The sequence below is a fragment of the Kitasatospora sp. NPDC086801 genome, assembly GCF_044745805.1.
Taxonomy (GTDB): domain Bacteria; phylum Actinomycetota; class Actinomycetes; order Streptomycetales; family Streptomycetaceae; genus Kitasatospora.
This window is the reverse complement of the sequence record NZ_JBIVAX010000024.1, coordinates 55,019-110,096: the sequence shown is the minus strand read 5'-3', so window position 1 is coordinate 110,096 and position 55,078 is coordinate 55,019. Positions and strand designations below refer to the sequence as shown.

The following is a 55,078-nucleotide window of genomic DNA, read 5'->3' as shown; positions in this document are numbered from 1 at the left end:
TGTGCTCGTCCGCGCCGCCCCAGAAGGCGAGGATCGGCGCGCTGAGGTCGGCCGCGAGCTGAGTGGGCCCCGGGGAGCCGTTGATCGCGTCGGGGTATCCGTAGAAGCCGACCGCGCCGGCCAGCCCGAACCGGGGCGCGGCGGCGCGGAAGGCCTGCCGGCCGCCGAAGCAGAAGCCGAGCGCGACCACCTCGGCCGGCCCGCTTGCGCGCAGCCGGGCGAGGCCGGCGGCGAGGTCGGCGTCCAGGCCTTCGGGGGTGAGGGCGAGCAGGTGGCGGAGCAGGCCGGGCAGGTCGCCGAATTCCTTCGGGCGGTTTTCCGGATCGGCTCCGGCGGTGCGGCCGTAATAGTCGACGACGAGCGCGGGGTGGCCCTGTTCGGCGAGCCGGGCGGCGGTCTGCTGGTAGAAGCCGGAAAGGCCCTTGTTGTCCGGCAGGACGAGGACGCCGACGCCGGTGGCCACCTCGGGGCGGGCCAGGAAGGCGGCGAACTCGGTGCCGTCCGCCGAGGTCAGGGTGAGCGCCGCAGCCTCGGCCAGGGGCCAGAGCGCGGGGGTGACGGCGGGCGGGGCGGCGTCGGGGTCGTAGCACACGGGGTCCACCTCACGGATCGCGAAACCGCCGGGCGCGGAATGCGCCCGGCGGTCGGCGATATTAGCGAGGAATTCCCCGGAATTTTCTAGATCATATCGCAGAGAGATCTTTTTTCGAAGTGCTTTCCGGTGACGTCGCGGTCACGTTTTCGGTGCTGGATTCGGTGGAATTCGCTTCGGCCCGGCGCAGCGCCCCGGCGCTCAGCAGCAGCGCGAAGGCGAGCGCGGTGACCAGGCCGAAGGAGACGGTCAGCGAGGTCGCCTGGGCGAGGGCGCCGATGATCGCGGGCGCGACCAGGCCGGAGGTGTAGGTGACGGTGGCGACGCCCGCGATGGCCTGGCTGGGGTTGCTGCCGATGCGGCCGGCCGCCGCGAAGGCCAGCGGGACGGTGACCGCGATGCCGATGCCGATCAGGGCGAAGCCCGGGATGGCGAGCGCGGGGCTGTCGGCGGCCACCACCAGCAGGCCGCCGACGGTGGCGACGGCGCCGCCGAGGCGGGTGGTGCGCACGGCGCCGAGCCGGCGGACCACCGCGTCCCCGCAGAGGCGGCTGACGGCCATGGTGAGCGAGAAGGCGGTGTAGGAGGCGGCCGCGATGGTGGCCGAGGCGCCGGTGACGTCCCGCAGGTAGACGCCGCTCCAGTCCATCGAGGCGCCTTCGGCGAAGACGGCGCAGAAGCCGACCAGTCCGATCACCAGCGAGCTGCGCGGCGGCAGCGCGAACCGCGGCGGCTCCTCCGCCCCCTCCGGCGCCCGCAGGTCGGGCAGCGCCCGGCAGACGGGCTGCGCGAGGGCGAGCAGGACCAGGGCGGTGACGGCCAGCTGGAGCCGGGCGTCGAGGTCGAGGTGGGCGGCGAGGATGCCGAAGCCGGAGGCCAGCAGGCCGCCGGCGCTCCACATCCCGTGCAGTCCGGACATGATCGAGCGGCCGAGCCGCTGTTCGATCTCCACGCCCTGCGCGTTCATCGCGACGTCCGCCATCCCGGCCGAGGCGCCGTACGCGAGCAGCGCCACGCACAGCACCGGCAGCGAGGGGGCGAGCGCGGGCAGGGTGAGGGCCAGGCACCAGAGCGAGATCAGTCCGCGGACCGCCGCCCGCCCGCCGTAGCGGTGGACGAACCGGCCGGCCAGCGGCATCGCGAGGGAGGAGCCGATGGCGGGCATCACCAGGGCCAGGCCGAGCTGGCCGGGGGAGAGGTCGAGGCGGTCCTGGATCCACGGGATGCGGGTGACGAAGCTGCCGCTGACGGCGCCGTGCACGCCGAAGACCAGGGCGATGCCCGCCCTGGCCCGGCGTGGGGAGGCCAGTGGCTCCAGTGGCTGTGCGGTCGTGCTCATCCGGCGTTCCCTCCCGGGTCGCGCAGGTGGGGCGCGACGGTGCCCTGTGGGTGGTTGACGTGCTGGTGGGTGGTCCGACGTTGCCTGGGGGCGGTGCTGACGTGCCTGAGGGTGGTCTACGTGCAGGCCGTTCGGTCCGCGCGGCGGCGACGGCCGTCCGGCGGATGGTTCGATAAAATTATCAGGAAGGGACCCTGATAGAAACACTCTGGAAGGATGAGCCGTCATGACCACCGCGCGCACGGCCACGCCGAGCACGGCTCGGGCGATCAACGACCGGCTGGCCCTCAACCTGCTCCTCGACCAGGGCCCCCTGACCGCGACCGAGCTGCGCGACCTCACCGGCCTCTCCCGGCCGACCGTCGCCGACCTGCTCGACCGCCTCCAGCGCACCGGCCTGGTCGCCGTCGTCGGCGAACGGGGCGAACAACGGCGCGGCCCCAACGCCCGGCTCTACGCGCTGGTCGCCTCCCGCGCCCACCTCGCCGCCTTCGACGTGCGCTCCGGCGGCGTCAGCCTGGTGGTCGCCGACCTCGCCGGGCGCGCCCTCGCCAGTGCCGAGGTCCCGGTCCACGGCGACGGGGCGCCCGACACCGCCGAGCACCTGGTGCGCACCCTGCTGGACACCGCGCGCGGCGTCGGCGTCGAGCGGCTGCACACCGTCGCCGTCGGCGCCCCCGGACTGGTCGACCCCGCCACCGGGCGCCTCAACAGCACCGGGAAGCTCCCCGCCTGGCACGCCGAACTGCTCGCCGAACTGCGCCGGCTGCCCGGCACCGAGGTGATCCTGGAGAACGAGGTCAACCTGGCCGGCCGGGCCGAGTACCGGATCGGCGCCGCCCGCGACCGCGACACCTTCGTGCTGCTCTGGCTCGGCCACGGCGTCGGCGCCGCCGTCGTCCTGGACGGGCGGCTGCGCCGCGGCTTCTCCGGCGGCACCGGCGAGATCGGCTTCCTGCCCGTCCCCGGCACCGGCGGCCTGCCCAGCGCCACCGGCTGCGACGGCGGCTTCCACAGCCTGGCCGGCAGCGCCGCCGTCTGCGAGCTCGCCCGCGCCCACGGACTGCCCGCCGGCGCCGCCGGGGACGCCCCCGCGGCCGAGGCGGCCGTCCGCGCCGCGCTGGCCGCGCTCGGCCCGGACGGGCCCGGCGGGCCGTTCCTGGACGAGCTGGCCGCGCGGATCGCCGTCGGCGCCGCCAGCATCTGCGTCGTCCTCGACCCGGGCTGCGTGGTGCTCGGCGGTGAGATCGGCCGGGCCGGCGGTGCCGAACTGGCCGGCCGGGTCGAACGGCGGCTGGCCGAGCTGTCCCCGCTGCGCACCGAGGTCCGGGCCGGAACGGCGGGCGGCGGCGCGGTGCTGGCCGGGGCCGTCCTCACCGCCGGGGACGCGGTGCGCCGAGACCTGTTCGGCGAGCCCTGACCCGCCTCGCTTGGCGGCCCCGGCCACCGGTACGGCAGGATGACGGCGACGGCCCGCCGCGCGTGCGGCGTCCCCGTTCCCGTCCCACGTTCCCCGAGTCAGTGTCAGGAGTCGCACCATGGGCCAGTCCGGGGCGCCGGTCAACCCGTACCGCATCGGCGAGGCCGCGGCACTGCTCGGGGTCAGCGCCGACACCATGCGGCGCTGGGTGGACGCCGGGCGGGTCGCGGCCGAGCGGGACGAGCACGGCCACCGGATCATCCCCGGCGTCGACCTCGCCGCCTTCGCCCGTGAGCTGGCCCGGCCGGAGAACGCCGAGGCGGAGGGTCGCCCGTCCTCGGCCCGCAACCGCTTCCCCGGGATCATCACCCACGTGGTGCTCGGCGACGTGGCGGCCCAGGTGGAGGTCCAGGCGGGGCCCTTCCGGGTGGTGTCGCTGATCAGCCGGGAGTCGGCGGAGGAGCTGAACCTCGTCCCCGGCGCCCCCGCCACCGCAGTCATCAAGTCCACCAATGTGATGATCGAGCGGCGTTAGTCGCAGGCCGAGCACCGACGGCGCGTCGAGCCCCGCCCGAACCGGATCCGAACGAGAGGCCCCGCCCGGGATGTCCCACCCGCACCTGCCGACCACCCAGAGCGCCGTCCGCGCGGTCGAGGAACTGGCCGCCCGGCGCGGCCGGAAGGTCCGCGCCCAGCACGACATCGGCCGCGACCAGACCTTCGCCGGCCTGGCCGGCAACTACGGCGGAGGCGGCGAACCCGCCCCGGTGCCGCACGAGGCCCTGCTGGAGATCGGCGGCCGACCCGAGGTCACCGTCCGTCTGTTCACCCACGACGAGGCCGTGGTGACCCTCGACGGCATCGCCTTCGACGTCCGGCGCGACAGCGTGCCGGCCTTCCTCGACGCGGTCTGGAGCGGCCTCGTGCACGTCAAGGCGCGGACCTTCCCGCCGTCCACCACCATGATCGTCACCGTCCCGGGCGAGCCCAGCTACCGGGAGGGCGTCGGTCTGCGCGACCTCACCCCGTGGATCTCGGGGCTGATCCGATGACCGCCGACCGCAGGGCCCGCGCCGACCGCAGCGCCCCCGCCGACCGCCGCCGGGTGCTCGCCGTCGCCCACCGCGGCGACCCGTACCGCCACCGCGAGAACACCCTGCCCTCCGTCGAGTCCGCGCTCGCCGCCGGCGCCGACGCCGTCGAGGTGGACGTCCAGCTCACCCGGGACCGGGTGCCCGTCCTGCTGCACGACCGCACCCTGGAACGCCTCTGGGGCGACCCGCGGTCGATCGGCCGGGTCACCACCGCGCAGCTCGACGGCCTGCGCCGGGGGCCGCTCGCCGTCCCGACCCTCGCCGAGGCGATCAAGGTCGTCGCGGCCGCCGGAGGCCCCCGGCTGCTCATCGACCTCGACGACCCCGGCCCCGTCGCCGCCACCTGGTCCGTCGTCAGCGACCTCGACGCCGAAGGGCTGGTCTCCTTCTGCGGCCCCGCCACCGCCATGCTCGCCGTCCGCGCGCTGGCGCCCGGCGCCGAGATCGCCCTCACCTGGAAGGAGCCCCGGCTGCCCGCCCGCGCCCTGCTCGACGACCTGCGCCCGCGCTACCTCAACCCGCCGTTCGGCCTGGTCACCCCCGAGTTCACCGCCGCCGCCGCGGACGCCGGACTGGCCGTCTCCACCTGGACCGCCGACCTGCGCCGCACCATGCGCCGGCTGCGCGACACCGGGGTCGCCTCCATCACCAGCAACCGGATCGACGTGCTGCGCGCCGTCCTGGACGGCCGCCGCTGAGCGTGCCGACTCCTCGACGGGGACGGCCGCTCCGGGGCGAACTGAGGTCCGGCGCTCGAACGCGTCCGCCAGGGCGCTTCGTCCGATGAGGTGAGCTCCGCCGGTCGCGCTGTACGCGACGGACGGGGGCGGATTGAATCGACTCCACCCTTGATCGGCCGAACGGTGGCGTGGCGGGTCCGCCGGGGAATCCGGCGGCAACGGGCACGCTGACGGATCGTCTGTCGAGACGGGGCGATTCGGACTCGTCGACGAGCAAGGCGGAGGTGGCCGTGCCCGAGGAGCGTCCGGCCGGGGAGGGTCCGGCGGTGGAGCCCCGGTTCGTGGGCGGGGCCGCACCGGACCACCGCAGGCCGTACCTGATGCTGCCGCCGGTGGTGCGGCAGGCGGCCGCCTGGTCGGCGGCGGTGATCCTGCTGCTCGCCGTCGCCTCGCTGCTGGTCTTCGCACTGGTCGAGCTGCGGGCCGCCACCGTGCCGGTGGTGCTGGCGCTGCTCGGGTGCTCGCTGCTCTACCCGGCGGTGCCGTGGTTGGTCCGGCGGGGCGTGAGCCGGGGGCTGGCCGCCGGGCTCACCTGCGTGCTGCTGGTCGCGGCCGTCTGCGGGGTGATCGCGCTGCTGGTCAACGCGCTGGTGCACAGCGCCCCGCAGATCGCCGAGTCCCTCCAACTGTCCGGCAACCGGCTCGCCCAGTGGCTCGGCCCGACCGGCGAGAAGATCCGGCACGCGCTGGACAACGCCAAGGGGGAGACCAACTCGCTGGTCTCGACCGTCACCAACGGCGTGCTGTCCGGGCTGGGCCTGGCCACCCAGCTGATCGCCGGCGGGGTGCTGGCGCTCGCCCTGGTGTTCTTCTTCCTCCGGGACGGCCACCGCACCGGCGACGTGATCCGCTCCTACCTGCCCGGGCGCAGCGCCGAGACGGTGATCGCCTGTGCCGAGCGGGCCTTCGACGCGATGGCCGGGTTCATGCGCGGCACCACGCTGATCGCGTTGATCGACGCCACCTTCATCACCATCGGCCTGGTGGCGCTCGGGGTGCCCGGCGCGCCGGGGCTGGGCGCGCTGGTGTTCATGGGCGCCTACATCCCGTTCGTCGGGGCCTTCCTGTCCGGGGCGGTGTCCGTGCTGGTCGCGCTCGCCGACGGCGGGATCGGGACGGCGCTGTGGGCGCTCGGCGTGGTGATGGCGGTCCAGCTGTTCGAGGGCAACGTCCTCCAACCCGTCATCCAGAGCCGGACGGTGGAGCTGCACCCGGCCACCATCATGGTCGCCGTGGTGGCCGGTTCGGGGATCGCCGGGATCCTCGGCGCCCTGCTCGCCGTCCCGGTCTGCGCCGCCGGCGTGGGGATCGTGTCCGTCCTGCGCGGCGTCCCCGCCCCGCGGGCCGCCCGCCGGGCGGGCAACGGCGACAACCCGGTTGCCGGGGCTGGGAAGGGCGTGCGAAGATCGCTAATGCGACGGAAGTCGCGATAGTGTCGAGGGGGTTCGCATGGGACGGGTCACGGAACTGATCGGGGTCGCCGAGGAGGGGGCCGGACCGTACGGGGTCGCCCTGGGGCCGGACGGCGGCGTGTGGTTCACGCTGGTGCACGCGGGGGAGATCGGACGGCTGGCGGCGGACGGCACGGTCGAGCGGTACGGCCTCGGGGCGCCGGAGTGCGGGCCCGCGGTGCTCACCGCCGGCCCGGACGGCGCGCTCTGGTTCACCCGGATGCACGACCACCGGATCGGGCGGATCGACACCGACGGGAAGGCGCGCTCCTTCGCCGTGCCGACGGCGGGCGCCGGGCCGTACGGGATCGCGGCGGGGCCCGACGGGGCGCTCTGGTTCACCGAGCTGAACGCCGACCGGATCGGGCGGATCACCGTGGACGGCGAGGTGACGGAGTACCCGCTGCCGCAGGCCGGGGCCTTCCCGTCGCTGATCACGGCGGGCCCGGACGGCGCCCTCTGGTGCACGCTCAACCAGGCGGACGCCGTCGCCCGGATCACCGTCGCGGGCGAGGTGGCCGTCCACCCGCTGCCCACCGAGGGCACCGCCCCGGTCGGGATCACCGCCGGGGCGGACGGCGCGCTCTGGTACGTCGGCATCGGCGGCGGGTTGGTCGGCCGGATCACGGTGGACGGCGAGGTCACCGAGTACCCGCTGGCCGACCGGGCGGCCCGGCCGCACGCGATCGCCTGCGGCCCGGACGGCCGGCTCTGGTTCACCGAGTGGGGCGCCGGCCGGATCGGGGTGCTCGGCCCGGACGGGCTGTTCGACGGCTACCGGCTGCCCGGCCCGGCCGCCGAGCCGCACGGCATCGCCGTCGGCCCGGACGGGGTGGTGTACGCGGCGCTGGAGCGCGGCGAGCTGGTGCGGCTCGCGCCCGCTCAGGCCTAACGGCGCAGCAGCTCCTCCAGGTCGGCCAGCAGGTCGAGGGCGGCGGCGCGGTCGGGCACGGCCGCCGGGGCCGGGGCGCGCTCGGCGATGACCCGCAGGGCCGCGGCGGCCTGGCGGGCGAACAGGGCGAGCAGGTCCAGCTCGGGCAGGCTGGACCGGGCCTGCGGGGCCGGGTCCAGCACCTCCAGGACGCCCAGCACCCTGCTGCCGTGCGTCAGCGGCGCCGCCATCAGCGCGTTCGGAACGTACGCGGTGGACTCGGCGAAGGCCCGGTCGAAGGTGCGGTTCGCGCCCAGGTCGTCGACCACCATCGGCTCGCCCGAGGCGGCGACCCAGCCCGCGATGCCGCTGCCCGCCGGGAAGCGGCGGCCCACCAGGGACTCCTCGCCGCGCCCCGAGACGGCCTGGAACACCAGCTCGTCGGCCGCCTCGTCGAGCAGGCAGACCGAACCGGCCTCGGCACCGAAGATCGCTCGGGCCACGTCCACCACGGACTGCAGCAGCTCGCGGGCCAGCGGGTCGACGGCGGGATCAGTGCTGAGGGTCATCGGGCGCCTCCGTGATCGGGGTGGACGGGGTGGGCTCGGTGGTCGAACTCCTGCCTGGGGGCCGGTGAGGACCGGCACCTGGGCCGACCTGGACGTTGGCCGCGGTGAGGTAGAGCGCGCTCTTCAGCTGGAAGCTCGTCAGCCTCGGGTGGCCGGACAGGATGCGGGCGCACAGCCCGGCGACGTACGGGGTGGCGAAGCTGTTGCCGGTGGTGCGGATGGTGGAGCCGCCGAGCCAGGGGACCCGGACGTTCTGGCCGGGGGCGAAGAACTCGACCGGCGGCGCCGGGTTGTACAGGTGCAGGCCCGGGTCGTCCTCCTGGTGGCTGCCCACCGAGATGACCGAGGAGAACCGCCAGGGATAGCTCTCCACCGGGGTGTTGTGGGCGGAGGCGACGATCGCGGTGCGGGCGAAGAAGGCGTCGTCGGCGATCGCGTGCAGTTCCTCCAGGAAGCGGGTCCGGGTGGTGGAGAGGCTGAGGTTGACGACGTCGAAGCCCTGCTCGACGGCCCAGCGCAGCCCGGCGATCAGCATGTCCCCGGTGCCGGTGAAGCGTTCGCCGAGCACCCGGACGCTGTACAGCTCGCAGTCCGGGGCGGTGCGGCGGATGATGCCCGCGCAGGCGGTGCCGTGGCCGCAGGTGTCGCCGGTGCGGTCGGGGCGGACCACCAGCTCCCGGGTCGTCGGGTCCTTGACCACCACCCAGGAGCCGTTCAGCGGACCGACCAGCGGGTGGTCCGGCTCGATGCCGGAGTCCACCACGCACACCCGCACGCCCTTGCCGGTGCCCCCGCCGTCGTGGGCGGCGCGGTCCGGGCCGGGGCTGCCGTGGGCGGTGGTGTCGTGGGCGGTGGTGTCGGCGAGCACCGGCAGGTCGGCGGCGGCCCGGCCGCGCAGGCTCCAGGTGAGGCCGGCCGGGCCGCTCACCGGGCGCCCCCGAGGCGCTCGGCCCGGCGCACGCCCGGCAGGTGGCCCTTGGCGGCGAACCGGTCCCGGGCGGTGGCGGCCGCCACGGCGGCCTCGGCGCGCCGGTCGAGCAGCAGCAGCGTGTGGGCGCGGTCCAGCGCGGTGAGCGCCTGGAGCAGCAGCGACTCGGTGGCCTCGGCGGCCTGCGCGGCGGCCCCGGCCAGCTCCAGCGCCGGGTCGGCCTCGCCCCGGGAGGCGGCGAGCCGGCCGCGCAGCGCGTCGAGCTCGATCGCCAGCACCGGTGGCAGCGCGGCCGTGGCGTCGACGCCGTCCAGGTGGCGGGCGGCCGGGCCCGGGCGGTCGGTGTCCAGCAGGACGCGGGCGGTGGTGAGGGTGAGCCGGGGCAGCGGGGTGGTGGTGCCCAGCCGGCGGGCGACCTCGGCGGCGTCGGCGAGCAGGTCCAGCGCCTGCCCGGTCTGGCCGGTGGCCGCCGCGGCCTGGGCGGTCAGGGCCGGCAGCGAGACCATCGCATCGGCCAGTGACAGCTCGCCCGCCAGGCCGTTGGCCTCGGCCAGCAGCAGTTCGGCCTCGCCGGGCCGGTCGCGCAGGGCGAGCAGCACGGCCAGCGGGCCGTTGAGCGCGACCCGGACGGTCCGGTGGCCGGCGCCGTGCCCGGCCAGCAGGGCCCGCAGCCGGAAGACGGCGTTCGGGACGGGCTCGGGGCCCGCCAGCAGGGAGGCGGCCAGCGCGGCCAGCACGGCGGCCCGGTCCAGCTCGGCGTCGGTGCGGGCGGCGTGGTCGAGGGCGTCGTCCAGCAGCCGTTCCGCCTCGGTGTGCCGGCCCGCGAGCAGGTGCTCCTCGGCCAGGCGCAGCCCGGCCCGGGCCTGGCCGAGGTCGTCCCGCAGGTCGATGAACAGCGGGAGGACGGCGCGGGCGGTGGCGGCGGGCTGCTCGGGGCCGGGCGGCAGGCCGCGGGCGGCCAGGGTGAGCCGGGCGTGCGCGGCGTCCAGCGGATCGGCCGCCGAGTCGCGGACCTGCGCCAGGACGGGCAGGGCCTCGTCGGCCCGGCCGAGCGCCAGCCGGGCCTCGCCCAGGCGGCGCAGGGTCGGGCCGGCGGTGCGTTCGTTCGGGTAGTGCAGCCGGACGGCGCGCTCCAGCAGGTCGGTGGCGGCGGGCAGGTCGGCGTGGGCGAGCGCCTGGGCACCGGCCACGCCGAGGGCGGCGGCCGCGCGGGTGCGCAGGGCGTCCGTCCGGGCGTCCAGCAGGCCGAGTTCGAGCCGGTAGCGGTGGGCGCGCTCCAGGTGGCCGCCGACGACGGCGTCCCCGGCGGCGCGGACGGCCGGCAGGTCGGCGGCGCGCTCGTGGCGCTCGGCGCGGGCCCGCTTGGACATCGACTGGTAGACCGACTCCTGGACCAGGCCGCTGCTGAACCGGAAGCTGGTGCCAGCCGGTTCGACCAGTCGGCGGTCGGCCAGCCGGGCCAGCGCGGCGTGCAGCCGAGGCGGGGTGTCGTCGCCCGCGGGCAGACCGGGGAGGCCGTCGAACGGGCCGGTGAAGACGTCGTCCTCCGGGTCGGCGAAGGCATCCTGGTCGGCGCCGCCGTGGGCGAGCTGGGCGAGTTCGGCGGCGGTGAAGGCGCGGCCGAGCACGGCGGCCAGGTCCAGGGTGGTGCGCTCGTCGCGCTCCAGGTCGTCGATCCGCGCGCTGAGCAGCGCCCGGCCGGTGGGCGGGAGTTCGTCGGCGAGCGCGGGGCCGTCCGCCTCGGTGAGGGCGGCCAGCAGCTCCTCCAGGTGCAGCGGGTTGCCCTCGGCGCGCTCCAGCAGCCGGGTCGGCACCGCGTCCTGGTGGGCACTCAGCTCCGTCAACTGGGCGGCCAGCAGCGCTGATTCGTCCCAGGAAAGGCCGCCGACCGGCAGCGCCGGCAGCTCCGGACGGGAGGCCGGCAGCTCCGGACGGGCCAGGCACAGCAGCAGCACCGGGGCCTGGCCGAGGGCGGCGACCAGTCGCTCGGCGGCGTCCAGCAGCACCGGGCCGGCCCACTGGCAGTCGTCCAGGACCAGCACGGCCGGGCGCTCGACCGTCCGCCCGCGCAGGATCGCGGCCAGCCGGTCCAGGGACTGCTCGGGGCTCACCCCGGGCGCGGTGGCCTCCGCCAGCCGGGCCAGCGCCTCGGCGGGGGCGGGCGTGCCCGGGCCGCCGAGCAGGGCCCCGACGGCCTCCGCGAGCGGGGTCAGAACGCCCTGCTCGCCGTAGCTGCGGCAGCGGCCGGTGCCGCAGCGCGCGGTGTGCCGGGCCGTCCGCTCCTGCCACTCGCGCACCAGCCGGGTCTTGCCGATCCCGGCCTCGCCGACGACCAGCAGCAGCTCGGGGCCCTGGCCGCCGGCCACCCGGACCAGCGCGGCGTCCAGGTGGGCGAGTTCGCGCTCCCGCCCGACCAGCGGGACGTCGAAGCGGCGCAGCAGCTCGGGGTCGTCCTCGTCCAGCCCGACCAGGCGGTACGCGGTGACCGGCTCGGCCTTGCCCTTGAGCCGCAGCGGGCCGACCTCGTGCACCTGGGCGGCCGGCCCCGCCGCGCGCAGGGTCTGCGGGCCGATCAGCACCTGGCCGGGGGCGGCCTGGGTCTGCAGCCGGGCGGCGATGTTCACGGTCTCGCCGGAGATCAGGGCCTGGCGCGCGGAGGCGTCCGAACCCGCCACCACCTGGCCGGTGTTGACACCGATCCGGACGTCCAGGCGGACCCCGAGGGTGGCGTCCAGCTCGGTGTTGAGGTCCTCCAGGTCCTCCAGCATGGCGAGCGCGGCGGCCAGCGCCCGGTGGGCGTCGTCCTCGCGGATCACCGGGACGCCGAACACCGCCATCACCGCGTCCCCGATGAACTTCTCCAAGGTGCCGCCGTGCGCCTCGATCTGACGGTGCATCCGCTCGAAGTAGCGCAGGATCACCTCGCGCAGCGTCTCCGGGTCGAGCGCGCCGGACAGGGCGGTGGAGTCGACCAGATCGCAGAAGACCACCGTGACCAGCTTGCGCTCCTCGGCGGCCAGGTCGAGGGCGGCGGCCCGGGGGGTGCCGCAGGCGGGGCAGAACTGGTCGTTCGTGCTGGCGAGTTGGGCGCAGAGTGGGCAGGGCATGGCGGCAGTCCTTCGCTAGTCCTTCGCGGTGCGGGGAGTGCGGGGGTCGGGAAGTGCGTGAGGTCGGGGAGTGCGGGGGGCGTGAGGTCGGGGAGCGCGCGGGGTCGGGGAGTGCGTGGTCGGAGCCGGGCGTGCGGGCGTGCCGGGCCAGGCTCCCCGGGCCGGCTTCGGGCCCGGTTCGCGGTCGCCTTGCGGGCGGTATGGCCGCAGCTCGGAGCGGGTGCGCGGGCCCGCCGGGCGGGCGTGGCGGGCCGGGCGGCGCCGCCGCCGGCGCCCCGACCTGCGGCCATACCGGTGCCGTACCGGTTCCCAGGCCGTGTGCAGCCCCGCCTCCCTACCGTCTTCACCACGGCGGGCCACCACCCGTCGAACCCCTACCGATCAACCCAGCGAAGGGAGTTCAGCCATGGCCGAGAACATCGACCCGATCGTCGGCGAGGACAGCGAGGAGACCCCCGAGGTCGAGGCGCACACTGCCAACATCCTGGACCTGCAGGCGATGAAGGTCCTTCAGGATGCCTCCGACGGCAACTGCTTCAGCCTGATCAGCTACGTCAGCTCCGCCGAGACCTCCGCCTGACCGGCGGCAGGTCGGCGGTGTCCGGCGCAGGGGCGGGCGCACCACCGCCCCCGGCGGCCCGATAGCGCAAGGCCTCCGGGGCGGTCCCGCAGCGGCGGGACCGCCCCGGCCCGATTCCACCCCCCACCCCGGAGGACGGCCATGGAGCCCACCTCGCTCTCCCGCAACCGGGACTTCCGGCTGCTCTGGGTCGGCGGCCTGCTGGCCTCGCTCGGCTCCCAACTCGCCTCGATCGCACTGCCGTTGCTCGTCCTGCGGGAGACCGGATCGGCCGCCCAGGCGGGCGCCATCGGCACCGTGTCGGTCGGCGCGCTGCTGCTCACCATGCTGCCCGGCGGCGTCCTGGCCGACCGGATCGAACGACGCCGGCTGATGCGGGTGTGTGACGTCGGCAGCCTGCTCGCCGTCACCGCGCTGGTGATCGCCGTCCTGCGCGGCCACACCCCGCTGCCGCTGGTCCTACTGGTGGCCGCGGCCGGGGCGCTCATCGCCAGCACCTACGGGCCCGCCGCCGGCGGCCTGCTGCGCGCGGTGGTGCCGCGTGAGCAGGTCCGCGCGGCCTCGTCCCGGATGCAGGCGCGCGGCGCCGCCGCCCGGCTGGTCGGGCCGCTGTGTGGCGGCGCGCTGTTCGCCTGGCACCCGGTGCTGCCGTTCCTCGCGGAGGGCGTCGGGCTGCTGCTCTCCACCATCTGCGTGGCGCTGATGCGGACCCGCTCGGTGCCCGCCGCCAGGAGCGGAGCGGCGTTCAGCCGCGGCGAACTGACCGCCGGGCTCACCTTCATCTGGCGCCAGCCCTATCTGCGCACCCTGCTGCTGATCTTCGGGCTCGGGATGAACTTCGCGTTCAGCGCGCTGATGTTCACCACCCTGGCCGTGGCCTCCGACGGCGGCCGCTCCGGGGTCGGTGGCGGCACCGTGGTCTCCTTCACCGCGGCCGGCGCCCTGGCCGGCGCGCTGCTCGCCCCGAAGCTGGCCGGGGCGCGCCCTGGGGCTCGCGACGGCGGGCTGGTGGCGCTCAGCTGCTGGGCGGCCGCCGCCACCGCCGGGGTGCTGGTGCTGACCCGGGCCCCGGTGCTGATCGGGCTGCTCTGCGCGGTGTGCATGTGCCTGTCCACGGTCGCCAGCATCGGCTTCGTCTCCGGCATGCTGCTCGCCGCGCCGCCCGACCGGATCGGCCGGGTGCAGAGCGCCGCCGGTTTCCTCTCCACGCTGGTCCAGCCGTTCGGCCCGCTGGCGGGCGGTGCGATGCTCGGCACCCTGGGCGGCACCCGGACCTTCGCCCTGCTGGCGCTCGCCATCTCGCTCTGCGCGGCCGTGGTCACCTGGGCGCCGCCGGTCCGGCGCGGCCCGGCCCCGGTCCCGGCCCCGGCGCCCGCCGGCTGAACCGACGGGCGCCCCGGACGACGGGCGCCCCGGACGACGAGAGACCCGGACGACGAGAGACCCGGAAGAGCCCGGACGACGAGAGACCCGGAAGAGGAGGCGCGCCATGGCCGGCGCCCAGGAGACCCAGCTGTACTGCCTCGCCGACCCGACGTACTACGACACCCCCGGCCGGCTCCGCGACCGGGCCGGCCGGTACCCGCTGGGGCTCGGCGCACCGCCCGCCGGGTGGCGGCGCGAGCGGCGCGGGCTGTGGACGGCGCTGCGGCCGGACGGCGCCCGGCTGCCGGAGCAGGGCTGGAAGATCCACGTCTCGACCGTGCCGGAGGAGGCCGAGGCGACGTTGCGGGCCGTCGCGCGGGTCTGCACGGCGCGCCGCACGACGTTCAAGTTCCTGCGCAGCGACGAGGCGCTGCGGGTCGCGAACGGCAAGTACATGGGGCGCGGCAGCAGTGGCAAGTTCGTCACCGTCTACCCGGGGTCGGAGGCGGAGTTCCTGGCGGTCGTGGCGGAGCTGGCCGAGGTGCTGGCGGGCCGTCGGGGGCCGTACGTGCTCACCGACCTGCGGTTCGGGACGGCCCCCGTGTACGTGCGCTACGGCGCGTTCGTGGAGCTGTGGTGCCAGGACGAGGCGGGGCGGACGGTGCCCGCGCTGCGCGACCCCGCCGGCGAGCTCGTCCCCGACCGGCGCGACCCGGTCTTCCAGCTGCCCGCCTGGGTCGAACCGCCCGAGGCGCTGCGCCCGCACCTGGCCGCCCGGGAGGCGGCCGGCGGCGACCTGCCGTACCGGATCGTCGAGGTGCTGCAGTTCTCCAACGCTGGCGGGATCTACCTCGCCGAGCACCGGACCACCGGGGAGCGGGTGGTGCTGCGCGAGGCCCGCCCGCACGCCGGGCTGGACGCCGCCGGGGACGACGCCGTCACCCGGCTGCGGCGCGAGCACTGGGCGCTGGAGCGGCTCGCCGGCCTGGACTGCGTGCCCCGGCTGCACGAGGTCCGGACCGTCTGGGAGCACACCTTCCTGGTCCAGGAGCACATCGAGGGCGTCCAGTTGTTCGCCGAGGCGATCCGCCGTTACCCGCTGGTGCACCAGAACTGCACCGCCGAACAGCGGGCCGAGTACGCGCAGTGGGTGGCCGAGGTCGTCGCCGGGCTGGAGAAGGCGCTCGGCGCCCTGCACGAGCGGGGCGTCCGGTTCGGGGACCTGCACCCGGCCAATGTGATCGTCCGTCCGGACGGTTCGGTGGTGCTCGTCGACTTCGAGTACGCGGAGGAACTCACCGGCCACGGCGTCCCGCTCGCCGGCGCGGGCGGACTCCAGCCCCCGCCCGGGCTCGACGGGGCCGACGCCGACCGGCACATGCTCTGGGCCACCTGGCTGATGCTGCTGATGCCCGTGATGGAACTGGCCGAACGCGACCCGGGCAAGCTGGCCGCGCTGGAACGGCGGGCCCGCCGCTGGTTCGGCCTCGGGCCGGACGAGGGGCCGGTGCGGCCGGGCGCCGTGGCACTGGTGGAACCGGTCGGCGAACGGCGGGTGCGCGAACTCCTCGCCGGGCCCGCCCTCGACGCCGCCAGGAACGAACTCGTCGCCGGCATCCACGCCGGGGCCACCCCCGACCGGCCGGACCGGCTCTTCCCCGGCGACCCGGCCGGATTCGCCGACGGCGGCACCGGCGTCGCCCACGGCGCCGCCGGCGTGCTGTACGCGCTGCACCGGGCCGGGGCGCCCTGCCCCGACGAGTACGCGGACTGGCTGATCGCGGCGATGCGGCGGCGCGGCCCGCGACCGGGCGCCGGCGGTCTCTACGACGGGCCGCTCGGCGTGGCGGCCGTACTCGCCCGGGTCGGCCGCGCCGACGAGGCCGCCGAACTGGCCGCACAGGCCCGGCAGGCCCGGCCCGCGCCCACCGTCGCCCTCCACGGCGGGCGGGCCGGCGCCGCGCTCGCCCGGCTGCGGCTCGCCGACGCGCTCGGCAGCCGACGCGAACTCGCGGACGCGCTCGCCGACGCGCGGGCGCTCGACGCGGTGCTGCGGGGGGAGACCGTCGCGGGGCTCGGCGCGCCGACGGCGGCCGGACTGCTGTACGGCCTCGCCGGGATCGCCCTCGTCCAGCTGAGGCTGTACCAGCGGACCGGCGAGGACTGGCTGCTGGCCTCCGGCCGCGAGGCGCTGGACCGGGCCGTGGCACAGTGCGTGCGGGTGCCCGACGGGTCCGTCCAGGTCCTCGACCGGGGGCGGCGGCTCGCCTACCTCGACCGCGGCAGCAGCGGGATCGCGCTCGTCGCCCAGGAGTACCAGGCGTACCAGGCGCTCGGCGGCGACGGGTTCGAGGAGTTCCTCGCCGACGTGCGGCGGGTGTGCGCACCCGGATTCGTCCGCGAACCGGGGCTGTTCCGGGGCCGCGCCGGGCTGCTGCTGGCGCTGGACCGGCTGGGAGGGGCGGCGGCCCGGGACGCCGTCCGCGAGCAGGTCCGGAAGCTGCAGTGGCACCTGGTCGCGCGGCCGGAGGGGCTGCTCGTCCCCGGGATGCGGCTGCGGCGGTTCTCGGCGGACCTGCACACCGGGGCGGCGGGCGTGCTGCTGGCCCTGCGGGCCGTCGAACAGGGCCTGGCGGGCGGGGAGTTGCTGGACGTGCTGACGCTCGGTCCAAGGGGCGCCGCCCGGCCCGGCGGGCTCAGCTGAGGCTGCTGGCCAGGGCGTGTCTGACCATTCGCGGCGGATCGGCGCGCGGCTCCCCCGGCCTTCGGCCGGGAGGTGGCCCCATGACGCGCCCGGCGGGAATGGTCAGACACGCTCCAGGGCGGTGGTGTGCTCGCGGGCGTGCAGGTGGGTGAGGCGGGGGAGGGCGTAGAGGGCGGCGTGGGCGGTGACCTCGCCGGTGGGGGAGGTGACGGCGCCGGTGTCGGTGAGGGCCTCCAGGGTGCGCAGGGCGAGGCGTTCGGGGCGGCCGAGGGCGGCGGCGGCCTCGGGGAGGGTGAACAGCAGGGAGAGCGGGAGGGCGGCGAGCCGGCCGAGGGCGAGGCGGCCCTGGTCGGTGAGGTCGCGCCAGCCGGAGTCGAGGCGGGCGCGGACGGTGACGTCCCCGGCGACGAGTTCGTCCAGGGCGCCGGCCGGATCGGCGAGGCGGGCCGCGTACTCGGCGAGCGGCAGGTGGCGCAGGACGGCGAGCCGGGTGCCGGCGACCCGGACGGCCAGCGGCAGCAGTCCGCAGGACTCCACGGTCCGGGCGGCGGCCGCGCGGTCGGTGCCGATCCGGCCGGTGCCGACGATCCGGCCGAGCAGGTCGAGGGCCTCGGCGGGGGCGAAGGGCGGGACGGTCACCCGGTGCACCGAGGCCAGTCCGGCGAGTTGGCTGCGCGAGGTGACGAGGGTGGCGCTCGGGCCGAAGCCCGGCAGCAGTTCGCGGACCACGGCCTCGCCGGGGGCGTCGTCGAGGATCAGCAGCATCCGGCGCCCGGCCAGGGAGGCGCGCCAGAGCGCGGCGGCTTGGGCCGGGTCGGCGGGTCTGGGGCCGGACCGGCCGGTGAGGGCGGCGAGTTCGGCGAGGACGTCGGCGAGCGGGCGCGGGGCGCCGTCCTCGGCGCGCAGCCGGATCAGCAGCCGGCCATCGGGGAAGCGCTCGGCGAGCAGGTGTCCGGCGTGCACGGCGAGGGCGGTCTTGCCGATGCCGGCCGGGCCGGAGAGGATCGCGACGCGCTCGCCGCCCTCGCCCAACGCGTCGATCAGCTCGCATAGTTCATGGCTGCGGCCGGTGAAGTCGGCGGTGTCGGCGGGCAGCAGTGCGCCGCTCGGACCGGCGTGCGGCGCCGACCGGGTGGTGGCGGGGCGGGCCGGGCCGTGGGCGAGCAGGTGCCGGTAGCGGGCGGTCAGGGCGGGGCTGGGTTCGAGGCCCAACTCGCGGGCGAGCAGCTGGCGGTGGGTGTCGTAGACGGCGAGTGCCTCGGCCTGCCGGCCGGACAGGTGCAGGGCGTTCATCCGGGCCGCCTGGAGGCGTTCACGCAGCGGGTGGCGTTCGGCCAGGTCGGCGAGTTCCTCGGCGACGGCGGTGGCGTTGCCGAGCTCCAACTCGGTCTCCGCCCAGTCCTCGTGGACGCCGAGACAGCGGGCCTCCAGCCGGTCGGCCTCGGCCTGGACGGCGGGTGAGCGGCGCAGGTCGGCGAGCGGCGGGCCCTGCCACAGGTCGAGGGCCTGGCGCAGCAGCCGGGCGGCGGGGGCGAGCGCGCCGCTGTCGGCGGCGGCCCGGCCGGCCCGGGCGAGGGCGCGGAACTGCAGGACGTCGAGCTCGGGTTCGGCGACCCGCAGCAGGTAGCCGCCGGCGGTGTGGACCAGCCGCTCGGGCCCGGTGCCACGGCCGAGCAGGGTGCGCAGGGTGCAGATGTAGACCTGGAGGTTCTTGCGGGCGGTGCGCGGCGGCTCCTCGGGCCAGACCGCGTCGGTGAGCAGGTCGACCGGGACGGCCGTGTTGGCGCGGCTCAGCAGGACGGCCAGCACCAGCCGCTGCTTCAGCGGTCCGAGGGCGAGCGGGCGGCCGTCCGCCTCGCCGGTCAGCGGGCCGAGGACGGAGAAGCGCGGCCGGGTGGGGGCGGCGGGCTGGGCCAGGGGCATCGGCGTACCTCCGGGGCGTGGGTGGGGGCGTGCGGGGCGGGGGCGTGACCGGTGGCGGTGCGGGCGTGGGCGCAGGCTACTTGACGGCCGATCCGATCTGAAGGGCACGGAATCGGCCTGCTTCGGTCACGCCGCCCTCACATGTCATTCACCCGGGGGAGGGGCCGGCCGGAGGCGGCGGCGCCCGGGGTGTGCGGTGTCGCGGCAGGTGGGGCGGGGTGGGAGGTGACGGCGGGGCGCGGTGGGAGGTGACGGCCCCCGGCCCGGGCCGGGCGGCCAAGGGGGTGGGCGCCGGGGTGGTCCGGGGGTGGGCGCCGGGGCGGCTCCGGCGATCCTCCAGGGCTGCTCGTCGGCGCGGCGAGCGCCGCCCGAGGGGCGGGGAGGGGCGGACGGCCACCGGAGGTCCCGGTCCGGGTGCCGGAACGCGGGCCGTGCGGCCCCGGGGGCGCGGGCCGAACGGCCCTAGGGGGCGGGGGCGGTGCGTTCGGATCATGGATCGCCAGCCATTCGCACGACGTTCCTAAGGAGTGCGTCCTTGAGCGCCACCCCGGCACAGGGCGACCCCACGCCACCGCCAACCGCCGTACCGAAGCCGTCAGTTCGGCCGAAACGGCCCGGCTCGGCCGTGGTCAGACTGCTGACCACCACCGACCACAAGACGATCGGCTCCATGTACCTGGTGTCGGCGTTCGGGTTCTTCCTGATCGGCGGTGTCCTGGCGCTGGTCATGCGCGCCGAACTCGCCCGGCCCGGAACGCAGATCCTCTCCAACGAGCAGTTCAACCAGGCCTTCACCATGCACGGCTCGGTGATGCTGCTGCTCTTCGCGATGCCGCTGTTCACCGGCTTCGCCAACTGGATCATGCCGTTGCAGATCGGCGCCCCGGACGTCGCCTTCCCGCGCCTGAACATGCTGTCCTACTGGCTGTTCATGTTCGGCTCGCTGATCGCCGCCGCCGGCTTCGCGACCCCGCAGGGCGCCGCCGACTTCGGCTGGTTCCTCTACGCGCCGCTGTCCGACGCCGTCCACTCGCCGGGCGTCGGCGCCGACATGTGGATCATGGGCGTGACGCTCTCCGGCTTCGGCAGCATCCTCGGCGCCGTCAACTTCATCACCACGATCATCTGCATGCGCGCGCCCGGGCTGACCATGTTCCGGATGTCCATCTTCTGCTGGAACGTGCTGCTCACCTCGGTGCTGGTGCTGCTGGTCTTCCCCGTCCTGGCCGCCGCCCTGCTCGCCCTCGAATGCGACCGCAAGTTCGGCTCGCACGTCTTCGACCCGGCCAACGGCGGGGCGATGCTCTGGCAACACCTGTTCTGGTTCTTCGGCCACCCCGAGGTGTACATCCTGGCGCTGCCGTTCTTCGGGATCATCTCCGAGATCATCCCGGTCTTCAGCCGCAAGCCGATGTTCGGCTACGCGGGGCTGATCGCCGCCACCGTCGCCATCGCCGGTCTGTCGGTGACGGTGTGGGCGCACCACATGTACGTCACCGGGCAGGTGCTGCTGCCGTTCTTCTCCTTCATGACCTTCCTCATCGCCGTCCCGACCGGGGTGAAGTTCTTCAACTGGGTCGGCACCATGTGGAAGGGCTCGCTCAGCTTCGAGACACCGATGCTCTGGACGGTCGGCTTCCTGGTCACCTTCCTGTTCGGCGGCCTCACCGGCGTGCTGCTCGCCGCCCCGCCGATCGACTTCCACGTCTCCGACTCGTACTTCGTCGTCGCCCACTTCCACTACACGCTGTTCGGCACCGTGGTCTACGCGATGTTCGCCGGATTCCACTTCTGGTGGCCGAAGATGACCGGCAAGAAGCTCGACGAACGGCTCGGCCGGATCACCTTCTGGACGCTCACCATCGGCTTCCACGGCACCTTCCTGGTCCAGCACTGGCTCGGCGCCGAGGGCATGCCGCGCCGCTACGCCGACTACCTCGCCTCGGACGGCTTCACCACGCTCAACACCCTGTCCACCATCGCCTCCTTCCTGCTCGGGCTGTCGATCCTGCCGTTCCTCTACAACATCTGGAAGACGGCCAAGTACGGCGAGAAGGTCCAGGCCGACGACCCGTGGGGCTACGGCCGCTCGCTGGAGTGGGCCACCTCCTGCCCGCCGCCCCGGCACAACTTCGTCCGGCTGCCGAGGATCCGCTCCGAATCCCCGGCCTTCGACCTGCACCACCCCGACATCGCGGCCCTGGACGTCCTGGAGAACACCGGCGAGCCGGCCACCCACCTGGGCGACGTGACCCCGGCCAAGTACGACCTGCCGCAGACCAGGGCGGAGCGGGCGCGGTCCGCCGTGGACGGCTGACGCGGGGCGCGCCCGACGACTCCCGCCGGGCGCGCGGCGTCCGGGCCCGCCCCGGCCACCCGCCCCGGCCACCCGCTCCGAACACCCGCTCCGAACACCCACCCAGACCGCCGTCCCCGCCTGCGCCCCCGTCACGGGCGGGGACGGCTCCCCCTCGCGACCCGGAAGGCCGGCCCCATGACCCACACCGTCCTCGCCATCGGCACCGCCGCGCTCACCGCGAGCGGCTGCGTCTGGTACCTGCCCGCCATCGCCGAGCTCCAGGCCGGCGCCGACCGGCCCCGCTCCACCCGCACGGCCGCGGCCGCCTGCGTCCTCTGGTGGGCCGCCCTCGCCCTGGCCGGCGGGCTGCTGCTCGCCCTGTCCGACTGGCGGCCCGCCGCGCAGATCGCCCTCGCCGGGCTGGTCGGCGGCGCGGCGCTGCGGGTCCGCGCCCGGTGGGACCGGCGCGGGGAGCAGCGCGACGCCGCCGACCGCTGGGCGGCCCTGGGCGCCCGGCCGGCGCCGCGCTCCGGGCACCCCGCCGCGGTCACCCTCGCGGGGTGGCTGGTCGTCGGCGCCGCCGTCGCCTCGCTGGGGGCGGTGGCGATCCTGCTCTCGGACGAGGGCGCCGTCGGATCCCGGGTGGCGCTCGCGGCCGTCAGCGGGGCGGGGGTGTCGCTGGCCTTCCTGCTGGCGGGCCTCGGCAGCGCGCGGCGGCGCTGAGGTCTCCTCCGACCCGTAGGGCGTGTCCGGTACGGGCGGCGCGGCTCCTCGGGGGCCGCGCCGCCCGTGTGCGGTCCGAATGGGGTCGTTGGGCCCTGGGCCCTGCGGCGGCCGGTGGGTGATGATGCCCTGGGCCCTGCCGGGAGTGCGCGGGGGTGACGAAGGTGGAGCCGCGTGATGGCGACCAAGACGGCGGGCGACGGGGCACCGGTGCCGGTGCGGGTGTTCCTGCTGGACGACCACGAGGTGGTGCGCCGCGGGGTGCACGACCTGCTGGACGGCGAGCCCGATCTGGAGGTGGTCGGCGAGGCCGCCACCGCCGAGCAGGCGCTCGTCCGGGTGCCCGCGCTGCGGCCCGACGTGGCGGTGCTGGACGTCCGGCTGGGCGACGGCGACGGGGTGTCGGTCTGCCGTGAACTCCGCTCCCGGATGCCCGGCCTGGCCTGCCTGATGCTGACCTCCTTCGACGACGAGGAGGCCCTGCTGGACGCCGTGATGGCGGGCGCCGCCGGGTACGTGCTCAAGCAGATCAGCGGCACCGACCTGGTGGCCGCCGTGCGGACCGTCGCCTCCGGCCGCTCGATGCTGGACCCGGGAGCCGCCACCCGGCTGCTGAACCGCCTGCGCAGCGACGCCGAGCCCGCGCAGCCGGTCACCACCGGGCCCGCGCTGACCGTGCGCGAGCAGGAGGTGCTGGCGCTGATCGGGGAGGGCCTGACCAACCGGCAGATCGGCGAACGGCTCTACCTCGCCGAGAAGACGGTGAAGAACCACGTGTCGCGGCTGCTCGCCAAGCTGGGCGTGGAGCGGCGGGTGCAGGCGGCGCTGATCTCCACCGAGCTGCGCCGGGCGGCCGCCGCCGCGCAGCCGTCGCACCTGCGCTCCCTGCGGGGCTGACGGGACGTGCAGGTCTGACGGGACGTCCAGGCCCGGGGCCCACCGGCGGGACCATCGGCCCTCGCGGCGCCGCCCCCGCCGGGGCGAGCATCGAGGGCATGAACGGTGATCGCGACCTGCTCGAACTGGACCGGGAGCGGGCGTTGGAACTACTGGCCCGGGCCGCGGTCGGCCGGGTGGTCTACACCATCCGCGCCCTCCCGGCGGTGCTGCCGGTGTCCTTCCGGCTGGACCTGTCGGACGGCGGCGGCGTACTGCTCTCGGCCCCCGCCGGCTCCGAACTCGCCCGGGCCGTGGACGACGCCGTGATCGCCTTCGAGGCCGACGAGGTGGACGGCGCGGACGGCTCCGGCTGGTACGTCACCGTCCTCGGCCGCGCCCAGGTGGGCCCCGCCGCCGGTCGCGCCCCCGGCGCCGTCCGGATCCGGATCCGCCCGGAACTGGTCGTCGGCCGCCGCCTGCCCCCGCGGACCAGGTAGCGGCGTCAGTGCGGATCGCCCTCGACGCGGCCCGCCAAGGCGCGCACGGTGGGCGGGAGTTGGCGGTGGCGCAGGACGAGGAGCGGGACGGCCAGGGCGAGGTAGACCCAGCTGAGGACGACCCGGGCGGACTCGCCGGGAAGGGCGAACTGGACGGCGAACAGGACGAACAGCAGCCCGGCCTTCCAGGGCAGGAAGCGCAGGTCGAGCAGCAGCACCACGGCCAGGACGGTCTGCGCGGCGGTCAGCAGCACCTCGTCCACCTGGCGTTCGACCAGCGGGAGGGAGGATCCGCCGCCGCCGGCCAGGTAGGCGAGCGGGAGGCAGCCGATCAGCAGGGTCCACTGGTTGACCTTGCTGGAGAGCAGCGCGCCGAGGCCGTCGTCCCCGCGCAGCCGCCAGGCGAAGACGACCGCGACGATCAGCTCGGGCGCCTCGGAGGCGAGCGGGGCCAGCCACTGCACCAGCAGGAAGCGGTCGATGCCGAGCGAGGCGCCGGCGTCGACCAGCGAGGTGGCGAAGGGCTCGGCGCAGGCGAAGATCACCCCGGCCGCGACCGCGAAGACCAGGACGGTGGTCGCCCGGCGGCGCTGCCGCGGGAGGGCGGCCAACCGGGCCGGGACGCCGATGAGTTCCTCCTCGTCGTCCTCGCTGCAACGGCTGATCCGGAAGAGGTAGTAGCCGTACCAGGCGATCAGGACGGCCGCGAGGATCCAGGAGATCCGCCGGGTCAGCGGCATCACGAAGGCCAGCAGGGCGGCGGCGCCGAGGAAGGCGGTGTCGATCCGGCGGTGCTCCCGCAGGGTGATCCCGGGGGCGACGCCGCGGCGCCGGGCGGCGAGGTAGGAGGCGAGGGCGACCAGCGGCCAGCCGACGCCGACCAGCAGCCGGTTGGCGCCGGTCATGTTGGCGGCCGCGTAGGCGGCGTACTCGGGCCGGGTGCCGGCCGCGTACGCGAAGTAGAGGTCGACGGCGTACTCGGGCAGGACGGCGATGAACGCCAGCAGGGCCAGGGCGAGCGGGCCGGAGATGTCGGCCCGGGCGGTCTCCGCGGCCCACATCAGCAGGAGCGCCGCCGCCAGGACGCCGAGGCCGAAGACCACCATGCCCGCCACGGGCGCCAGGTGCACCCCGGCCAGCCGCAGCACCACCGCGGGCAGCGCGCCGGCCACGGCGGCCCCGATCCGCAGGGCCGTCACGGATCCGCTGGGCGGCTGCGCCGACGGGATCTCGGCGGCGCCCGGTGGGGTGGCGGTCGCGGGTGACTTCTGGGCCATCAGCCGTCCTTGCGCTCGGGGAACCTGAGCAGGCTAGGGTCGGCGGGCGGCGGGGCGGGCCGAACGGCGATACGGCGCGGCGGAGTTCCCCCGGACGGCGGCCGGGCGCGATCCCCTACGCTGGCCCCGGACGCTGTCGACGGAGGGACCAGGACGCCATGCTCGACCCCGGGATCGCCGCCCTCTACGCGCGGGACGAGACCTGCCGGATGCTGGACATCGCGCTGGACGAGGTGTCCGCCGGTCGCGCGGTGACGCGGATGACGGTGGCCGCGACGATGGTGAACGGGCACGGGACGGCGCACGGCGGCTTCCTGTTCCTCCTCGCCGACGCCGCGTTCGCGTTCGCCTGCAACAGCCACGGCCCGGTCACCGTCGCGCAGGCGGCGCAGGTCGCCTTCCTGGCCCCGGCGGCGGTCGGGGACGAGCTGGTGGCGGAGGCGGTGGAGCGTTCGCGGGCCGGGCGCAGCGGGATCTACGACGTGACGGTGCGGCGGGCGGACGGGAAGGTCGTCGCCGAGTTCCGCGGGCAGAGCGTGGTGATCGGGGGCCGGCCGCAGGCCGACTGAGCGGCCGGCCCCCGGTCAGGCCGGCGGGCGCTCGTGCAGTACCTGCCGGAGCTTGCCGGTGCGCGGGTGGTGACCGGTTCGGAGCGCGGCGCCGCCCACTCCGCCGAGCGAACGTGGATGCCGCCCGGCACGACCTCGTCGGGGTGGGGCGCAGGTCAACGCATCGGTGACCGAGTGGATATGGCGATGTGGCGATACGTCAGGAACAGAGCGGGGCCTCCCAGGAGACCCGGGTGCCGCCGCCCTCGGCGGGCCCGACCGTGAAGGCGCCGCCCACCCGCTCGGCACGCTCGCCGAGGTTGCGCAGCCCGCTGCGCCGACCGCCTTCGGGCACGCCCACCCCGTCGTCGGCCACCACCAGGGCCACCCGCCCGGCGAGCGCCCGCAGCGTCACCTCCACCCGGCCCGCCCGCGCGTGCCGGGCGGCGTTGCTGAGCGCCTCGCCGAGGACGGCCACCACGTGGTCGGCCAGTTCCTGCGGCACGTCGGTGTCCAGCAGGCCCTCCATGCTCAGCCGGGGCGCGAAGCCGAGCGTCCCCTGGGCCTCGGCGACGGCGCGGGTGACGCGGGCGCGCAGGCCCCGGTCGGGTTCGCTGTGGGCGCGCAGCCCGAAGATCGTCGATCGGATGATCTTGATGGTCTCGTCCAGGTCCGCCACCGCGCGGGCGACCCGGTCGGCGGCGGCCGGGCTGTCGATCAGCCGGCCCGCGCTCTGCAGCGTCATCCCGGTCGCGAACAGCCGCTGGATCGCCAGGTCGTGCAGGTCCCGGGCGATCCGGTCACGGTCCTCCAGCAGGGTCAACTGCTCGGCGTCGCGCCGCCGTTCGGCCAGTTCCAGGGCCAGCGCCGCCTGGTCCGCGAAGCCCAGCAGCGGCCCGGTCTCGTCCGGCCCGAAGGCCGGCTGCCCGGCCGCGCGGGCCAGCAGCAGCACGCCCCGCCCGTACCCCGTCCCCGTTCCCAGCGGCACCGCGACCGCCGGGCCCAGCCCGTCGAAGCGCCCCGCCGGGCCCGCCGGGTAGCGGGCGTCGCAGGCCAGGTCGTCGCTGGTCACCGGTGAACCGGAGGCGTACGCGGCGCCCGACAGCGTGCCGTCCACCGGCACCGTCACCCCCAGCCGCGCGGCGGGCGCCCCGCCCAGCGCGACCTCCACCGTCAGCTCCTCCGCCCGCTCCTGCGGACCGTCCAGCGCCACCGAGACGTCGGCCAGCTCGGCGCCGGCGATCTCCCCGGCCCGGCGGGCGATCAGCTCCACCACCTCCAGCCGGGGCGCGCCCGACAGCAGGCTGCGGCTGATCTCCGCGCTGGCCCGCAGCCAGCGCTGGCGCAGCTGCGCCTCCTCGTACAGCCGGGCGTTGTCGATCGCCACCCCGGCCGCGACCGCCAGGGTGGAGATCACCGCCTCGTCGTCGGTGTCGAAGTCCAGCCCGCCGCGCTTGTCGGTGAGGTACAGGTTCCCGAACACCTCGCCGTGCACCCGCACCGGCACCCCGAGGAAGGTGTGCATCGGCGGATGGTTCGGCGGGAAGCCCGCCGAGGCCGGGTGCTCGGACAGCACCGGGCAGCGCAGCGGCTGCGGGTCGCGGATCAACTCCCCGAGGATGCCCCGGCCGGACGGCGGCGGGCCGATCTCGGCGATCTCCTCCTCGGACAGTCCCACCGTCAGGAACTGCGACAGCGAGTGCCCGTCCGGGCCGATCACCCCGAGCGCGGCGTAGCGGGCGTCCACCAGGTCGGCGGCAGCCTCGACGATCCGGTGCAGCGCCTGGGAGAGGTCCAGCTCCCGGCCGACCGCGAGCACCGCCTCCAGCAGGCTGTGCACCCGGTTCTGGGTGCCGCGCGCCGCGTCGATCCGCCACTGGAGCTCCTCCAGCAGCTCGTCCAGGCGCAGCCGGGGCATCCGCGCGCCGCCACCCGCCGCGCTGCCGTCCGCTCCGCCCACCGCTGTCCTCCTCGTGCTCGTCCCGGCCGGTCCTCCACCCGCCGCCGGAGGGCGTCGGGTGCCGCCCGATCAGGGCGATTGCCGGATTCACGGTAGTGCCCGGGTGTCGGCGCCCCGCACGCCGGGGTGCGCCGTACGCTCCCTCGGGCGGGCCTTTCGTCCCGCCGCCGAGGGGCCTGCGGCCTCTGTCGCGAGGCCCTGGCGGACCGCCAGGGTGGGGGAGGAGCGGACGGGCCGTCAGCACGCACACCGTCCCAGCACCGCCCCGCCAAGCGCCGACACATGGAGGAACCCTCATGACGCCATCCGTCCTGGCCGGGGTCGACGGCTCGCCGGAGAGCACCACCGCCGCCCTCTGGGCCGCCGAGGAGGCGGTGCTCCGGGGCGCCCCGCTGCGCCTGGTGCACGCCTGGCCGTGGCTGACCGACGGCGTGGCCGCCTTCGCCGAGCCCGACGACCTGCCGGCCGCCGCGCAGCGGGTCCTGGCCTCGGCCGCCGACGGGATCCGCGAGCGCCACCCCGGCCTGGTGGTGCACACCGACGCCGTCCTGGACGCGCCGGTGGACGGCCTGGTCGCCGCCGCCGCGGACGCCGCCCTGCTGGTGCTCGGCTCGCGCGGCCTCGGCGGCTTCACCGGGCTGCTGCTCGGCTCGGTCGGCATGGCCGCGGCCGCCCGCAGCACGGTGCCGGTGGTCGTGGTGCGCGAGCCGGGCGCGCCCGACGGGGCCGGTGACGGCGTGCCCGAGGTGCTGGTCGGTGTCGACGCGCACGCCCCGGAGGAGGAGGTGCTCGCCTTCGCCTTCCAGGAGGCCGCCCTGCGCGGCGCCCGGGTGCGGGCCGTGCACGGCTGGGACCTCCCGCCGGTGTTCGGCTACGCCGGCGGGGCCGTGCCGCCCACCGAGATCGCCCAACTGGAGGCGCTGGAGGCCAAGCTGCTCACCCTCGCCCTGGCCGAGCAGCGCGAGCGGCACCCGGACACCGCGGTGGTCGAGGACGTCCGGCTCGGCGCCGCCCGCGGCCTGGTCGAAGCCTCCGCCGGGGCCGCCCTGGTGGTCGTCGGCCGCCGCCACCGCTCCCTCGACTTCGGCCCCCGCCTCGGCCGCGTCGCCCACGCCGTCCTGCACCACGCCCAAGCCCCGGTCGCGGTCATCCCCCACCCCTGACCGACACCCCGGCGGCGCACGCTCGGAAAGCGGGCCAAGGCAACCCCTCACGAGTTCGAATCTCACCTCCTCGGTCGGCCGATGGCCCGGACCGCACAGCGGTCCGGGCCATCGGCGTATCCCGTCCGAGGAACCCAGGGGGGCGCCAACGTGTGCGGCGTCGCAGGCGTTCCGGCAGTGCTGGGCATCGCCGTCCACGCATCCCTTCCGCCTGGAGCATGTCGAGATATACTTCAGATGCGAGTTGATATCAGGAGGTGCATCACATGAGCCGGACCGTGATCGACCTGGACGACGAGCTGCTCGCCGACGTGGCTCAGGCTCTCGGCACCAGCACCAAGAGGGAGACGGTCAACACCGCTCTGCGTGAGGTGCTGGAGAACAGACGGCGAGCGCTCGCCCTCACACGGCTGCGTGCCGCGGCGGATGCGGGGGCCTTCGACCTGGAGATCTTCGAGGACAAGAGGAACTACCGTCGGTGAACGCGGCGCAATTCCTGATCGACACCAGCGCGCTCGTGCGCTTCATGCGCGGCGACGCCGAGCAGTACGGCTGGGACCAAGCCGCAGCGGCGGGCTTGGTCGCAACCTGTCCCATCACCGAACTTGAGTTCTTCTACAGCGCGCGGACAGCGGCCGACCGCGCTCAGGGGATCGAGGACATGCGGCTGCTGTTCGGCTGGGTGCCGGTCGATGACCGCGCCTACGACCGCGCCTGGTACGTCCAGGGCATGCTGACCAAACGAGGTCAGCACCGCAGCGCCGGAGCCGTGGACCTGGTCGTCGCGGCCACAGCGGAACTGCAAGGCCTGACCCTTCTGCACCGGGACCGCGACTTCGAGTGCATCGCGAGCGTCACCGGACAGGCCCTCCAGTGGTACGGGCCGGAGGCCGGCAAATGAATCCGTTCCGTTCCGGTCCGTTCCGTTCCGGTCCGTTCCGGTCCGGTCCAGGACCGGGAGCCGGGAAAGGGGCCTGATCCTGTTCGAACCGCAATCTCGTGTTCTCTGCCTCCGCCCGACAGGCCATCGGCCGGGCCGGATCACGCCTCGACGGGGGGCGGGGCGTGATCCGGCAGGGGAGTGTCAGTTCGCCGGGGGTTCGGTCGGGCGGGGGCGGGGGCGGGTGCCCGGGGCCAGGACTTGGGCCTTGAGGTGGAGGTCCGGGCTGTGGCGGAAGCCGAGGGTGAAGTCCACCCACTGGCCGACCCGCAGCGGTGGCGGGTCGGCGATCATCAGGTCGGAGTCCTCCGGGGCCATCGCCAGCTCGCCGCGGCCCGGCACGGGGAGGGCGGACACCGGCTCCCAGCGGCCGGCGGCGCCCTGGTGCAGGTGCCGCTTGATCGTGATCCGGCCGCCGAACTCCCAGCTGGCGGAGGTCAGTTCGTCCGGTACGTCGCCCGGGTTGCGGATCGTGAAGAACGCCGCCGTGGCCGGGGCCGCGCCCGCCGTCGGCAGGAGCAGCCAGCCCGGGCCGGCCTCCACCGGGCGGGGCCGGCCGGCGCCGCCGACCGCCGTCCAGCCGGTCAGCAGGACCAGCGTCAGCGCCGCCGCGCCGACCGGCGGGCCGACCACCCGCAGCCGTCCGATCGCGCTCATCGCCGCGCCCCCTTCCGGGCCGCCGAGGCGCCGCGCCCCGGCTGCCAGGTGCGCAGCCGCAGGCTGTTTCCGACCACCAGCAGCGAGCTGAGCGACATCGCCACCGCCGCCAGCATCGGGTTGAGCAGGCCGACGGCCGCCAGCGGGATCAGCACCACGTTGTAGCCGAAGGCCCACAGCAGGTTGGCCCGGATCGTGCCGAGGGTCCGTCGGGCCAGCCGGACGGCGTCCACCACCGCCTCGATGTCGCCGCGCACCAGGGTCAGTCCGGCCGCGCCGATCGCGGCGTCGCTGCCCGAGGCCAGCGCCACCCCGAGGTCCGCCGAGGCCAGTGCCACCGCGTCGTTGACGCCGTCGCCGACCACCGCGACCGTCCGCCCGGCGCCGCGCAACTCGGCCACCACCGCGGCCTTGCCTTCCGGCGAGGCCGCGGCGTGCACCCGTTCGATGCCCAGCTCGCGCGCCACCGCCCGGGCCGCGCCGGGGCCGTCGCCGGTCAGCAGTACGGTCTCCAGGCCCATCCCGCGCAGCCGGTGGAGCGCCCGCCAACTGCCCGAGCGCAGCGTGTCGCCGACCGCGAGCACGGCCGCGGCCCGCCCGTCCAGCTCGACCACCACGGCCGTGCGGCCGGTGTCCGAGGCGGCGGTGACCGCGTCCGCGAGGCCGATGGGCAGCGGCCGGGCCGTGCCGTCCGGTCGGACCACCCGCACGCTCCGGCCCTCGACCGCCCCGGACACCCCGACCCCGGTGGTGGCCGCGAAGCCGTCCACCGCGGGCAGCGGACCGCAGCGCTCCCGCGCGGCCGCCGCCACGGCCCGCCCGATCGGGTGCTCGGAGCGGTGCTCCACCGCGCCAGCCAGCCGCAGCACCGCGCCCTCGTCGAGAACCTTGTCGGGACCCTCGTCGAGACCCCGGTCGAGATCGTCGTCGAAGCCCTGGGCGACCGTCACCGTCGCCAGCGCCATCCGTCCGGTGGTCAGCGTCCCGGTCTTGTCCAGTACCACGGTGTCGACCCGGCGCAGGCTCTCCAGCACCTCCGGGCCGCGCACCAGTACGCCCAGCTCGGCGCCCCGCCCGGTCGCCGCCAGCAGCGCCGTCGGGGTGGCCAGGCCCAGGGCGCACGGGCAGGCGACCACCAGCACCGCGACCGCCGCCGTCACCGCCGCCTGCGGGGCCGCGCCCGCGCCGAGCCAGAAGCCCAGCACGCACACCGCGCCCGCCAGGACGCACGGCACGAACACCCCGGCCACCGCGTCGGCGAGGCGCTGCGCCCGGGCCTTGCCGGCCTGGGCGTCCGCCACCAGCGCGGTGATCCGGGCGAGTTGGGTGTCGGCGCCGACGGCCGTCGCCCGCACCACGAGCGCGCCGCCGACGTTGACGGTCGCGCCGGCCACCGCGTCCCCGGGGCCGACCTCCACGGGCACGCTCTCCCCGGTCAGCAGGCTCAGGTCGAGCGCCGAACCGCCTTCGACCACCACCCCGTCGGTGGCCACCCGTTCACCCGGCCGCACCACGAACTCCTGCCCGGGCAGCAGCAGTTCGATCGGCACCAGGCGCTCCTCGCCAGTCCCGCCGTCCCGGACGCACACCTGCTTCGCGCCCAGTTCGGCCAGCGCCCGCAGCGCGGAACCGCTGCGCCGCCGCACCCGGCCCTCCAGCAGCCGCCCGGCCAGCACGAACAGCGGCACCCCGACCGCCGCCTCCAGGTAGACGTGGGCCGCGCCGCCGCCGTCCGCGGTCAGCGAGAACGGCATCCGCATGCCGACCTCCCCGGCGCCGCCGAACACCAGCGCGTACGCGGACCAGCCGAAGGACGCCACCACCCCCAGGCCGACCAGGGTGTCCATGGTGGCCGCCGCGTGCCGCAGCCCCTGCCAGGCCCGGCGGTGGAACCCGGCCGACCCCCAGGTCACCACCGGGACGGCCAGCGCGAAGCAGACCCACTGCCAGGCGGGGAACTGGAGCGCCGGCACCATCGACAGCACCACCACCGGGACGGCCAGCAGCGCCGTCACCAGCAGCCGTCGGCGCTCGGCCGGCTCCTCGTCCGGCAGCCCGATGCCCGCTCCCTCGGGAGCCAACTCGGCGGTGTAGCCGGCCCGTTCGACGGCCGCCACCAGCTCCGCCACCGGCACCCCGGCCGGGTGCAGCACCCGGGCCCGACCGGTCGCCAGGTTCACCCCGGCCGTCACCCCGTCGATCCGGGCCAGCCGCTTCTCCACCCGGCCCACGCAGGCCGCGCAGGTCATCCCGCCGACCGTCAGATCGGTGCTCACCAGGGCCTCGGCGTCGGCCCCCGCGACCGGGCTCACCGCATCCCGCCCATGTCGTGCCCGCCCATCCCGGGCGCCCCGGGCGACGCACCGCCGCCGGGCGTCAGCCCCGGGGACACCGGCCCCGCCTGCCGTCCCACCGCATACGCCACCACGAACACCACCACCAGCAGCAGGGCGAACCCCGCCAGCACACTCAAGGGCCGGACACCCGGCGACTTCGTACTCACCCCCCAGCAGTCGGACGGCGGACGCGGTTGGTTCCCGTACGGTCCGAACCGGTGGGGCGCGCCCTGGCACCGTGGCCCCGGCGAGATCCACCCGGCACGCCCCGGGCCCGGATTTATTCGGATGACGCACCCGAACGGACCAGGTAGCGTCCGGGACGGCGCCTCCCGATGCGCTGGGCCCCGGCTACCACCCGTCAACTAGGTGCCGGTGTCCGTGGTCGGTTCCGGGAGGCGCCCATGGGCGTCCGGCCCCGGGGGCCGTTCCCGGGCCGTTCCCGGGGTCGTGGCCCGGGTGCGGGCGAATCAGCCCTCTGTCGAATCTGATCGTCATAAGATCCTTTCGTGTGCCGACGACCGGCACGCCGACCGGCCGCGCGACCTCGTGCGGCCGGACGGATGGTCAACGCAGCGGGGAGTAGCGATGACACGCACGGGGAAGCGGATGCTGGCCGGAACCGCGGCCGCGCTGGGGGCGGTACTGGCGGTCGCCGGGACGGCCTCGGCGCAGCCGGGCACGGCGGCGGTCCGGAGCGGTCCGGGGACGGGGGAGATCCTGCCGCACCCGGGGGAGACGGGCCTGATCTGGATCCCGGACTGGATCGGCGACGGCGGTGCGGTGACGGCCTCCGTCAACCCGTCGCAGCCCTTCACCGTGACGATCGGCTGCCAGGGCGGCGGCTCGGTCCAGGTCCACGTCGCCGGCCAGGCGCCGGCCGACTTCACGGTCCAGTGCCCGGTCGACGGCACCGGCATCGGCTCGGTGGAGATTCCCGCCCGGCCGGGCCGGGACCTCCTGTTCACCGTGACCGCCTCCGACCAGGCGATCCACTGGGGCATGTACGCCACCCAGGCGGACTGACCCCGCCCGGGCCGCGCCCGAGGGCGTGTCTCGTCAGTCCCGCCGGGCGCGCGGGGCGAAGGTACGGGACACGCCCGCACGCCGCACGCTGCGCGGCCCGGTGACCGCCGCGCCCAGCGCGCCGACCCGGGCGCGCAGTTCGCGGTCGGCGGTGACGACCAGGCAGTCCCGGTCCGGCTGTTCGGCCCTGGCCGCCCGGACCAGCTCGACGATCCGGTCGTCACCGCTGCCGGCCGCCGCGACCACCCGCACCTCGGGCAGCCCGCCCACACCCCGGGCCGCGCCCTCCACGACCAGCACCACCTCCAGCGGCCCGGGCCGCTCCGGCAGGCCCTGCCCGGCGACGGCGACCAGGGCGTCCCGCAGCCGCTCGGCGGCGCCCCGCCGATCCCGCCACCACCCGTCGGGCACCGACCCGACCACGTTGGCACCGTCCACCACCAGCAGCGGCAGCCCGCGCCGGGGCCCGTCCGCGTCCTTGTCTCCCATGGCGTCTCCCATGGCCGTCAAGCCTGCCACGCCCCGGCCGTCGCCCTGCCGCGGCGCCGGCCCGCTCGGCCTGATGCACCGGCAGTACCGGACCCGCTTCGCGGAACGGGAGCGCCAGGGCCGCCTCCCGGGCCGCCCGGGGCGAGTGACCGGGCCGCCGCGGCCGCCGGGCGAATCCACCGGGGCCCCGTCCGCCGGGCGGCGCGTCAGGTGAGTGTGATCCGGATGCCGACGGTGCCGCGCTCGCCGCGGCGCAGGCGGCTGCCGAGCAGGGTGAGCACGCCGAGCAGGCCGTACTTCTGGCGCAGCAGGGTGCGGTAGGCGGCGGTGCGTTCGGGGCCGAGGATCTCGGCGGTGGCGGGGTACTGCTCGCCGGTCGGCCGGCCCTTGACGTCGCAGGGGCCCACCAGGACGTCCGCGCGGTTGCGGATCCGCTTGACCTTCCAGGAGTTCGCGACGGTCCAGACGCCGAGCGCCTCGCCGTCGCGGACCACCCACACCGGGGTCGGCACGGTGCTGCCGTCCTTCTTGTAGGTGGTGACGAGCAGGTAGCTCCCGGCGGAGAGGCTGACGATCCGGGCGAGCCGGTCCGGGGCGGAGGGGTCGGGCGTGGTCATGGCCGGAAGTCTAGGGCGTCCCTGACCAGGGCCCGGGCCCGGCGGGCCAGTCCGCGGCGGCCGCGCCCGCCGACGGCGGTGGCGCCCGGATGGGGGAGTGCGGCCGGGGCGGCGGCGGCGCGTGCGGTGCGGCGGCGGACGGCGGTGCGCCCGGCGGCCCACAGGGCGAGTGCGGCGCCGAGCGCGATGGCCGTCCAGGCGGCCGGGGCGAGGCCGGGGTCGCGGCCGTGGACGGCCTGCGGGTGTGCCTGGGCGGCGGGGGCGACGGGGGCGGTGCCGCCTCCGCCGGTGGTGGTGGCCGGGCGGGCGGCGGAGGTGTCCTCCACCAGCTGCCCGACGGGCTGGACCTTGCCGGCCGCCGCGAACCCCCAGTCGAGCAGGCCGGCCGCCTCGTCGTAGACCCGTGCCTGTGCGTCGGGGTGCATCACCGTCACCAGCAGGGTGCGGCCGCCGCGCTGGGCGGCGCCGGTGAAGGTGGCGCCCGCGTTGGTGGTGTAGCCGTTCTTGACGCCGATCAGGCCCGGGTACTTGCCGAGCAGCCGGTCGGTGTTGGCGATGTCGAAGCTGGTGCGTTGCCCGGTGAGCTTGTCCAGCCCGCCGGGGAAGTGCGCGGTGCGGGTGGAGCAGTAGGAGCGGAAGTCGGCGTTGCGCAGCCCGGCGCGGGCGAACAGGGTGAGGTCGTAGGCGGAGGAGACCTGGCCGTCCATGTCGTAGCCGTCGGGGGAGATCACCTTGGTGTCGCGGGCTTGCAGGGTCTGGGCGCGGTCCTGCATCTCGGCGACGGTCTGCTGGAGGCCGCCGTTCATGTTCGCGAGGACGTGGACGGCGTCGTTGCCGGAGCTGAGGAAGACGCCCCGCCAGAGGTCTTCGACGCGGTACGGCAGGTTCTCCTTGACGCCGACGAGGCTGCTGCCGGCACCGACGTTGGCCAGTTCGGCCGTGGTCACCTTGTGTTCGGCCGCGCGGTCGAACTTGGGCAGCACGGTGTCCGCGAAGAGCATCTTCAGGGTGCTGGCCGGGGGGAGCTGGAGGTGGGCGTTGCGGGCCGCGAGGACTTCGCCGGTGTCGGCGTCGGCGACCAGCCAGGACCGCCCGGTCAACTCGGGCGGCAGCGCGGGCGCGCCGGCCTGCGGTGCGACCTGGACGGCGGATCGGCCGAGCCGTTCGCCGCCGATCGCACTGGCGGCGTCCTGCCCGGAGGCGGTCAGGGCGCCGGCGGCGAGCACCAGGGTGGACGCCGCTGCGGCCGCCGCCACCCTGCTGACAATCTGTGGCATCTGCTGCACACGGCGAACGTACCCGGGGCGCCGCCGGGCCGCCGCGCCTGCTGCTCCGTCCGGATCCCGGGTGGTACGGCGTTGGGACGGCGGGCGGAGGCTGCGGGCGGCCGGGGGAGGCGCCGGGACGACTTTGGTCATCCGCGGTCGCGCCGAAAGTCGGATTCCCGGGTGCCGGGCGCTGCCTAGGCTCGGGGTATGAAGACGCTCCTCGGCTATCTCGGTTTCGTGCTGATCCTCGGAGGCGGGTCCGGCCTGGTGGCGGACCGGCTGGGGGGCTTCCGGCTGTTCGGCTTCGTCCGTTTCCTGGTCCCGGACGGCCATGAGACCGCCGGGTACGCCACCCTGCTGGTGCTCGGCATCCTGTTGGCGATCCCGGCGGCCCGCCGGGGCTGATCAGCGGCTCAGCCCGTGGCCTGATCGGCGGCTCGGTCCGCGGCCCGATCGGCGGCTTGGTCGGCGGCCGACCCCGCTCCCGGCCCCGGCCCTGCTCCCGACCCCGACCCTGACCCCGAGGCCGGCCCTGACCCCGAGGCCGCGACGCCGTCGAGCAGGACGGCGAGCCCGGTGCGGAAGGCCGCCCGGTCGCGTTCCTGCGGGGTGCCGTCGGCGGCGCCCTGGAGGGCGGTCAGCAGGGGGAAGCGTTCGGGGAAGTCCGGTGCCAGTTCGGCGAGTCGGGCGGATCGGGTGGTCCACCAGTCCTCGTCGGCGATGCCGGTCGCGGCGGCGGCGCCGCGCGATTCGGCGGCCACGGCGGCCGTGCCGCGGACGAACTGCCAGAGCGCCGCGACGACGCCGTGCAGCCGAGCGGGTGCGAGGGCGGCCGGCTGCAGGGCGCGCAACAGGGCTTCCATGGCGGCGAGTTCGGCCGGGCCGAGCACCGGGCGGGCCTGGGAGACCTGGAGCATCCAGGGGTGGCGCAGGTAGCAGGCGTACAGCTCTTCGGCCCAGGCGGTGACGGCGGCGCGCCAGCCGTCCGAGTCCACGACGCCCAGGCGCAGTTCGGCGAGCGCCCGGTCGTGCATCAGGTCGAGGAGTTCGGCCTTTCCCGGGACGTAGGTGTAGAGGGCCATCGCGGTGCGGCCGAGCCGTTCACCGACGGCGCGCATCGAGAGTGCGGCCATGCCGTCCGCGTCGGCGACCGCGATTCCGGCTGACACGATCGCGTCGACGCTCAGGCCCGGTTTGGGGCCGCTGCGCCCGGTGCGCGGTTCCGGCGTTGTGCCCCAGAGCAGGGACAGGGACCGGTGGGCGTCGCCCTGTCCGGCGTAGACGACCATGCGGCAACTCCTTATGGCGTAAAGTATCTTCGACCACGGCAACTCTTTATGTCGTAAGGTTATCAATCGAAGGGGTTTCGCGATGACACTGCCCGTCACCTTCGTCGAGGTCGTCGAGGTCCGCCGGATCACGCCGCGCACCGCCCGGGTCACCTTCGAGGCCGAGGCCCTGGCGGACTCCGTGGGCACGGCGCCCGACCAGCAGGTGAAGCTGTGCTTCCCCCGCCCCGGGCAGGCGGTGCCCGAACTGCCCGCGCAGAGCGACGATCCGATGAGCTGGTACCAGGCCTACCTGGCGATCCCCGAGGCCGGGCGCCCGCTGCTGCGCAGCTTCACCCTCCGCCGCCGCCGGCCCGGCACCCGCCTGGTCGAGATCGACTTCGTGCTGCACGGCGACGCCGGCCCGGCCGCCGCCTGGGCGGAGCGCGCCGAGCCCGGGCAGCGGCTCGGCCTGGTCGGCCCCTCGGCGCTGTACGCCCCGCCGGTCCCGCTCGCCGAGGCCGCCGCCGCTGCCGACTGGGTGCTGCTGACCGGGGACGAGACGGCGCTGCCGGCGATCGCGACGCTGGTCGAGGCGCTGCCCGCCGGGGTGCGGGCGGTCGCGTTCGTCGAGGTCGCGGACGCGGCCGAGCGGCAACCGCTGGAGAGCCGCGCCGAGTTGGCCGTGCACTGGCTGGTCCGGGGCGGGGCGACCCCCGGGGTCGTGCTGGCCGGGGCCGTGCGCGCCGCCGCGCTGCCGCCCGGCACGCCGTTCGCCTGGCTCGCGGGGGAAGCGGGCGCGGTGCGGGCGCTGCGCCGCCACCTGGTGGAGGAGCGCGGGGTGCCGAAGGCGTCGATCGACTTCACCGGGTACTGGCGCCACCGGCTGACCCAGGACGACGCGCCCACCGCCGAGGACCTGGCGGACGCCCGGGAGCGGTTGGCCGTCGGCTGATCGGGTGCCGATCGTGCGGTGGCCGGGGTTTCCGGCCACCGCGCACCTGCCGGCGCCCGTTCTGTCATGTCCGGTTTCAGGGTGGGCGCGGTGGGAAGGGTGTGTGGCGGTGTTGACGGTGTGTCCCAGGTGGCGGTGGTCCGCCACTGTCCAGAGTTCGCCACCGACTTTTTTCGAACGGGATCGCACACTTCCGACCGGGTCTGGTCAGCGAAAAGGGGCGGACATGGCCCGATTTCTGCCGTGAATTTTACTTTCTGATGGTCTTTTTTACTTTCTAATGGGGATTTCCCCCCTTGTCGTGGTCGTGTCGGATGCGCTGGAATGCGACCGCTGTCGGGACGCGCGGTCCGGAGCAACCACGCGTCCGACCCGGATCCGCGTACGCTGGGCCGTGCAACCTGACGTCTCATCAGACGAAAGGATGTCCATTGATCGGCTGGCGGAAATCGCAGCTAGCAGCTGCCGTCACGGTCACCGCCGCGTCCATGGTCCTGACCTTCGGGTCCAGCGCCAACGCAGCTCCGCTCCCGGACCCGCAGAACGCCCCCGTGGCGTCCGCGGACGGGACCCCGGTGCCGGTGATCGTGATTCTCAAGGACCAGATAGCGGACGCCCCGGCCGACAACGGCCACCTCGGCGCCCGCAAGCAGAAGGCCGCGAACGCCCAGGCGCCGCTGCTGGACAGGGTCAAGGCCAACGGCGGCACCAACATCAAGAGCTTCGTGGTCGGGAACGCGTTCTCGGCCACGGTGAGCCCCGCGCTGCGTGCCGCGCTGCTGGCCGACCCGGCCGTCGCCTCGGTCGTCGCGGACGAGCAGGTCACCGTCGCGCCGCCGGCCGCCGGCAAGGCCGCGGCCGCGAAGGACGCCGCGGACACCAAGGCCGGCGCCAAGTCGGCCAAGGCCGCCGCCCCGCAGGCCGTTTCGGGCAGCAACGGCAACCAGGGCGCCGAGCAGAACGCGACCAACACGATCTGCCCGTCCGACCCGTCCCAGCCGCTGCTGGAGCCGGAGGGCCTCTACTCGACGCACGCCGTCGGTGCCGACGGCAAGCCCGGCGCGGCCGACCTGGCCACCGGCAAGGGCGTCAAGGTCGCTTACATCGCGGACGGTCTGGACCCGAACAACCCGGACTTCATCCGGGCCGACGGCTCGCACGCGGTCGTCGACTACCAGGACTTCGCGGGCGACGGCGTGAACGCGCCGACCGGTGGCGCGGAGGCCTTCGGCGACGCCTCGGCGGTGATCGCCCAGGGCCGCCAGGTCTACGACGTCGCGAAGTTCGTCAACGCCTCGCGCGGCCTGCCGGCCGGCTGCAACATCCGCATCCGCGGCCTCGCCCCGGACGCCTCGCTGGTCGCCCTGCGGGCCGGCGGCGAGATCATGTCGAACTCGTCGATCCTGCAGTCCATCGACTACGCGGTCTCGGTCGCCAAGGTCGACGTGCTGAACGAGTCCTTCGGCGGTAACGTCACCCCGGACAGCGGCGCGCACGACACCATCTCGCTGTTCAACGACCAGGCCGTCAAGGCCGGTGTCACCGTCTCCGTCTCCACCGGCGACGCGGGCATCAGCGGCACCATCGGCACCCCGGCCACCGACCCGAACGTGATCGCGGTCGGCGCCTCCACGGACAACCAGAACTACCAGCAGACCGGCTACGCGGCCGCCCAGTTCTCCAACAAGACCTGGAGCAACAACCGCATCTCCGCGCTCTCCTCGGGCGGCTTCACCCAGGCCGGCCGCACGGTCGACCTGGTCGCGCCGGGTGAGTCGGACTGGGCGCTCTGCTCGCCCGACACCAGCAAGTACACCGACTGCACCGGCTTCAGCGGCCAGGGTTCGCCGATCCAGTCGTTCGGCGGCACCAGCCAGGCCGCGCCGTTCGTCACCGGTGCCGCGGCCCTGGTCATCCAGGCCTACCGCGACACCCACAACGGCGAGTCGCCCGCCCCGGCGCTGGTGAAGAAGTTCATCACCGGCACCGCCCAGGACCTCGGCGTCCCGGCCGAGGAGCAGGGCGCCGGCCTGCTGAACGTCCGCGCCGCCGTCGAGGCCGCCCGCGGCTACCACGCCGGTTCGGGCGCGTCGGACAGCAAGACCGTCGTCGTCACCACCGGTCAGGTCGACATCGCCGGCAACCCCGGCTCGACCCACACCGCCGACGTGACCGTCACCAACACCAGCTCCGCCCCCCAGACGGTCAGCGGCGCGACCCGCACCTTCGTGCCGCAGTCGAGCAACCAGCAGACCGTCCAGCTGGACACGGCCTCCACCGACACCTTCAAGTACGCCACCAACGGCGCCACCTGGGTGCAGAAGCAGGTCAAGTTCACCGTCCCGGCCGGCGCCGACCGCCTCGCGGCGTCGATCGCCTGGCAGGGTGCGGCCAGCCCGGTCACCAACGGCTCCGTGGTCCGCATGACGCTGCTCGACCCGTCGGGCCGCTTCGAGACCAACACCCGTCCGCAGGGCGGCGCCACCCCGGCCGACTTCGGCCTGGTGGACGTCCCGCACCCGGTGGCCGGCGAGTGGACCGCCGTCCTGTACACCCCGGCGGGCGCGGCCGGCTACAACGGCCCGGTCCAGCTGGGCACCGCCACCCAGCGGGCGGTGCCGGCCGGCGCCGTCGGCCCGAGCGTCGCGGACCTGAAGCCCGGTGAGACCAAGACCCTGAAGGTCCAGCTCACCACCCCGGGCACCAGCGGTGACTCCAGCGAGTCGATCACCGTCTCCGGCTCCAACGGCACCACCACCAGCGTCCCGGTCGTGCTGCGCAGCCTCGTCCCGGTCGACCAGGGCAAGGGCACCTTCACCGGCACCATCACCGGTGGCAACGGCCGCAACGCCTCGCCGACGCAGAGCTTCGCGTACGGCTTCGACGTCCCGAAGGGCCAGAAGGACCTGCGGGTCGGCGTCACCGTCGCCAAGGACCCGAAGCTGCTCATGCAGGGCGCGCTGATCAGCCCGAACGGCACCCCGATCGACATCGAGGGCAACGGCCTGCTCGACGCGCAGGGCAACCTGACCGGCACCACCGCCGGCGTCTCGGCCACCACCGTCAACCCGGCCGCCGGCCGCTGGCGGTTCGTCCTGAACGTGCTCGGCCCGGTCAGCGGCCAGGAGCTCGCCCAGGACTTCACCGGCACCGTCGCGTTCAACCAGAACCGCGCCACCGCCGCCGGCCTGCCGACCGACCCGCACGCCAAGCTGGCGGCCGGCAAGCCGGTCACCGTCCAGGTGAACTACACCAACAACACCGTCGCCACCCAGAAGATCTCGGCCGACGGCCGCCTGGACCGCCGCGCCGACCTCCCGCTGGTGCCGCAGGGCGCCTCCGCGACGGTCACCCTGCCGCTGAGCCTCACCTCCGCGGTGCCGTCCTTCCTCGTCCCGCCGGGCACCGACCAGCTGAAGGCGGTGGCGGCCTCCTCGACGCCGGCCCACCTGGAGCTGTCCGGCACCACCGGCTCGCCGGACCTCTTCGGCGACCTGAAGAAGGCCCAGGACGGTTCGACCATCTCGGTCGTGACCGACAACGGCAGCGCGGCGCAGCCGGTCCTCCCCGGCGTGTGGGGCACCTTCCTGCAGCAGGTCGGACCGTTCGGCACCGCCGGCGCCCCGGCCGGCACCGCCACCATCACCGCGACCGCGCACACCCAGGCGTTCGACCCGGCGCTGGCCTCCAGCACCGGTGACCCGTACGCCCGGGCGGTCGACGCCTCGGCCCCGGCCGCCAACCCGGTGACCGTCCAGCCGGGCGCCAGCGGTTCGCTGCAGGTGACCGTCACCCCGACCGGTCCGAAGGGCAGCACCGTCCACGGCGTGCTGTACCTGGTGTCCGCCCCCAGCTCGGTTGCGACCGCCAACAACACCCTGGGCACCACCGGTTCGGTGCTCGCGGCGATCCCGTACAGCTACACGGTGAACTGACCCGTCCTCACCACGCCGAGGCCGTCCCGGACTTCCGGGGCGGCCTCGGCCGTTTCCCCGGGGCCGGCGGGAATGCCCCGCGCCCCGGCGGTGTTGCGCAGGGCAGGGCCGGAGCGAAACGGATGCGCCGGCCCTTCCACCGAACCGGGGAGCGGGAGTTGACTGACGCGATCAAGCACAGCCACGTCGAGGTGAACGGCGTACGTCTGCACGTCGCGGAACAGGGCGAGGGTCCGTTGGTCCTGCTGCTGCACGGCTTCCCGGAGAGCTGGTACTCCTGGCGGCACCAGTTCGCCCCGCTCGCCGCCGCCGGCTACCGGGTCGTCGCCCCCGACCAGCGCGGCTACGCCCGCAGCGAGCAGCCCGAGCGGGTGGACGCGTACTCCCTGCTGCACCTGGTCGGCGACGTGACCGCGCTGATCCGCGCGCTCGGCGAGGAGCGGGCCGTCGTGGTCGGGCACGACTGGGGCGCGCCGGTCGCCTGGGCCACCGCCGCGCTGCGGCCGGACCTGGTCCGCGGTGTCGCCGGGCTGAGCGTGCCGCCGCTGCCCAGCGGGCCGCGGCCGCTGCGGGAGTCCCGGGCGAACTTCGGCGAGGGCTTCTACCAGAACTACTTCCAGGAGCCGGGCCGCGCCGACGCCGAACTGGCGGCCGACGTGAAGTCCAGCTTCCGCCGCATCCTGGGCGGCGGCCTCCGCCCCGACGGGGAGCTGCGGGCGTGGGTCGTGCCCGAGGGCAAGGCCCTGCTGGACAGCATCCCGGAGCCGGCGCAGCTGCCGGCCTGGCTCACCGAGGCGGACGTCGACTCCTTCGCGGCCGACTACGCCCTGCACGGCGAGCACGCCTTCACCGGCGGGCTCAACTGGTACCGCAACATCGACCGCAACGCCGAACTGATGGCCGCCTTCGACGGCCTGACGATCGACGTGCCGGCGCTGTACGTGGCCGGCGAACAGGACATGGTGAACGCGCTGGTCCCGCCGGAGGTGCTGGCCCACCTGCTGAGCCGGGTGCCCCGGCTGCACCGCCACGTCCGGCTGCCGGACACGGGGCACTGGACGCAGCAGGAGCGCCCGGCCGAGGTCAACGAGGCGCTGCTCGACTTCCTCAAGCACCTGGACGCCTGACGCCCGCCCGGCTCCGGCCCGGGCGACCGGGCCGGAGCACCCCGGCGGCGGGTGTGATCAGCGGTGGTGGTGGCTGCCCATGGGGTGGTCGCAGGCGCGGCACCGCCGGATGAAGAGGAGGCTCAGGCCGACGGTGACCACCGCCCCGAGCGTCACACCGGCCCCCCGCACCGTCTTGCGGGCCGCGTTGCCGCCGATCGAGCCGGTGCACCGCGAGCAGTTCTGGCATCCGGTCCGGACCGGGATCTTCTTCCCCACGACGCTTCCTCCCAGGCGAGGTCCCGACCAGCGGCCGGGCTCGTGAACGTCCCGTAGCAGCTTATAACTTGAGCTGTCGGCCCTGGCCCGGGCGGACGATCATCCACTCGACGGAGCGGCCCCGTCCGGAGTGGCCCCGTCCGGAGTGGCCCCGTGCGGAGCGGCCCCGTCGGGAGCGAGGACCTCGGCCACGAGCCGGCGCGCGTACGCGGGGTCGAGGCCGGCCGGACGGAAGAGGATGCGGTACATCAGGGGGGCGACGACGCCGTCCATGACCGCCTCGACGTCGGGGGTGTCCTCCCCGCGGCCGCTCGCCCGGCTCAGGACGGCGTCGACCTGTTCGGCCGCGTAGTCCGAGCACTGGCCGGCGTTGCCGCCGTCCGGGTCGCCGAGCAGGGCGTCGCGGATGTAGGCGCGGCCCGAGGGGGACGCCATCTCGTCGAGGAACTGTTCGGCCCAGGCCGTCAGGTCGGACCGCAGGTCGCCGTGGTCCTCCGGCGCCGTGTCGGGCCGCAGGCGCTCCACCGCGACGTCGGACAGCAGCTCCTGGAGGTCGCCCCAGCGGCGGTAGACCGTCGACGGGGTGACGCCCGCGCGCTGGGCGACCAGCGGCACCGTCAGCGCGTCGCGGCCCACCTCCGACAGGAGTTCACGTACAGCGGTGTGCACCGATGCCTGGACCCGGGCGCTGCGCCCGCCGGGGCGCACCATCTGTTTGCGACTCATGATAAACACCTTAAAGCACAATCCTTGCGTTTGCGGGGAGTGGGCCTGGGGTCCGATCGGCGTGCGGGCCGGGCCGGAGCCGTCCACTCCGGTCCGCCCGGTCCGGTCCGGCCCCGGCCCGCGCGCGGCGCTCAGACCGCCGGGCTCAGACCGCCGGGCTCAGGCCGTCGGGCTCAGGCCCGCCGGCGCGAGCGCCCGGGCGGGCTGCGTCCGTTCGTAGGCGTGGCCGACCCGCAGCAGGGTGCGCTCCCCGAGCGGTCGGCCGAGCAGTTGCATGCCGATCGGCAGGCCCGCCGCGTCCCGGCCGACCGGGACGGACAGGGCGGGCACCCCGGTGATGTTGGCGGGCGCGGACAGGCGCACATAGGCGTCGGGGACGCCCTCGACCGTGCCGTCGGGCCAGGTGACGGTCTCCTGACCGGTCCGTACCGCGGTGACCGGGACGGTCGGGGCGGCGATCACGTCGACCTCCTCCAGCATCCGGGCCCACTCCCGCCGCATGAGCGTCCGGGAGCGCTGGGCGCGCAGGTAGTCCCCGGCGGTCATCAGCTCGCCGGCCTCCAGCAGGACGCGGACGTCCGCCTGGTACAGCTCGGGCACCGTCCGCAGGGCGCCCTCGTGGTAGGCGGCGGCCTCCGGTGCCACCAGCCCCCACAGCGTCGCCAGGAGGTAGCGGGTCATCGGGATGTCGACGTCGACGAGCTGTGCGCCGAGTGCCTCCAGGTGCCCGATGGCGCGCCGGACGGCGGCCTCCACCTCCGCGTCGACGTGGTCGAAGTAGTAGGTGCGCGGCACGCCGACGCGCAGCCCCGCCAGGTCCGTGCCTGCGCCAGGCCGGTGGTCCACGGCGGGGGTGGCCAGCGAGGCGGGGTCGCGCGGGTCGTGTCCGGCGAGGGCGTCCAGGACGATGGCCGCGTCCTCGACCGTCCGGGTGATCGGGCCGACGTGGTCCAGCGACCAGGACAGGGACGTGACGCCGTGGCGGGGGACGAGGCCGTACGTCGGCTTGAGGCCGACGGCCCCGTTGAGCGCGGCGGGCACGCGGATCGAGCCGCCGGTGTCGGTGCCCAGCGCGAAGGTCGCGGCGCCCGCGGCGACGGCGACGGCGGACCCGCCGCTGGAGCCGCCGGCGACCCGGCCGCGGTCCCAGGCGTTGCCGGTCTGCGGGGTGGTCAGGCCGTAGGCGAACTCGTGGGTGTGCGTCTTGCCGACCAGGATCGCGCCGGCCGCGGCCAGCCGGGCGGCGACCGTGCTGTCGGCCTGCGCGCGGTGGTCGGCGCGGACCCGGGAGCTGGCCGTGGTGGCCAGCCCGGCGACGTCGATCAGGTCCTTGAGCCCCATCGGGACGCCGTGCAGTGGCCCCCGGTGGCGGCCGCGCGCCGCTTCGTGCTCGGCCTCGCGCGCCGCCCGGCGCGCCCGCTCCGCGGTGACCGTGACGTAGGCGCCGAGGTGCGGTTCGACCTGCTCGATGCGGTCGAGGACCGAGTCGACCAGCTCGACGGGGGACAGCCGCAGGGCCCGGATCTCCTCCGCGGCGGCGGCGAGGGAGAGCTCATACGGCTGCATGGTGCTCCTCCCCGCCCGTGCGGTGGGCGCCGTCCGCGCGGTAGGCGCCGGCGGGCGGGGTGTCCCCGAAGTCCAGCTCCCGCAGGACCGCGATGACGGAGAGGAGGTGGTTGGCGGTGGCCGCGACCGAGCTGTGGCGGTCGGCGGGCAGGGGGAGCCCGGCCCGGGCGGCCCAGCGGGCGGCCTCGGGCGGCGTGAGTTCGGTGGCGGGCCGTTCGGCCGAGGACATGGGCTTTCTCTCCTGATCGGGGCTGGTGCGAGGTGGCATCCGCGCCAAAAGCTAACGGTTTGCGTTAGGGCGACTGTAGGTTCTACGCTGACTTAACGCAAATGCATTGCGTTTACGGGAGGAGCCCCATGTCCAGCGCCACGTTCCCCGCCGCCATCCCCTCCTGGGCGGTGGGCGACGTCACCGTCCACCGCATCGACGAGATCCTCCTGCCACCCGTGACCGGGGCATGGCTGCTGCCCGACGCCACCCCCGAGGTGGTGACCGGCCAGGACTGGCTGCATCCCCACTTCGCCGACCACGAGGGCGCCCTGCGCCTCGACAGCCACAGCTTCGCGTTCTCCGTGGGCGGGCTGCGCGTCCTCGTCGACACCGGCATAGGCAACGGCAAGGAGCGGGCCAACCCGGCCTGGCACCACCTGCGGACCGACTACCTGGAGCGCCTCACCGCAGCCGGCTTCCCCCCGGACTCCGTCGACCTGGTGGTCCTCACCCACCTGCACGCCGACCACGTCGGCTGGAACACTCGGGAGGTGAACGGCGAGTGGGTCCCCACCTTCCCCCGCGCCCGCTACCTCACCTCCCGCACCGAGCGGGAGTTCTGGGCCGGCTACGCCATGGAGGAGGCGCGCGGCCAGATGTTCCGCGACTCCGTGCTCCCGGTCGAGCGGGCCGGACTGCTGGACCTCGTCGACGTCCCGGCCGAGGGCGTCGAGATCGCCCCGGGCCTGCGCCTGCTGCCCACCCCGGGCCACACCCCCGGCCACGTCGCCGTCGAACTGACCAATCGGGGCGAGGCGGCGCTGATCACCGGTGACTGCGTCCACCACCCGGTCCAACTCGCCCACCCCGCCATCGGCGCCTGCGTCGACATCGACCCGCGGCAGTCTGAGGCCTCGCGCCGTACGCTCCTCGACTCCCTGGCCGACACGGACACCCTCCTGCTCGGCACCCACTTCGCGCCGCCCACCGCCGGTCGCGTGCGCACCCACGGGGGCGCCTACCGGCTGCTGCCCGTCCCCGCCGCCTGACGCGGCGTTCGACCTCCCCAGGACGCTCGCACCCCTTCACCGGTTCTGCGCCTGGGGCCCGTCGGCCGCACCCCGATTGATCGGGACGGGCTTGCCGGGCAGGGGTGCTGAGCTGGAGTCGGCTCCCGGGGAACGATTTCCGCGCGATCTGTCGGTTATCTGGCGATACTGCCGCTGAGCTGCGAAATCTCGCTGGCAGCGGATGTCGATGATCCCCTAGAGTCGGCGCGCCCGCCCCGGTCGGGGCGCTGGCGGCACCGGCGTGCGTGTCCGAGCACGCGGCGATTCCAGGAGTTGACGATTTGATGGTGTGTGTGGCGTGCGGTGCGCGCCCCGTGGGGACGGAGAGCGGGCGTTGCTTCGGCTGCGCTGAGGCGGCCCCGGGCTGGGCGGCGGCGCTCCGACCGGCGAACGGCCTTGCCATCGCGGTCTACGTCCTGCTGGGGGTGAACGCGATGCTGGCGGCGGGGGCGGTCGTGGCCGGCCTCTGGTGCGATGTCCTGCTGGGCCGGGTGGTGGACGGCTCGGGCGATGTCGACCTCGATGAATACGATGCCCTCGACTCCCTGGCGAACGGGCTGGACGGGGCCTTCCTCCCGCTGGCGCTGGCCACCGCCGTGGTGTTCATCATCTGGTTCTACCGCATCCGCCAGAATGCCGACCTGCTGCTGCCGAACGGGCACCGCCTCGGACGCGGCTGGACCATCGGGGCCTGGGTCACCCCGGTCGTCCTGCTCTGGTTCCCCTGGCAGCTGATGGTGGACTGCTGGCGGGCGAGCGCTCCGTTGGACGCGGAGGGACGGCGCCGCGCGGTGTCGGAGAAGGTCCTGGTCCTGTGGTGGTCCACCTGGATCGGCGCGCTGGTCGTCGGCCGGATCGCCAACTCGATGATGAAGTACGTGGACGTGACGGTGATCGACGGCATGGAGGACCTGCGCGAGACCATTCGGGTGGACGCCGCCGGCTCGGCGCTGCGCCTGGTCGCGGCCGTCGCGGCGATCCTGGTGGTCCAGCGGCTGACGGTCATGCAGTCGGCGCGTCGGGCCGACATCAACCCGCTGGCCGCCAGGGCCGCCCAGGTGGCGGCCGAGGAGGCCCAGGCCCAGGCCCAGGCCCAGGTTCAGGCTCAGGCCGAGGTGTAGCCCAGGCCCAGGCTTAGGCCGCCACGGCGGCGGACTCGGAAGCTCCCTACACCGGCAGCAGGCGGGCGATCAGTTCGCCGAGGCGGCGGGCGTTACGGCAGGAGTGCATCTCCACGACGCCCGCGTAGGCGGCTGCGGCGGAGTCGCCGGTTCGCCAGAGGGCGGGCTGCTCGGGGTTGAGCCAGTGGACCCGCCGGGCCCGGCCGGCGATCCGGCGCAGCGCGTCCAGGTTCGGGTCGCGGTGGTTGTTGCGGGCGTCGCCGAGGATCAGCACGCTGGTGCGCGGGCCGACCGCGTCCAGGTGCCGTTCGGCGAACTCGCCCAGTGCGGAGCCGTAGTCGCTGTTGCCGTGGTGGCCCGTCACCTCGGCCTCGGTGACGATCCGGGCGGCGAGCCGGGCCGGGTCGGTGCCGCCGCGGGTCAGCAGGGCGGTGACCTCGGCGGTGCGGTTGACGAAGGCGAACACCCGCACCTTGCTGAACTGTTCGCTCATCGCCCGCACCAGCAGCATGGTGAAGTCGGCGAAACCGGCCACCGAGCCGGAGACGTCGCACAGCAGCACCAGTTCCGGCCGGGCCGGGCGGCGCAGCCGGTACGCCGGGCGCAGCGGCACCCCGCCGGTGGACAGCGAGCGGCGCAGGGTGCGGCGCAGGTCGATCCGTCCGCGTGCGGCGCGGCGGCGCCGGGCGGCCAGCCTGGTGGCCAGCTTGCGGGCCAACGGGTGGACGGTGCGGCGTAGTTCGGCGAGCTGGTCGCGGCCGGCGGCGAGGAAGTCGATCCGGTCGGCGGTGGGTGCGACGGCGCGTTCGGCGATCCGCTCGGCGCCGCGCAGTTCGGCGACCCGGCGGCGGGCCTCGGTGGCGACCAGGGCGCGGAAGTCCTGGATGCGGCGGCGGATCTCGTCGGCGAGGACGAGGTCGGACAGGTCCGGGGCGGTGGCCTGCTCGCGCAGGGCGGCGAGGATCCGGGCGAGCAGCGTCTCGGGGGCGAGCCGGCCGAGCGCCTGGTGGGCCGACCAGCCGTCCGAGGAAGGCGTGGCACCGGCGCCGTACCGGCCGAAGGCCTCCACGACCTCGCCGGCCAGCCGGGCCTGGGCGGCCCGGTCGTCAGCGGCCAGGGCGGCGGCGAGGCGCTCGCGCAGGTCGTCGCGCAGCGGGTCGGGGCGGCCGGGGCGCGGTGGCCGGGGGTCGTCCGGGAGTGCGGGCGGGTCGGCGCGGACGGCCTCGGGGGTGCCGACGCCGAGCGGGAAGAACAGGTCGAACGTGGCGTCGAAGAGGGCCCGTTGGGTGTCCGAGCGCAGCAGTGCGGCGGCCAGGCCGGCCCGCATCTGCGCGCGGTCGGCGAATCCGAGGACGTCGAGGACGGCGGCCGCGTCGACCGTCTCGGCGGGGCCGATCCGCAGGCCGTGCCCGCGCAGCGCGCGGACCAGGCCGGTGAGCCGGGCGGCGGTGTCGGCCGGGGGCGGGGCGGTGGTCATGCGGGGGTGAGCTTCTGCGCGGCCTTCCGGATGTCGTCCTGGTGCTTGAGGATCACCCCGAGGGTGTCCTGGACGACCGCCTCGTCGAGGGTGTCCGCGCCGAGCGCCAGCAGGGTGCGGGCCCAGTCGATGGTCTCGGCGACGGACGGCGCCTTGCGCAGGTCCATCGCGCGCAGCGCGCCGACCACCCGGACCAGCGAGGCGGCCAGCGTGTCGTCCAGGCCGGGCACCTTGAGCCGGACGATCTTCCGCTCCAACTCGGCGTCCGGGTAGTCGAGGTGGAGGAAGAGGCAGCGTCGGCGCAGTGCCTCGGACAGTTCACGGGTGGCGTTGGAGGTGAGCAGCACGAAGGGGCGGCGGCTCGCGGCGATGGTGCCGAGTTCGGGCACGGTGACCTGGAAGTCGCTGAGTACCTCCAGCAGCAGCGCCTCCACCTCGACGTCGGCCTTGTCCATCTCGTCGATCAGCAGCACGGTGGGCTCGTCGCCGCGGATGGCGGTGAGCAGCGGGCGGGTGAGCAGGAACTCCTCGCCGAAGATGTCGGTGCGGGCCTGGTCCCAGCCCTCGTCGCGGCCGGCGGTGATCCGCAGCAGCTGCTTGGCGTGGTTCCACTCGTAGAGCGCGCGGGCCTCGTCGATGCCCTCGTAGCACTGGAGCCGGACGAGCCGGGCCCGGCCGATCGCGGCCACCGCCTTGGCGAGTTCGGTCTTGCCGACCCCGGCCGGGCCCTCGACCAGCAGCGGCTTGCCGAGCCGGTCGGCGAGGAAGACGGTGGTGGCCACGGCGGTGGAGGCCAGGTAGCCGGTGGCGGCCAGCTGGTCGGCGGTGTCCGCCACCGATGCGAAGAAGCCCGTGCCGTCGCCGCTGCCGCTCATCTGCCCGCCCCGTTCCTGTCGGCCGTGTCCGTGCGGCAGCACCCTACCGGCCGGTCACTTCGCTGTCCCGGAGGGTTTCGGCGCGCGGGCGCGGGCGCGGGCGCGGGCAGGGGTCGGGTGCGTGGCGGGGGCTCGCTCGGGGGTCTCCGGAGGCCGGCGGGCGCGTCGGAGCGGCGTACGGCGACCAACGGGTGCCGTACGCCGCTCGTTCGTTCTCGCCTGACCGTTCCGTCAGTTGACGCAGGCCGCCCGGGGCGTCAGTTGACGAAGATGAGCGGGCTGCCCGCCACCGAGGTGTCGGTGACCGGGCCGTAGGTGGCGCTGAAGTAGCCGGTCGAGAAGCACAGGCCCGAGCCGGAGACCAGGTTGAACGGCTGGGCGGAGAAGCCGATGGTGTTGCCGGTGTTCGAGGTGGTGCCGGCGATGCCGGTGGTGGTCTGGTAGACGCAGTTGACGCTGCCGAGGATGGTGTTGAGCACCACCGTGGTCTTCATCGCGCCGGCCGCGCCGGGGGTGAGGGCGACCGGGTTGCCGGGGCCGTCGCCGACGGTGTTGGTGAACGGCAGGTTGTTGACGGTGATGCTCTTGACGCCGGTGACGCCGAGGACGTTGGAGGAGCAGGAGCCGAAGGTCTGGGTGTTGAGCTGCTCGACCGCGCTGCCGGGGGCGGCCGGGTTGGCCGTCACGGCGGCGGAGAAGGCGGAGTTGGCACAGCTGATGCCGCTCGTGCCGGTGGCGCTGCTGTAGAAGGTGGCGTTGGTGCCCGAGACCAGACTGGCGGCGAGGACGTCGCCGACGGCGACGTCCGGGCCGCTGCTGCTGCCGGTGGTCAGCACCGCGGAGCCGTCGGCCTGAGCGGGTGCGACGGCGGCGCAGGTGAGGGCGAGGGCGGCGAGGGCCGCGGTACCGAGCGTACGGCGAAAGCGCATGAGGGTGACCTCTCTCCGTGCGGAGACGTGGGTGGGGGTGGGCCCGCGGTGCGGGTGTGGTGGCGTGCACGGCGGGGGAGGTGCGTGGGCAGGGCGTGCCGGGAGCTCCGCGGGGCCGTGGTGCGGCGGGCCCGGCGCCACGGGCCCGCTCGTACGGCACAGCGGTGTGAAGGTGCGGACGTGCGCTGCGAGTGCAGGAGGTGCACGTCGGCGGCTGCCACCGCCGCGGGCCTGCGTCCGCTCGTGGTCCCGTGGCCCGGGCTGCTCGCCCGGGGCCGTCGGAGCCCCTGGAGGCCGTCCGGTGGTGACGAGGTCGCCCACCGGTTGGAAACCTGTCAGTGTTGTAAACCCGGTGTTGCGTCAATGTCAATACAGGTAACAGGAGTTGGTGATGGAACGGAAACACCTCCGAAGTGCCGACGTGATCCTGCTGCCGGGCGCGCGGACCGGTCGTGACCCGGCCCGGTCGATCAAGCGCGGCCCCAGCCGGCTGCCCCCGGGCGTGGTGGCCGCGACCCAGCGCGAGCGGCTGCTCGACGGGCTGGTCCAGACGGTGGCCGAGCGCGGCTACCAGCACGCCACGGTCAGCGACATCTGCCGCGCGGCCGGGGTGACCAGGCCGGTTTTCTACGAGCTGTTCAGCGGCAAGGAGGACGCCTTCCTGGCCGCGCACCGGCACGGCACCGGGGTGGTGCTCCGGCGGATGGCGGCGGCCTTCGCGGCGGAGTCGGACTGGTGCGCGGGGATCCGGCAGGCGCTCGGTGCGATGCTCCAACTGCTCGCGGGGACACCGGCCTTCGCGACCATGGCGGTGATCGAGATCGAGGCGGTCGGACCGGCCGGCCGCCGCGAGCGGGATCAACTCCTCACCCGGTTCCGGGCGTTCTTCGCCGATGTGCCCCAATCGCCGGGCGGTGTGCGGGTGGTGGAGCTTGTGGACGCCGTGGTGGGCGGCGTCTACAGCGCGCTCCACCGGCGGATCGACTCCGGCCGGACCGTTCAACTACCGGAACTCCTACCGGTGTTGAGCATGTTCTGTCTCGCGCCCTTCCTGGGCCCGGCGGAGGCGGCCGTTCGGCTCGGGTTGCCGATTGGTGAAGATCCTTCGTGCACCCGTATTGACCCGGCCGCTACCGGGCAGTAGCTTCCCAGTTACTCAAAGCGCGGCCTGACCGCGCCCGCCCCGCTGCCGAGGGACGGGTGGCCCGGTCGGGCCGTGGAACGCTGTCCGCGCCAGGGCACCGTGCCAGTGCCTGCACATCCCACCCACCCACAGGGAGCACACATGGCCAGGTCCGAGGACGCCGCCGCCGCGGCCGAGACCCCGGAGACGCCGACCGGCACCAGGAGAGGGCGGGTACGGTTCAAGCGCAGCGCCCTGATGGCCGTCCCGGCCGTCGCGGCGGGCGCCGTCCTGATGGCCCTCACCGCCCAGGGCGTACTCGCCGCCCAGTTCTCCATCAGCGGCATGCCGTTCACGATCACCGCGGACAGGCTCGACGGCAAGGGCTTCGCCCAGTTCGGCAGCCTGGACTCGATGATCCCCGACAGCCCCAACCAGGGCTCCACCGGAGGCCAGGTGCTGGTCGCGGTCTCGGCGATCAAGAAGGCCGAGATCACCAACCTGTGCCAGAGCGTCGACCTCGGCGGCGTCAACCTGGTGATCCACGCCGGCGACGGCGGCACCCCCGTCACCGCCACCGACCTCACCACCGACTCCGACATGCTGTCCGGCGACGCGGAGTTCAGCAACATCGAGATCGGCGGCGACGCCAGCACGTACACCAAGGCCGGCGACAAGGGCAAGGGCAACCCGGGCGTCTTCGGCCAGCAGGCCGACACCGTCGTGCTGACGCACCTCAACCAGCACAACTACGCGAGCACCGCCGTCGGGTTCAAACTGCCCAACCTGCGGCTGAGCTTCAGCTCCAAGGGCTGCTGACCGTGGCGGAGTCCGTGCCGGAGCCGGCCGGCCCCGGCGGGGGCGTCGCGGAGGGGGCCGTGGGGACGGCTTCCACCCCCGCTCCCGTCACCCGACCGGTCAAACGCGACTGGCGGGGCCAGCGGCCGTTCTGGGGCGGGCTGCTGGTGCTGTTCGGCGGCGCCGAGATCCTGTTCATCCTGCGCGCCCCGCTGCCCGTCGTCCTTCACGTCGGGATCCAGGGGCTGGCCGGCTACCTGGTGCCGGCGGTGATGGTGCTGTGCGGCCTGCTGATCCTGTTCAACCCGGCCCAGCGGCTGTTCTACTCCATCCTCGCCGTGCTCGCCTCGCTGGCCAGTTGGCTCACCTCCAACTTCGGCGGCTTCCTGATCGGGATGCTGTGCGGCCTGGTGGGCGCCTGCCTCACCTTCGGCTGGCTGCCCGATCAGCCGCTGCGCCGGGGGCGGCAGCGGCGGGAGGATCGGCGCCAGGAACGCCGGTCCGCCCGGACGGGTGCGGCCGGGATTTAGGTCGTGTCCGGGGGCACGGCGCCCCGCGCCCGGACGGCGCCCGCCCCCTGGTGAATGGGAGAGCACCAGGGGGCGGGGCCGTCGGGGCGGGGCGCCGGGGCAGGGGGAGTGCGGCGGTGGATCGGCGCGGTCAGATCGTCGCGGCGTCGATCACGAAGCGGAACCGGACGTCGCCGGCCAGCACCCGCTGGTAGGCCTCGTTGATCTGCTCGGCGCGGATCAGCTCGATCTCCGCGGTGATGCCGTGCTCGCCGCAGAAGTCCAGCATCTCCTGGGTGGCCGGCAGCCCGCCGATCATCGAGCCGGCCAGCGAACGGCGGCTGGAGAGCAGCGCGTGCGCGTTCACCGTGACCGGCTTCTCCGGCGCGCCGACCTGCACCATGGTGCCGTCGGTGCGCAGCAGGCCGAGGTAGGCGCTCAGGTCGAGGTCGGCGGAGACCGTGTTGACGATCAGGTCGAAGGTGCCCGCGAGCTCGGTGAAGGTGGCCGGGTCGGAGGTGGCCCGGTAGTGGTCGGCGCCGAGCTTCAGCCCGTCCTCGCGCTTGCGCAGCGACTGGCTGAGCACGGTGACCTCCGCGCCCATGGCGTGGGCGAGCTTCACGCCCATGTGGCCGAGCCCGCCGAGGCCCACGATCGCGACCTTCTTGCCCGGGCCGGCGCCCCAGTGCGCGAGCGGCGAGTACAGCGTGATGCCGGCGCACAGCAGCGGCGCGGCGGCGTCCAGCGGCAGGTTGTCGGGGATGCGCAGCGCGTACCCCTCGTCGACGACCAGCTCCGAGGAGTAGCCGCCGTAGGTCGGCAGGCCGTCGTGGCCGACGCCGTTGTAGGTGAAGACGGTGCCGCCCTGGCCGGTGCAGTACTGCTGGAGGCCGGCCCGGCAGTTGTCGCACTCCCGGCAGGAGTCGACGAAGCAGCCGACCCCGACCCGGTCGCCGACCTGCCAGCGGGTGACGCCCGGGCCGACCTCGGTGACCACGCCGGCGATCTCGTGGCCCGGGACCATCGGGAAGATGCCGGTGCCCCAGTCCTCGCCGACCTGGTGGATGTCGGAGTGGCAGATACCGGAGAACTTGATGTCGATCACGATGTCGTGCTCGCCCACCGCCCGGCGGGTGACGGTGGCCTTCTCCAGCGGGGAGTCGGGCCGCGCCGCGGCGTAGGCGGCGACCGTGCGGGTGGTGCCCTCGGTGCCGTGCTCGGTGGTGCTCGTCGTCGTTGCGTTCGTCGTCGTGTTCGTCATGCCCCCAAGCCTGCGGCGGCGCGGCGCGGCCAACCAGACCAGAGGTCTTCGTACGAACCCCGTACGTAGGGACGGCGTACGTAGGGACGGCGTACGTAGGGGCGGTGGACGTAGGGGCGGCGGACGTACGACCACGGAACGTACGCACGGCAGTGTCACCCTGGCACCCGCCCCCGCCGCCCGGATCCCCCGCATACTGCAGGCATGGACCAGCGCACCGAACTCAGCGAGTTCCTCCGATCCCGCCGCGCCCGGCTGCGGCCCGAGGACGTGGGCCTGCCGGACAGCACCACCCGGCGGCGGGTGCCCGGCCTGCGCCGCGAGGAGCTGGCCCTGCTCGCCGGAGTCAGCACCGCCTACTACACCCGGCTCGAACAGGGCCACGGCGAGAACGTCTCCGCCGCCGTCCTGGACGCCATCGCCCGCGTGCTGCGGCTCAGCCCCGCCGAGCGCGAGCACCTCGGCCGGCTCACCAAGCCCGCCCGCCGCCGCTCCGGCCGGGCCGCC

51 protein-coding genes (2 of these 51 cut by a window edge) are annotated in these 55,078 nt (G+C 75.0%); 28 read left to right on the top strand and 23 right to left on the bottom strand.

Annotation, left to right across the window (positions count from 1 at the left end):
- On the bottom strand, positions 1-592 hold the 5' portion of the coding sequence (locus ACIPLC_RS23845; protein WP_400475022.1) for a dienelactone hydrolase family protein. Its footprint begins 206 nt before the window's first position; only the first 592 of its 798 coding nucleotides appear in the window; it begins with the start codon at positions 590-592; its stop codon lies beyond the left edge, outside the window.
- Between the two features lie 91 nt (positions 593-683).
- Positions 684-1,931 carry an MFS transporter gene (locus tag ACIPLC_RS23840; protein ID WP_400475021.1) on the bottom strand — a complete coding sequence of 416 codons (1,248 nt, stop codon included), beginning with the start codon at positions 1,929-1,931 and terminating at the stop codon, positions 684-686.
- Positions 1,932-2,157: 226 nt separating this feature from the next.
- Between ACIPLC_RS23840 and ACIPLC_RS23835 the strand changes: the two genes are divergently transcribed.
- The 6 genes from ACIPLC_RS23835 (at position 2,158) to ACIPLC_RS23810 (ending at position 7,528) form a co-directional block, all read left to right on the top strand.
- Positions 2,158-3,351 (top strand): ROK family transcriptional regulator, encoded by a 1,194-nt coding sequence (locus ACIPLC_RS23835; RefSeq protein WP_400475020.1) that lies wholly within the window; start codon positions 2,158-2,160, stop codon positions 3,349-3,351.
- Between the two features lie 118 nt (positions 3,352-3,469).
- The gene (locus ACIPLC_RS23830; RefSeq protein WP_400475019.1) at positions 3,470-3,886 is read left to right on the top strand and encodes a molybdopterin-binding protein; all 417 of its coding nucleotides are present in this window, start codon (positions 3,470-3,472) and stop codon (positions 3,884-3,886) included.
- Between the two features lie 70 nt (positions 3,887-3,956).
- Positions 3,957-4,403 (top strand): hypothetical protein, encoded by a 447-nt coding sequence (locus ACIPLC_RS23825; protein WP_400475018.1) that lies wholly within the window; start codon positions 3,957-3,959, stop codon positions 4,401-4,403.
- The gene (locus ACIPLC_RS23820) at positions 4,400-5,143 is read left to right on the top strand and encodes a glycerophosphodiester phosphodiesterase (RefSeq protein ID WP_400475017.1); all 744 of its coding nucleotides are present in this window, start codon (positions 4,400-4,402) and stop codon (positions 5,141-5,143) included. The genes ACIPLC_RS23825 and ACIPLC_RS23820 overlap by 4 nt, the downstream gene beginning before the upstream one ends.
- A gap of 272 nt (positions 5,144-5,415) precedes the next feature.
- The gene (locus tag ACIPLC_RS23815) at positions 5,416-6,618 is read left to right on the top strand and encodes an AI-2E family transporter (RefSeq protein ID WP_400475016.1); all 1,203 of its coding nucleotides are present in this window, start codon (positions 5,416-5,418) and stop codon (positions 6,616-6,618) included.
- A gap of 16 nt (positions 6,619-6,634) precedes the next feature.
- Positions 6,635-7,528, top strand: coding sequence for a virginiamycin B lyase (locus tag ACIPLC_RS23810; protein ID WP_400475015.1), 894 nt, complete (start codon positions 6,635-6,637; stop codon positions 7,526-7,528).
- On the opposite strand, the gene ACIPLC_RS23805 is transcribed toward ACIPLC_RS23810, so the two are convergent.
- From ACIPLC_RS23805 to ACIPLC_RS23795, 3 genes are read right to left on the bottom strand one after another with little or no spacing between them, the layout of a single operon-like run.
- Positions 7,525-8,076, bottom strand: a complete 552-nt coding sequence (locus tag ACIPLC_RS23805; protein WP_400475014.1) for a GAF domain-containing protein — start codon at positions 8,074-8,076, stop codon at positions 7,525-7,527. The two genes, ACIPLC_RS23810 and ACIPLC_RS23805, sit on opposite strands and share 4 nt — an antisense overlap.
- Positions 8,060-9,004, bottom strand: coding sequence for a S8 family peptidase (locus ACIPLC_RS23800; RefSeq protein ID WP_400475013.1), 945 nt, complete (start codon positions 9,002-9,004; stop codon positions 8,060-8,062). Before ACIPLC_RS23800 ends, ACIPLC_RS23805 begins: the two co-directional genes overlap by 17 nt.
- Positions 9,001-12,111, bottom strand: coding sequence for an adenylate/guanylate cyclase domain-containing protein (locus ACIPLC_RS23795; protein ID WP_400475012.1), 3,111 nt, complete (start codon positions 12,109-12,111; stop codon positions 9,001-9,003). Before ACIPLC_RS23795 ends, ACIPLC_RS23800 begins: the two co-directional genes overlap by 4 nt.
- Positions 12,112-12,517: 406 nt before the next feature.
- On the opposite strand from ACIPLC_RS23795, the gene ACIPLC_RS23790 reads away from it, so the two are divergent.
- From ACIPLC_RS23790 to lanKC, 3 genes are all read left to right on the top strand, one after another.
- Complete coding sequence (locus ACIPLC_RS23790) at positions 12,518-12,691, top strand: hypothetical protein (RefSeq protein ID WP_400475011.1); 174 nt, start codon at positions 12,518-12,520, stop codon at positions 12,689-12,691.
- Positions 12,692-12,832: 141 nt separating this feature from the next.
- Positions 12,833-14,074 (top strand): MFS transporter, encoded by a 1,242-nt coding sequence (locus ACIPLC_RS23785; protein ID WP_400475010.1) that lies wholly within the window; start codon positions 12,833-12,835, stop codon positions 14,072-14,074.
- A gap of 106 nt (positions 14,075-14,180) precedes the next feature.
- Positions 14,181-16,760 carry a class III lanthionine synthetase LanKC gene (gene lanKC / locus ACIPLC_RS23780; RefSeq protein ID WP_400475009.1) on the top strand — a complete coding sequence of 860 codons (2,580 nt, stop codon included), beginning with the start codon at positions 14,181-14,183 and terminating at the stop codon, positions 16,758-16,760.
- 102 nt (positions 16,761-16,862) lie between these two features.
- Here the strand turns inward: lanKC and ACIPLC_RS23775 are convergent, their stop codons facing one another.
- Positions 16,863-18,683 carry a BTAD domain-containing putative transcriptional regulator gene (locus tag ACIPLC_RS23775; protein WP_400475008.1) on the bottom strand — a complete coding sequence of 607 codons (1,821 nt, stop codon included), beginning with the start codon at positions 18,681-18,683 and terminating at the stop codon, positions 16,863-16,865.
- A 670-nt stretch (positions 18,684-19,353) separates the two neighbouring features.
- Between ACIPLC_RS23775 and ctaD the strand changes: the two genes are divergently transcribed.
- The 4 genes from ctaD to ACIPLC_RS23755 all read left to right on the top strand — a co-directional run bounded on the left by ctaD (position 19,354) and on the right by ACIPLC_RS23755 (position 23,081).
- Positions 19,354-21,000 (top strand): cytochrome c oxidase subunit I, encoded by a 1,647-nt coding sequence (ctaD, locus tag ACIPLC_RS23770; protein ID WP_400475042.1) that lies wholly within the window; start codon positions 19,354-19,356, stop codon positions 20,998-21,000.
- A 177-nt stretch (positions 21,001-21,177) separates the two neighbouring features.
- Positions 21,178-21,705, top strand: a complete 528-nt coding sequence (locus ACIPLC_RS23765; RefSeq protein WP_400475007.1) for a hypothetical protein — start codon at positions 21,178-21,180, stop codon at positions 21,703-21,705.
- 177 nt (positions 21,706-21,882) lie between these two features.
- A complete protein-coding gene (locus tag ACIPLC_RS23760) occupies positions 21,883-22,602 on the top strand; it encodes a response regulator (RefSeq protein WP_400475006.1) in 720 nt (239 codons plus the stop codon).
- A 98-nt stretch (positions 22,603-22,700) separates the two neighbouring features.
- Positions 22,701-23,081 (top strand): pyridoxamine 5'-phosphate oxidase family protein, encoded by a 381-nt coding sequence (locus ACIPLC_RS23755; RefSeq protein WP_400475005.1) that lies wholly within the window; start codon positions 22,701-22,703, stop codon positions 23,079-23,081.
- 5 nt (positions 23,082-23,086) lie between these two features.
- On the opposite strand, the gene ACIPLC_RS23750 is transcribed toward ACIPLC_RS23755, so the two are convergent.
- Positions 23,087-24,358, bottom strand: coding sequence for a hypothetical protein (locus ACIPLC_RS23750; protein ID WP_400475004.1), 1,272 nt, complete (start codon positions 24,356-24,358; stop codon positions 23,087-23,089).
- A 158-nt stretch (positions 24,359-24,516) separates the two neighbouring features.
- On the opposite strand from ACIPLC_RS23750, the gene paaI reads away from it, so the two are divergent.
- Complete coding sequence (gene paaI / locus ACIPLC_RS23745; protein WP_400475003.1) at positions 24,517-24,927, top strand: hydroxyphenylacetyl-CoA thioesterase PaaI; 411 nt, start codon at positions 24,517-24,519, stop codon at positions 24,925-24,927.
- A gap of 199 nt (positions 24,928-25,126) precedes the next feature.
- On the opposite strand, the gene ACIPLC_RS23740 is transcribed toward paaI, so the two are convergent.
- Positions 25,127-26,824 carry a GAF domain-containing protein gene (locus ACIPLC_RS23740; RefSeq protein ID WP_400475041.1) on the bottom strand — a complete coding sequence of 566 codons (1,698 nt, stop codon included), beginning with the start codon at positions 26,822-26,824 and terminating at the stop codon, positions 25,127-25,129.
- Positions 26,825-27,162: 338 nt separating this feature from the next.
- Between ACIPLC_RS23740 and ACIPLC_RS23735 the strand changes: the two genes are divergently transcribed.
- The 3 genes from ACIPLC_RS23735 to ACIPLC_RS23725 all read left to right on the top strand — a co-directional run bounded on the left by ACIPLC_RS23735 (position 27,163) and on the right by ACIPLC_RS23725 (position 28,930).
- Positions 27,163-28,029 (top strand): universal stress protein, encoded by an 867-nt coding sequence (locus tag ACIPLC_RS23735; RefSeq protein ID WP_400475002.1) that lies wholly within the window; start codon positions 27,163-27,165, stop codon positions 28,027-28,029.
- Positions 28,030-28,295: 266 nt separating this feature from the next.
- Positions 28,296-28,511 carry a type II toxin-antitoxin system VapB family antitoxin gene (locus tag ACIPLC_RS23730; RefSeq protein WP_363584741.1) on the top strand — a complete coding sequence of 72 codons (216 nt, stop codon included), beginning with the start codon at positions 28,296-28,298 and terminating at the stop codon, positions 28,509-28,511.
- Positions 28,508-28,930, top strand: coding sequence for a PIN domain nuclease (locus tag ACIPLC_RS23725; RefSeq protein WP_400475001.1), 423 nt, complete (start codon positions 28,508-28,510; stop codon positions 28,928-28,930). The genes ACIPLC_RS23730 and ACIPLC_RS23725 overlap by 4 nt, the downstream gene beginning before the upstream one ends.
- Positions 28,931-29,113: 183 nt before the next feature.
- Here the strand turns inward: ACIPLC_RS23725 and ACIPLC_RS23720 are convergent, their stop codons facing one another.
- The 3 genes from ACIPLC_RS23720 to ACIPLC_RS23710 are packed head-to-tail and all read right to left on the bottom strand — an operon-like array spanning position 29,114 to position 32,099.
- Positions 29,114-29,626 (bottom strand): copper chaperone PCu(A)C, encoded by a 513-nt coding sequence (locus ACIPLC_RS23720; protein WP_400475000.1) that lies wholly within the window; start codon positions 29,624-29,626, stop codon positions 29,114-29,116.
- Entirely contained in the window at positions 29,623-31,938 is a 2,316-nt protein-coding gene (locus tag ACIPLC_RS23715; RefSeq protein WP_400474999.1) for a heavy metal translocating P-type ATPase, read from the bottom strand. The genes ACIPLC_RS23720 and ACIPLC_RS23715 overlap by 4 nt, the downstream gene beginning before the upstream one ends.
- Positions 31,935-32,099 carry a hypothetical protein gene (locus ACIPLC_RS23710; RefSeq protein WP_350879799.1) on the bottom strand — a complete coding sequence of 55 codons (165 nt, stop codon included), beginning with the start codon at positions 32,097-32,099 and terminating at the stop codon, positions 31,935-31,937. Before ACIPLC_RS23710 ends, ACIPLC_RS23715 begins: the two co-directional genes overlap by 4 nt.
- A gap of 451 nt (positions 32,100-32,550) precedes the next feature.
- On the opposite strand from ACIPLC_RS23710, the gene ACIPLC_RS23705 reads away from it, so the two are divergent.
- Positions 32,551-32,988 (top strand): hypothetical protein, encoded by a 438-nt coding sequence (locus tag ACIPLC_RS23705; protein WP_400474998.1) that lies wholly within the window; start codon positions 32,551-32,553, stop codon positions 32,986-32,988.
- Positions 32,989-33,021: 33 nt separating this feature from the next.
- On the opposite strand, the gene ACIPLC_RS23700 is transcribed toward ACIPLC_RS23705, so the two are convergent.
- The 3 genes from ACIPLC_RS23700 to ACIPLC_RS23690 all read right to left on the bottom strand — a co-directional run bounded on the left by ACIPLC_RS23700 (position 33,022) and on the right by ACIPLC_RS23690 (position 35,371).
- Positions 33,022-33,477 carry an NTP pyrophosphohydrolase gene (locus ACIPLC_RS23700; RefSeq protein ID WP_400474997.1) on the bottom strand — a complete coding sequence of 152 codons (456 nt, stop codon included), beginning with the start codon at positions 33,475-33,477 and terminating at the stop codon, positions 33,022-33,024.
- A 206-nt stretch (positions 33,478-33,683) separates the two neighbouring features.
- A complete protein-coding gene (locus ACIPLC_RS23695) occupies positions 33,684-34,094 on the bottom strand; it encodes a PPOX class F420-dependent oxidoreductase (protein WP_400474996.1) in 411 nt (136 codons plus the stop codon).
- Complete coding sequence (locus tag ACIPLC_RS23690) at positions 34,091-35,371, bottom strand: D-alanyl-D-alanine carboxypeptidase family protein (RefSeq protein WP_400475040.1); 1,281 nt, start codon at positions 35,369-35,371, stop codon at positions 34,091-34,093. The genes ACIPLC_RS23695 and ACIPLC_RS23690 overlap by 4 nt, the downstream gene beginning before the upstream one ends.
- Before the next feature lie 198 nt (positions 35,372-35,569).
- On the opposite strand from ACIPLC_RS23690, the gene ACIPLC_RS23685 reads away from it, so the two are divergent.
- On the top strand, positions 35,570-35,767 hold the full coding sequence (locus tag ACIPLC_RS23685) for a hypothetical protein (RefSeq protein ID WP_400474995.1): 198 nt from the start codon (positions 35,570-35,572) through the stop codon (positions 35,765-35,767).
- An 8-nt stretch (positions 35,768-35,775) separates the two neighbouring features.
- Here the strand turns inward: ACIPLC_RS23685 and ACIPLC_RS23680 are convergent, their stop codons facing one another.
- Positions 35,776-36,651, bottom strand: a complete 876-nt coding sequence (locus ACIPLC_RS23680; protein ID WP_400474994.1) for a TetR/AcrR family transcriptional regulator — start codon at positions 36,649-36,651, stop codon at positions 35,776-35,778.
- Positions 36,652-36,733: 82 nt separating this feature from the next.
- On the opposite strand from ACIPLC_RS23680, the gene ACIPLC_RS23675 reads away from it, so the two are divergent.
- The 3 genes from ACIPLC_RS23675 (at position 36,734) to ACIPLC_RS23665 (ending at position 42,647) form a co-directional block, all read left to right on the top strand.
- Positions 36,734-37,585: a siderophore-interacting protein gene (locus tag ACIPLC_RS23675; RefSeq protein WP_400474993.1), complete on the top strand. Its 852-nt coding sequence runs from the start codon at positions 36,734-36,736 to the stop codon at positions 37,583-37,585.
- A gap of 581 nt (positions 37,586-38,166) precedes the next feature.
- On the top strand, positions 38,167-41,520 hold the full coding sequence (locus ACIPLC_RS23670) for a S8 family serine peptidase (protein WP_400474992.1): 3,354 nt from the start codon (positions 38,167-38,169) through the stop codon (positions 41,518-41,520).
- Between the two features lie 158 nt (positions 41,521-41,678).
- Positions 41,679-42,647, top strand: a complete 969-nt coding sequence (locus ACIPLC_RS23665) for an alpha/beta fold hydrolase (protein ID WP_400474991.1) — start codon at positions 41,679-41,681, stop codon at positions 42,645-42,647.
- A gap of 57 nt (positions 42,648-42,704) precedes the next feature.
- On the opposite strand, the gene ACIPLC_RS23660 is transcribed toward ACIPLC_RS23665, so the two are convergent.
- The 4 genes from ACIPLC_RS23660 to ACIPLC_RS23645 all read right to left on the bottom strand — a co-directional run bounded on the left by ACIPLC_RS23660 (position 42,705) and on the right by ACIPLC_RS23645 (position 45,426).
- Complete coding sequence (locus ACIPLC_RS23660; RefSeq protein WP_400474990.1) at positions 42,705-42,905, bottom strand: hypothetical protein; 201 nt, start codon at positions 42,903-42,905, stop codon at positions 42,705-42,707.
- A gap of 99 nt (positions 42,906-43,004) precedes the next feature.
- On the bottom strand, positions 43,005-43,631 hold the full coding sequence (locus tag ACIPLC_RS23655) for a TetR/AcrR family transcriptional regulator (RefSeq protein ID WP_400474989.1): 627 nt from the start codon (positions 43,629-43,631) through the stop codon (positions 43,005-43,007).
- Positions 43,632-43,790: 159 nt separating this feature from the next.
- The gene (locus ACIPLC_RS23650; RefSeq protein ID WP_400474988.1) at positions 43,791-45,197 is read right to left on the bottom strand and encodes an amidase; all 1,407 of its coding nucleotides are present in this window, start codon (positions 45,195-45,197) and stop codon (positions 43,791-43,793) included.
- Positions 45,184-45,426 carry a hypothetical protein gene (locus tag ACIPLC_RS23645; RefSeq protein ID WP_400474987.1) on the bottom strand — a complete coding sequence of 81 codons (243 nt, stop codon included), beginning with the start codon at positions 45,424-45,426 and terminating at the stop codon, positions 45,184-45,186. Before ACIPLC_RS23645 ends, ACIPLC_RS23650 begins: the two co-directional genes overlap by 14 nt.
- Before the next feature lie 128 nt (positions 45,427-45,554).
- Here ACIPLC_RS23645 and ACIPLC_RS23640 point away from each other — a divergent pair, with 128 nt between their 5' ends.
- Positions 45,555-46,457 (top strand): MBL fold metallo-hydrolase, encoded by a 903-nt coding sequence (locus tag ACIPLC_RS23640; RefSeq protein ID WP_400474986.1) that lies wholly within the window; start codon positions 45,555-45,557, stop codon positions 46,455-46,457.
- Positions 46,458-46,792: 335 nt separating this feature from the next.
- Positions 46,793-47,599, top strand: coding sequence for a DUF4328 domain-containing protein (locus ACIPLC_RS23635; RefSeq protein WP_400474985.1), 807 nt, complete (start codon positions 46,793-46,795; stop codon positions 47,597-47,599).
- A 46-nt stretch (positions 47,600-47,645) separates the two neighbouring features.
- Here ACIPLC_RS23635 and ACIPLC_RS23630 read toward each other — a convergent pair whose 3' ends face one another.
- From ACIPLC_RS23630 to ACIPLC_RS23620, 3 genes are all read right to left on the bottom strand, one after another.
- Complete coding sequence (locus tag ACIPLC_RS23630; RefSeq protein WP_400474984.1) at positions 47,646-49,076, bottom strand: VWA domain-containing protein; 1,431 nt, start codon at positions 49,074-49,076, stop codon at positions 47,646-47,648.
- The gene (locus ACIPLC_RS23625; protein ID WP_400474983.1) at positions 49,073-49,951 is read right to left on the bottom strand and encodes an AAA family ATPase; all 879 of its coding nucleotides are present in this window, start codon (positions 49,949-49,951) and stop codon (positions 49,073-49,075) included. Before ACIPLC_RS23625 ends, ACIPLC_RS23630 begins: the two co-directional genes overlap by 4 nt.
- Positions 49,952-50,208: 257 nt before the next feature.
- Positions 50,209-50,880, bottom strand: coding sequence for a Tat pathway signal sequence domain protein (locus ACIPLC_RS23620; RefSeq protein WP_400474982.1), 672 nt, complete (start codon positions 50,878-50,880; stop codon positions 50,209-50,211).
- Between the two features lie 391 nt (positions 50,881-51,271).
- On the opposite strand from ACIPLC_RS23620, the gene ACIPLC_RS23615 reads away from it, so the two are divergent.
- The 3 genes from ACIPLC_RS23615 (at position 51,272) to ACIPLC_RS23605 (ending at position 53,331) form a co-directional block, all read left to right on the top strand.
- On the top strand, positions 51,272-52,024 hold the full coding sequence (locus ACIPLC_RS23615; RefSeq protein ID WP_400474981.1) for a TetR/AcrR family transcriptional regulator: 753 nt from the start codon (positions 51,272-51,274) through the stop codon (positions 52,022-52,024).
- A gap of 141 nt (positions 52,025-52,165) precedes the next feature.
- Positions 52,166-52,822 (top strand): DUF6230 family protein, encoded by a 657-nt coding sequence (locus ACIPLC_RS23610; RefSeq protein WP_400474980.1) that lies wholly within the window; start codon positions 52,166-52,168, stop codon positions 52,820-52,822.
- A gap of 59 nt (positions 52,823-52,881) precedes the next feature.
- Positions 52,882-53,331, top strand: coding sequence for a DUF6114 domain-containing protein (locus ACIPLC_RS23605; protein WP_400474979.1), 450 nt, complete (start codon positions 52,882-52,884; stop codon positions 53,329-53,331).
- Between the two features lie 130 nt (positions 53,332-53,461).
- Here ACIPLC_RS23605 and ACIPLC_RS23600 read toward each other — a convergent pair whose 3' ends face one another.
- A complete protein-coding gene (locus tag ACIPLC_RS23600; RefSeq protein ID WP_400474978.1) occupies positions 53,462-54,571 on the bottom strand; it encodes an NAD(P)-dependent alcohol dehydrogenase in 1,110 nt (369 codons plus the stop codon).
- A 204-nt stretch (positions 54,572-54,775) separates the two neighbouring features.
- Between ACIPLC_RS23600 and ACIPLC_RS23595 the strand changes: the two genes are divergently transcribed.
- Positions 54,776-55,078, top strand: partial view of a helix-turn-helix domain-containing protein gene (locus ACIPLC_RS23595; protein ID WP_400474977.1) — the beginning only. It continues 585 nt past the right edge of the window; 303 of the gene's 888 nt are visible here — the first part of the coding sequence; it begins with the start codon at positions 54,776-54,778; the stop codon falls past the right edge of the window.

Coding starts and splice junctions, on each gene's coding strand:
- ACIPLC_RS23630 (WP_400474984.1), bottom strand. CDS start 49,076: ATGACCACCGCCCCGCCCCCGGCCGACACCGCCGCCCGGCTCACCGGC.
- ACIPLC_RS23785 (WP_400475010.1), top strand. CDS start 12,833: ATGGAGCCCACCTCGCTCTCCCGCAACCGGGACTTCCGGCTGCTCTGG.
- ACIPLC_RS23835 (WP_400475020.1), top strand. CDS start 2,158: ATGACCACCGCGCGCACGGCCACGCCGAGCACGGCTCGGGCGATCAAC.
- ACIPLC_RS23625 (WP_400474983.1), bottom strand. CDS start 49,951: ATGAGCGGCAGCGGCGACGGCACGGGCTTCTTCGCATCGGTGGCGGAC.
- ACIPLC_RS23730 (WP_363584741.1), top strand. CDS start 28,296: ATGAGCCGGACCGTGATCGACCTGGACGACGAGCTGCTCGCCGACGTG.
- ACIPLC_RS23640 (WP_400474986.1), top strand. CDS start 45,555: ATGTCCAGCGCCACGTTCCCCGCCGCCATCCCCTCCTGGGCGGTGGGC.
- ACIPLC_RS23775 (WP_400475008.1), bottom strand. CDS start 18,683: ATGCCCCTGGCCCAGCCCGCCGCCCCCACCCGGCCGCGCTTCTCCGTC.
- ACIPLC_RS23755 (WP_400475005.1), top strand. CDS start 22,701: ATGAACGGTGATCGCGACCTGCTCGAACTGGACCGGGAGCGGGCGTTG.
- ACIPLC_RS23610 (WP_400474980.1), top strand. CDS start 52,166: ATGGCCAGGTCCGAGGACGCCGCCGCCGCGGCCGAGACCCCGGAGACG.
- ACIPLC_RS23620 (WP_400474982.1), bottom strand. CDS start 50,880: ATGCGCTTTCGCCGTACGCTCGGTACCGCGGCCCTCGCCGCCCTCGCC.
- ACIPLC_RS23740 (WP_400475041.1), bottom strand. CDS start 26,824: ATGCCCCGGCTGCGCCTGGACGAGCTGCTGGAGGAGCTCCAGTGGCGG.
- ACIPLC_RS23810 (WP_400475015.1), top strand. CDS start 6,635: ATGGGACGGGTCACGGAACTGATCGGGGTCGCCGAGGAGGGGGCCGGA.
- ACIPLC_RS23695 (WP_400474996.1), bottom strand. CDS start 34,094: ATGACCACGCCCGACCCCTCCGCCCCGGACCGGCTCGCCCGGATCGTC.
- ACIPLC_RS23830 (WP_400475019.1), top strand. CDS start 3,470: ATGGGCCAGTCCGGGGCGCCGGTCAACCCGTACCGCATCGGCGAGGCC.
- ACIPLC_RS23760 (WP_400475006.1), top strand. CDS start 21,883: ATGGCGACCAAGACGGCGGGCGACGGGGCACCGGTGCCGGTGCGGGTG.
- ACIPLC_RS23650 (WP_400474988.1), bottom strand. CDS start 45,197: ATGCAGCCGTATGAGCTCTCCCTCGCCGCCGCCGCGGAGGAGATCCGG.
- ctaD (WP_400475042.1), top strand. CDS start 19,354: ATGTACCTGGTGTCGGCGTTCGGGTTCTTCCTGATCGGCGGTGTCCTG.
- ACIPLC_RS23840 (WP_400475021.1), bottom strand. CDS start 1,931: ATGAGCACGACCGCACAGCCACTGGAGCCACTGGCCTCCCCACGCCGG.
- lanKC (WP_400475009.1), top strand. CDS start 14,181: ATGGCCGGCGCCCAGGAGACCCAGCTGTACTGCCTCGCCGACCCGACG.
- ACIPLC_RS23765 (WP_400475007.1), top strand. CDS start 21,178: ATGACCCACACCGTCCTCGCCATCGGCACCGCCGCGCTCACCGCGAGC.
- ACIPLC_RS23600 (WP_400474978.1), bottom strand. CDS start 54,571: ATGACGAACACGACGACGAACGCAACGACGACGAGCACCACCGAGCAC.
- ACIPLC_RS23700 (WP_400474997.1), bottom strand. CDS start 33,477: ATGGGAGACAAGGACGCGGACGGGCCCCGGCGCGGGCTGCCGCTGCTG.
- ACIPLC_RS23655 (WP_400474989.1), bottom strand. CDS start 43,631: ATGAGTCGCAAACAGATGGTGCGCCCCGGCGGGCGCAGCGCCCGGGTC.
- ACIPLC_RS23735 (WP_400475002.1), top strand. CDS start 27,163: ATGACGCCATCCGTCCTGGCCGGGGTCGACGGCTCGCCGGAGAGCACC.
- paaI (WP_400475003.1), top strand. CDS start 24,517: ATGCTCGACCCCGGGATCGCCGCCCTCTACGCGCGGGACGAGACCTGC.
- ACIPLC_RS23705 (WP_400474998.1), top strand. CDS start 32,551: ATGACACGCACGGGGAAGCGGATGCTGGCCGGAACCGCGGCCGCGCTG.
- ACIPLC_RS23795 (WP_400475012.1), bottom strand. CDS start 12,111: ATGCCCTGCCCACTCTGCGCCCAACTCGCCAGCACGAACGACCAGTTC.
- ACIPLC_RS23675 (WP_400474993.1), top strand. CDS start 36,734: ATGACACTGCCCGTCACCTTCGTCGAGGTCGTCGAGGTCCGCCGGATC.
- ACIPLC_RS23805 (WP_400475014.1), bottom strand. CDS start 8,076: ATGACCCTCAGCACTGATCCCGCCGTCGACCCGCTGGCCCGCGAGCTG.
- ACIPLC_RS23825 (WP_400475018.1), top strand. CDS start 3,957: ATGTCCCACCCGCACCTGCCGACCACCCAGAGCGCCGTCCGCGCGGTC.
- ACIPLC_RS23680 (WP_400474994.1), bottom strand. CDS start 36,651: ATGGTCGTCTACGCCGGACAGGGCGACGCCCACCGGTCCCTGTCCCTG.
- ACIPLC_RS23645 (WP_400474987.1), bottom strand. CDS start 45,426: ATGTCCTCGGCCGAACGGCCCGCCACCGAACTCACGCCGCCCGAGGCC.
- ACIPLC_RS23820 (WP_400475017.1), top strand. CDS start 4,400: ATGACCGCCGACCGCAGGGCCCGCGCCGACCGCAGCGCCCCCGCCGAC.
- ACIPLC_RS23615 (WP_400474981.1), top strand. CDS start 51,272: ATGGAACGGAAACACCTCCGAAGTGCCGACGTGATCCTGCTGCCGGGC.
- ACIPLC_RS23790 (WP_400475011.1), top strand. CDS start 12,518: ATGGCCGAGAACATCGACCCGATCGTCGGCGAGGACAGCGAGGAGACC.
- ACIPLC_RS23720 (WP_400475000.1), bottom strand. CDS start 29,626: ATGAGCGCGATCGGACGGCTGCGGGTGGTCGGCCCGCCGGTCGGCGCG.
- ACIPLC_RS23685 (WP_400474995.1), top strand. CDS start 35,570: ATGAAGACGCTCCTCGGCTATCTCGGTTTCGTGCTGATCCTCGGAGGC.
- ACIPLC_RS23690 (WP_400475040.1), bottom strand. CDS start 35,371: ATGCCACAGATTGTCAGCAGGGTGGCGGCGGCCGCAGCGGCGTCCACC.
- ACIPLC_RS23750 (WP_400475004.1), bottom strand. CDS start 24,358: ATGGCCCAGAAGTCACCCGCGACCGCCACCCCACCGGGCGCCGCCGAG.